The sequence below is a fragment of the Bacillus sp. FJAT-53060 genome (assembly GCF_037104745.1).
In the GTDB taxonomy this organism is placed as follows: domain Bacteria; phylum Bacillota; class Bacilli; order Bacillales; family Bacillaceae; genus Bacillus; species Bacillus stratosphericus_B.
The window spans coordinates 1-48,254 of sequence record NZ_JBAWSW010000021.1 but is presented as its reverse complement, the minus strand read 5'-3'; the positions used below and the strand labels follow the sequence as shown (position 1 = coordinate 48,254).

At 40.5% G+C, this 48,254-nt stretch carries 54 protein-coding genes, 6 pseudogenes and 1 riboswitch; of the genes and pseudogenes, 50 read left to right on the top strand and 10 right to left on the bottom strand.

From position 1 onward, the window contains the following. The 3 genes and pseudogenes from WAX46_RS09635 to WAX46_RS09625 form a co-directional block, all read right to left on the bottom strand. A pseudogene (locus tag WAX46_RS09635) lies at positions 1 to 126 on the bottom strand (IS3 family transposase); the annotation flags it as partial. A 113-nt stretch (positions 127 to 239) separates the two neighbouring features. After that, complete coding sequence (locus WAX46_RS09630) at positions 240 to 1,475, bottom strand: MDR family MFS transporter (RefSeq protein WP_226568253.1); 1,236 nt, start codon at positions 1,473 to 1,475, stop codon at positions 240 to 242. A gap of 466 nt (positions 1,476 to 1,941) precedes the next feature. Beyond that, complete coding sequence (locus WAX46_RS09625; protein ID WP_226568252.1) at positions 1,942 to 2,391, bottom strand: YfmQ family protein; 450 nt, start codon at positions 2,389 to 2,391, stop codon at positions 1,942 to 1,944. Positions 2,392 to 2,672: 281 nt separating this feature from the next. Between WAX46_RS09625 and WAX46_RS09620 the strand changes: the two genes are divergently transcribed. From WAX46_RS09620 to WAX46_RS09605, 4 genes and pseudogenes are all read left to right on the top strand, one after another. Then, a complete protein-coding gene (locus tag WAX46_RS09620) occupies positions 2,673 to 3,005 on the top strand; it encodes a hypothetical protein (RefSeq protein ID WP_336493765.1) in 333 nt (110 codons plus the stop codon). Then, a complete protein-coding gene (locus WAX46_RS09615; protein ID WP_336493764.1) occupies positions 3,002 to 3,982 on the top strand; it encodes a GNAT family N-acetyltransferase in 981 nt (326 codons plus the stop codon). The genes WAX46_RS09620 and WAX46_RS09615 overlap by 4 nt, the downstream gene beginning before the upstream one ends. Before the next feature lie 110 nt (positions 3,983 to 4,092). Continuing rightward, positions 4,093 to 4,399 (top strand): annotated as a pseudogene (locus WAX46_RS09610) (iron-sulfur cluster biosynthesis family protein). Between the two features lie 12 nt (positions 4,400 to 4,411). Further along, a complete protein-coding gene (locus WAX46_RS09605) occupies positions 4,412 to 4,651 on the top strand; it encodes a YqkC family protein (protein ID WP_336493763.1) in 240 nt (79 codons plus the stop codon). A gap of 139 nt (positions 4,652 to 4,790) precedes the next feature. Here the strand turns inward: WAX46_RS09605 and WAX46_RS09600 are convergent. Next, positions 4,791 to 4,904 (bottom strand): annotated as a pseudogene (locus WAX46_RS09600) (IS3 family transposase); the annotation flags it as partial. 275 nt (positions 4,905 to 5,179) lie between these two features. Here WAX46_RS09600 and WAX46_RS09595 point away from each other — a divergent pair. Next, positions 5,180 to 5,372: pseudogene (locus WAX46_RS09595) on the top strand (transposase); the annotation flags it as partial. Positions 5,373 to 5,449: 77 nt separating this feature from the next. Here WAX46_RS09595 and WAX46_RS09590 read toward each other — a convergent pair. Next, a pseudogene (locus tag WAX46_RS09590) lies at positions 5,450 to 5,731 on the bottom strand (IS3 family transposase); the annotation flags it as partial. A 622-nt stretch (positions 5,732 to 6,353) separates the two neighbouring features. Between WAX46_RS09590 and WAX46_RS09585 the strand changes: the two are divergent. Further along, a complete protein-coding gene (locus WAX46_RS09585) occupies positions 6,354 to 7,616 on the top strand; it encodes a Rap family tetratricopeptide repeat protein (protein ID WP_336493761.1) in 1,263 nt (420 codons plus the stop codon). Positions 7,617 to 7,642: 26 nt separating this feature from the next. On the opposite strand, the gene WAX46_RS09580 is transcribed toward WAX46_RS09585, so the two are convergent. Together WAX46_RS09580 and WAX46_RS09575 are read right to left on the bottom strand one after the other, a co-directional pair. Beyond that, positions 7,643 to 8,569, bottom strand: coding sequence for an alpha/beta hydrolase (locus WAX46_RS09580; protein WP_226568260.1), 927 nt, complete (start codon positions 8,567 to 8,569; stop codon positions 7,643 to 7,645). A 224-nt stretch (positions 8,570 to 8,793) separates the two neighbouring features. Beyond that, the gene (locus WAX46_RS09575) at positions 8,794 to 9,720 is read right to left on the bottom strand and encodes an aldo/keto reductase (protein ID WP_336493757.1); all 927 of its coding nucleotides are present in this window, start codon (positions 9,718 to 9,720) and stop codon (positions 8,794 to 8,796) included. Between the two features lie 167 nt (positions 9,721 to 9,887). On the opposite strand from WAX46_RS09575, the gene WAX46_RS09570 reads away from it, so the two are divergent. From WAX46_RS09570 to lysA, 23 genes are all read left to right on the top strand, one after another. Further along, positions 9,888 to 10,445 (top strand): NUDIX hydrolase, encoded by a 558-nt coding sequence (locus WAX46_RS09570; RefSeq protein WP_336493756.1) that lies wholly within the window; start codon positions 9,888 to 9,890, stop codon positions 10,443 to 10,445. Further along, the gene (locus WAX46_RS09565) at positions 10,442 to 11,623 is read left to right on the top strand and encodes a TIGR00375 family protein (RefSeq protein WP_226568244.1); all 1,182 of its coding nucleotides are present in this window, start codon (positions 10,442 to 10,444) and stop codon (positions 11,621 to 11,623) included. The genes WAX46_RS09570 and WAX46_RS09565 overlap by 4 nt, the downstream gene beginning before the upstream one ends. Then, complete coding sequence (locus WAX46_RS09560; protein WP_336493755.1) at positions 11,610 to 12,062, top strand: GNAT family N-acetyltransferase; 453 nt, start codon at positions 11,610 to 11,612, stop codon at positions 12,060 to 12,062. The genes WAX46_RS09565 and WAX46_RS09560 overlap by 14 nt, the downstream gene beginning before the upstream one ends. Before the next feature lie 24 nt (positions 12,063 to 12,086). Beyond that, positions 12,087 to 12,341, top strand: a complete 255-nt coding sequence (locus tag WAX46_RS09555) for a hypothetical protein (protein WP_336493754.1) — start codon at positions 12,087 to 12,089, stop codon at positions 12,339 to 12,341. A gap of 110 nt (positions 12,342 to 12,451) precedes the next feature. Next, a complete protein-coding gene (locus WAX46_RS09550; RefSeq protein ID WP_312887866.1) occupies positions 12,452 to 13,582 on the top strand; it encodes a S8 family peptidase in 1,131 nt (376 codons plus the stop codon). A gap of 115 nt (positions 13,583 to 13,697) precedes the next feature. Then, positions 13,698 to 14,342 carry a stage II sporulation protein M gene (gene spoIIM / locus WAX46_RS09545; protein WP_226568241.1) on the top strand — a complete coding sequence of 215 codons (645 nt, stop codon included), beginning with the start codon at positions 13,698 to 13,700 and terminating at the stop codon, positions 14,340 to 14,342. Between the two features lie 121 nt (positions 14,343 to 14,463). Continuing rightward, positions 14,464 to 14,916 carry a ferric iron uptake transcriptional regulator gene (gene fur / locus WAX46_RS09540; RefSeq protein WP_003215577.1) on the top strand — a complete coding sequence of 151 codons (453 nt, stop codon included), beginning with the start codon at positions 14,464 to 14,466 and terminating at the stop codon, positions 14,914 to 14,916. Positions 14,917 to 15,034: 118 nt separating this feature from the next. Next, positions 15,035 to 15,262 carry a YqzK family protein gene (locus tag WAX46_RS09535; RefSeq protein ID WP_226568258.1) on the top strand — a complete coding sequence of 76 codons (228 nt, stop codon included), beginning with the start codon at positions 15,035 to 15,037 and terminating at the stop codon, positions 15,260 to 15,262. A 6-nt stretch (positions 15,263 to 15,268) separates the two neighbouring features. Next, complete coding sequence (xerD, locus tag WAX46_RS09530) at positions 15,269 to 16,159, top strand: site-specific tyrosine recombinase XerD (protein ID WP_226568240.1); 891 nt, start codon at positions 15,269 to 15,271, stop codon at positions 16,157 to 16,159. 153 nt (positions 16,160 to 16,312) lie between these two features. Beyond that, positions 16,313 to 17,497, top strand: a complete 1,185-nt coding sequence (gene deoB, locus WAX46_RS09525; RefSeq protein WP_336493749.1) for a phosphopentomutase — start codon at positions 16,313 to 16,315, stop codon at positions 17,495 to 17,497. 11 nt (positions 17,498 to 17,508) lie between these two features. Continuing rightward, complete coding sequence (locus WAX46_RS09520; RefSeq protein WP_336493748.1) at positions 17,509 to 18,321, top strand: purine-nucleoside phosphorylase; 813 nt, start codon at positions 17,509 to 17,511, stop codon at positions 18,319 to 18,321. Between the two features lie 272 nt (positions 18,322 to 18,593). Continuing rightward, positions 18,594 to 19,796 (top strand): D-alanyl-D-alanine carboxypeptidase family protein, encoded by a 1,203-nt coding sequence (locus WAX46_RS09515; RefSeq protein ID WP_376776440.1) that lies wholly within the window; start codon positions 18,594 to 18,596, stop codon positions 19,794 to 19,796. Between the two features lie 162 nt (positions 19,797 to 19,958). After that, entirely contained in the window at positions 19,959 to 20,312 is a 354-nt protein-coding gene (spoIIAA, locus tag WAX46_RS09510; RefSeq protein ID WP_226568236.1) for an anti-sigma F factor antagonist, read from the top strand. Next, complete coding sequence (gene spoIIAB, locus WAX46_RS09505; RefSeq protein ID WP_336493745.1) at positions 20,309 to 20,749, top strand: anti-sigma F factor; 441 nt, start codon at positions 20,309 to 20,311, stop codon at positions 20,747 to 20,749. The genes spoIIAA and spoIIAB overlap by 4 nt, the downstream gene beginning before the upstream one ends. 12 nt (positions 20,750 to 20,761) lie before the next feature. Further along, positions 20,762 to 21,529 carry an RNA polymerase sporulation sigma factor SigF gene (gene sigF / locus WAX46_RS09500; RefSeq protein ID WP_226568234.1) on the top strand — a complete coding sequence of 256 codons (768 nt, stop codon included), beginning with the start codon at positions 20,762 to 20,764 and terminating at the stop codon, positions 21,527 to 21,529. A gap of 114 nt (positions 21,530 to 21,643) precedes the next feature. Next, the gene (locus tag WAX46_RS09495) at positions 21,644 to 22,264 is read left to right on the top strand and encodes a stage V sporulation protein AA (protein WP_226568233.1); all 621 of its coding nucleotides are present in this window, start codon (positions 21,644 to 21,646) and stop codon (positions 22,262 to 22,264) included. Continuing rightward, positions 22,254 to 22,670 (top strand): stage V sporulation protein AB, encoded by a 417-nt coding sequence (locus WAX46_RS09490; RefSeq protein WP_226568232.1) that lies wholly within the window; start codon positions 22,254 to 22,256, stop codon positions 22,668 to 22,670. The genes WAX46_RS09495 and WAX46_RS09490 overlap by 11 nt, the downstream gene beginning before the upstream one ends. A 21-nt stretch (positions 22,671 to 22,691) precedes the next feature. Then, positions 22,692 to 23,144 (top strand): stage V sporulation protein AC, encoded by a 453-nt coding sequence (spoVAC, locus tag WAX46_RS09485; protein WP_226568231.1) that lies wholly within the window; start codon positions 22,692 to 22,694, stop codon positions 23,142 to 23,144. 12 nt (positions 23,145 to 23,156) lie between these two features. Further along, the gene (gene spoVAD / locus WAX46_RS09480) at positions 23,157 to 24,173 is read left to right on the top strand and encodes a stage V sporulation protein AD (RefSeq protein ID WP_226568230.1); all 1,017 of its coding nucleotides are present in this window, start codon (positions 23,157 to 23,159) and stop codon (positions 24,171 to 24,173) included. Further along, on the top strand, positions 24,173 to 24,523 hold the full coding sequence (gene spoVAE, locus WAX46_RS09475) for a stage V sporulation protein AE (RefSeq protein WP_226568229.1): 351 nt from the start codon (positions 24,173 to 24,175) through the stop codon (positions 24,521 to 24,523). Before spoVAD ends, spoVAE begins: the two co-directional genes overlap by 1 nt. A gap of 6 nt (positions 24,524 to 24,529) precedes the next feature. Then, a complete protein-coding gene (locus tag WAX46_RS09470; protein WP_226568228.1) occupies positions 24,530 to 25,138 on the top strand; it encodes a stage V sporulation protein AE in 609 nt (202 codons plus the stop codon). Further along, positions 25,092 to 26,564 carry a spore germination protein gene (locus tag WAX46_RS09465; RefSeq protein ID WP_264188718.1) on the top strand — a complete coding sequence of 491 codons (1,473 nt, stop codon included), beginning with the start codon at positions 25,092 to 25,094 and terminating at the stop codon, positions 26,562 to 26,564. Before WAX46_RS09470 ends, WAX46_RS09465 begins: the two co-directional genes overlap by 47 nt. Before the next feature lie 115 nt (positions 26,565 to 26,679). After that, a complete protein-coding gene (gene lysA, locus WAX46_RS09460; RefSeq protein WP_226568257.1) occupies positions 26,680 to 28,005 on the top strand; it encodes a diaminopimelate decarboxylase in 1,326 nt (441 codons plus the stop codon). Between the two features lie 41 nt (positions 28,006 to 28,046). Here lysA and WAX46_RS09455 read toward each other — a convergent pair whose 3' ends face one another. Further along, complete coding sequence (locus WAX46_RS09455) at positions 28,047 to 28,931, bottom strand: DUF1002 domain-containing protein (protein ID WP_226568226.1); 885 nt, start codon at positions 28,929 to 28,931, stop codon at positions 28,047 to 28,049. A 321-nt stretch (positions 28,932 to 29,252) separates the two neighbouring features. On the opposite strand from WAX46_RS09455, the gene WAX46_RS09450 reads away from it, so the two are divergent. From WAX46_RS09450 to WAX46_RS09420, 6 genes and pseudogenes are all read left to right on the top strand, one after another. Beyond that, positions 29,253 to 29,690, top strand: coding sequence for a peptidylprolyl isomerase (locus WAX46_RS09450; RefSeq protein ID WP_226568225.1), 438 nt, complete (start codon positions 29,253 to 29,255; stop codon positions 29,688 to 29,690). A 620-nt stretch (positions 29,691 to 30,310) separates the two neighbouring features. Then, positions 30,311 to 30,655 (top strand): hypothetical protein, encoded by a 345-nt coding sequence (locus WAX46_RS09440; RefSeq protein ID WP_226568224.1) that lies wholly within the window; start codon positions 30,311 to 30,313, stop codon positions 30,653 to 30,655. Positions 30,656 to 30,770: 115 nt separating this feature from the next. Further along, positions 30,771 to 30,912: riboswitch (FMN riboswitch) on the top strand. Positions 30,913 to 31,160: 248 nt separating this feature from the next. Beyond that, on the top strand, positions 31,161 to 31,811 hold the full coding sequence (gene ribE, locus WAX46_RS09435; protein ID WP_336493740.1) for a riboflavin synthase: 651 nt from the start codon (positions 31,161 to 31,163) through the stop codon (positions 31,809 to 31,811). 11 nt (positions 31,812 to 31,822) lie between these two features. Next, positions 31,823 to 32,434, top strand: a pseudogene (ribB, locus tag WAX46_RS09430) (3,4-dihydroxy-2-butanone-4-phosphate synthase); the annotation flags it as partial. 38 nt (positions 32,435 to 32,472) lie between these two features. After that, entirely contained in the window at positions 32,473 to 32,937 is a 465-nt protein-coding gene (ribH, locus tag WAX46_RS09425) for a 6,7-dimethyl-8-ribityllumazine synthase (protein WP_226568255.1), read from the top strand. A 114-nt stretch (positions 32,938 to 33,051) separates the two neighbouring features. Further along, positions 33,052 to 33,405 (top strand): GNAT family N-acetyltransferase, encoded by a 354-nt coding sequence (locus WAX46_RS09420; protein WP_226568222.1) that lies wholly within the window; start codon positions 33,052 to 33,054, stop codon positions 33,403 to 33,405. A gap of 24 nt (positions 33,406 to 33,429) precedes the next feature. Here WAX46_RS09420 and WAX46_RS09415 read toward each other — a convergent pair whose 3' ends face one another. Together WAX46_RS09415 and WAX46_RS09410 are read right to left on the bottom strand one after the other, a co-directional pair. Then, positions 33,430 to 33,954: a DUF309 domain-containing protein gene (locus tag WAX46_RS09415; protein WP_226568221.1), complete on the bottom strand. Its 525-nt coding sequence runs from the start codon at positions 33,952 to 33,954 to the stop codon at positions 33,430 to 33,432. A gap of 88 nt (positions 33,955 to 34,042) precedes the next feature. After that, positions 34,043 to 34,135, bottom strand: a complete 93-nt coding sequence (locus WAX46_RS09410) for a YjcZ family sporulation protein (RefSeq protein ID WP_008359694.1) — start codon at positions 34,133 to 34,135, stop codon at positions 34,043 to 34,045. A gap of 210 nt (positions 34,136 to 34,345) precedes the next feature. Here WAX46_RS09410 and WAX46_RS09405 point away from each other — a divergent pair, with 210 nt between their 5' ends. From WAX46_RS09405 to WAX46_RS09335, 15 genes are all read left to right on the top strand, one after another. Next, complete coding sequence (locus tag WAX46_RS09405) at positions 34,346 to 35,104, top strand: segregation/condensation protein A (RefSeq protein ID WP_226568220.1); 759 nt, start codon at positions 34,346 to 34,348, stop codon at positions 35,102 to 35,104. Then, the gene (scpB, locus tag WAX46_RS09400; RefSeq protein WP_226568219.1) at positions 35,094 to 35,687 is read left to right on the top strand and encodes an SMC-Scp complex subunit ScpB; all 594 of its coding nucleotides are present in this window, start codon (positions 35,094 to 35,096) and stop codon (positions 35,685 to 35,687) included. The genes WAX46_RS09405 and scpB overlap by 11 nt, the downstream gene beginning before the upstream one ends. A 92-nt stretch (positions 35,688 to 35,779) precedes the next feature. Beyond that, a complete protein-coding gene (locus WAX46_RS09395; RefSeq protein WP_336493738.1) occupies positions 35,780 to 36,316 on the top strand; it encodes a DUF3907 family protein in 537 nt (178 codons plus the stop codon). Between the two features lie 52 nt (positions 36,317 to 36,368). Beyond that, entirely contained in the window at positions 36,369 to 37,520 is a 1,152-nt protein-coding gene (locus tag WAX46_RS09390) for a D-alanyl-D-alanine carboxypeptidase family protein (RefSeq protein WP_226568217.1), read from the top strand. After that, the gene (locus WAX46_RS09385) at positions 37,508 to 38,095 is read left to right on the top strand and encodes a nucleoside recognition domain-containing protein (protein ID WP_226568216.1); all 588 of its coding nucleotides are present in this window, start codon (positions 37,508 to 37,510) and stop codon (positions 38,093 to 38,095) included. The genes WAX46_RS09390 and WAX46_RS09385 overlap by 13 nt, the downstream gene beginning before the upstream one ends. A 4-nt stretch (positions 38,096 to 38,099) precedes the next feature. Further along, positions 38,100 to 38,636: a spore maturation protein gene (locus WAX46_RS09380; protein ID WP_226568254.1), complete on the top strand. Its 537-nt coding sequence runs from the start codon at positions 38,100 to 38,102 to the stop codon at positions 38,634 to 38,636. Between the two features lie 132 nt (positions 38,637 to 38,768). Then, positions 38,769 to 39,503 carry a 23S rRNA pseudouridine(2605) synthase RluB gene (gene rluB, locus WAX46_RS09375; RefSeq protein ID WP_226568215.1) on the top strand — a complete coding sequence of 245 codons (735 nt, stop codon included), beginning with the start codon at positions 38,769 to 38,771 and terminating at the stop codon, positions 39,501 to 39,503. A gap of 90 nt (positions 39,504 to 39,593) precedes the next feature. Continuing rightward, positions 39,594 to 40,124 (top strand): thiol-disulfide oxidoreductase ResA, encoded by a 531-nt coding sequence (resA, locus tag WAX46_RS09370; protein ID WP_226568214.1) that lies wholly within the window; start codon positions 39,594 to 39,596, stop codon positions 40,122 to 40,124. A gap of 1 nt (position 40,125) precedes the next feature. After that, the gene (gene resB, locus WAX46_RS09365; RefSeq protein ID WP_226568213.1) at positions 40,126 to 41,805 is read left to right on the top strand and encodes a cytochrome c biogenesis protein ResB; all 1,680 of its coding nucleotides are present in this window, start codon (positions 40,126 to 40,128) and stop codon (positions 41,803 to 41,805) included. Next, complete coding sequence (gene ccsB / locus WAX46_RS09360; RefSeq protein ID WP_226568212.1) at positions 41,789 to 42,967, top strand: c-type cytochrome biogenesis protein CcsB; 1,179 nt, start codon at positions 41,789 to 41,791, stop codon at positions 42,965 to 42,967. Before resB ends, ccsB begins: the two co-directional genes overlap by 17 nt. A gap of 85 nt (positions 42,968 to 43,052) precedes the next feature. Continuing rightward, the gene (locus tag WAX46_RS09355; protein ID WP_226568211.1) at positions 43,053 to 43,775 is read left to right on the top strand and encodes a response regulator transcription factor; all 723 of its coding nucleotides are present in this window, start codon (positions 43,053 to 43,055) and stop codon (positions 43,773 to 43,775) included. Beyond that, on the top strand, positions 43,772 to 45,541 hold the full coding sequence (locus WAX46_RS09350; RefSeq protein ID WP_226568210.1) for an ATP-binding protein: 1,770 nt from the start codon (positions 43,772 to 43,774) through the stop codon (positions 45,539 to 45,541). Before WAX46_RS09355 ends, WAX46_RS09350 begins: the two co-directional genes overlap by 4 nt. Positions 45,542 to 45,730: 189 nt before the next feature. Further along, positions 45,731 to 46,339: an RNA polymerase sigma factor SigX gene (sigX, locus tag WAX46_RS09345; protein ID WP_336493735.1), complete on the top strand. Its 609-nt coding sequence runs from the start codon at positions 45,731 to 45,733 to the stop codon at positions 46,337 to 46,339. Beyond that, entirely contained in the window at positions 46,251 to 47,357 is a 1,107-nt protein-coding gene (locus tag WAX46_RS09340; RefSeq protein ID WP_336493734.1) for a sigma X negative regulator, read from the top strand. Before sigX ends, WAX46_RS09340 begins: the two co-directional genes overlap by 89 nt. Before the next feature lie 101 nt (positions 47,358 to 47,458). After that, a complete protein-coding gene (locus WAX46_RS09335; protein ID WP_336493733.1) occupies positions 47,459 to 48,106 on the top strand; it encodes a peptidoglycan DD-metalloendopeptidase family protein in 648 nt (215 codons plus the stop codon). Positions 48,107 to 48,254: the final 148 nt, after the last annotated feature.

Genomic DNA, 48,254 nt, shown 5'->3' with positions numbered 1-48,254 from the left:
TGTCTGAACCTGCGTCTTATTCTTGATATTCAATTCCTGCATGATCTCTTTCATAGGTACACCTGCCAATCTCATTTCTACAGCCTTCTGTTTGACTTCAACTGGATAACTCACTCTTGTCCCCATAGAAAAAACACCTCCATGTTTTATTTCGGATCACAACCGTCCGTTTTCAAACTTGAAGGTGTTTTTTATTTGTCTCATCTTAGGGGGTCAGTCCCCATATCAGAGCGGTTTTTCTAATGACCTCCACTGACTTTAACAGCCACGATAGCCGCCGTTCGTTTTTTAAAGCGGTAGTATCCGATGAGTAAGAACGGGGCACCTGCAATGGTGACAATCGACAGGACGGAAAAAATGGAAAAGGGATGGGCTGCGCCAAAAAAGTCAATACACAATCCGCCGACAAATGGACCGACGACGCTGCCTAGCTGAGAAAATCCCATCGCGCCAAAGTACGATCCTTTCACTTCAGGGTTTGCAATATTGTCCACAAAGAGATCCATCATCGCAAAGAGCAGGACTTCACCAATCGTAAACACGACAATGATGAAAGCAAGCATGCCAAGACTTTGTGAAAAAGCAATGGCTAACAAACTGCCTGCAAGAAGAACATTTCCGGTCGTCAACGACAAAATGGTCGAGTAGCGCTTGGCGATCATGATAAGCGGGTATTGAACGACAATGACAACGACGGCATTTAATGATAAAAGATATCCAAACAGCTTAGGGCCATCCTCAATAACAGGAGACGCTGATAAATATTGTGGCAGTGTTGAGCTTAGATGTGAATAACCGAACGAACATAAGGTAACGCCGATGAGAATAATGCTAAAGACCGTATCTTTCTGGATAATAGAAAGAGCTTTTTTGACACTAATTTGTTTGTTGCTTTCTGGTGCAGCAACTGGGTGTTTTTGAAATTGCCATGCCAGCGTTAAGCCATATAGAAAGTAAATCAAGGCAGCAACGAGAAACGGAAAGGTTGTTTTTGATGACCCAAGATATAAGCCAAGCAGCGGGCCGAAGATTACGCCAATGTTAATGGCCGTATACCGTAGATTGAAAACAAACAACCGAATGCTTGACGGTGTCACATCCGATAAGAGTGCTTTAGAAGTTGGCTCAAACAGTGCTCGGCACAGTCCGTTTAAAGCATTCATGATAAAGAAGACCCAAATGGCATCTGCAAACGCAAAACCAACAAAGACAAGTGTCCAACCGAAGATCGATAAAAGCATGACCTTTTTTCTTCCAATTCTGTCAGAAATATAGCCACCATAAAAACTCGCAACGATCCCAATAAGAGAGCTAACGGCAATGATTAATCCAGCTGAAGAGGCTGAGGCGCCTTTGACTTGTGTCAAATAGACGGCTAAAAAAGGAATGCTCATGGACGTCGCCATTCGGCCAAATATCGTACCGATGATGATCGTCCAACTAAGCGGATGCAAAGTACGTAAATTATTTTTCATGCTGTCCTCCCCTGAGTTTGTAAGATGTTCCCATCATACATGAAAAATTGTGCAAATTAAATACACAATTTGATGGAGGAGACATCCGCCATATGGTAGAGAAGCTTGAACTGGTCATAAGAATGTTTCTTTTTGCCGATGTGTTGAGGACTTAATGGGCAATGACTTTCCATCTATCTGCTTATAGCCATTTGACGACAATCCATATTAATCGAGATCAATATTGACAATTTGCTATAAGGAAAGGGTTAGAACATCTTCGTTATTCACCATTTTCATGCGCTGCGTTTCATTTCATAATGATTGGCTTTGACCCTATTGGAACGTATGCTCTGTTTCTGTTGTAACCAACAGGAGGCGTAATTGATACTGGGAAAACATCATAAGAAAAGAAGCAATGAAATTTGTAGAACCATACAAAAAAGACGAAGTGTCTTCCACTTCGTCCAATCTGATTAGTGTATTTTCAAGCATGTGCCATGTTGTGGAACGTTTGGAGCGGTTCAGAACGCAAACGATAAGCCGTAAGCTTTTTCTTTGGCTTATGTGTATACTGCCGCACCACGTCCACGTGATCATCATAATGGAACAGATAAAGGGTGACATCGTGCTTACCAAGCTTTGTTTGCAAGGTAAGCGGGGCTGGTCCTTCATTCGGGTGAAGAAAGCGCTCTTCATCACCAGGATAAATATAGTAGCGTTCAATAAAGATCGCATCATTAAAATGTTGAATGACTTCAGATGTTCGCTGATCATCAAGCGAACGACCCTGAAAAGTAATATTTGTTTGATCACTTGTTACTTTTGCATGCACCGCATAACGACTCAGCAGGCGTTCGACCACACCAGAAGGCAGCGAGGTGACAATCAGTTTTAAAAGACTAAACACAACAAGGGAAATAACAACCCAAACCAATATCATCATCTCCAATAAACATTTGTTACATTTCCTATATGATCCATCTTAACATAACCAAAGAAAGAAACTTTCGCACAAAAAGTGAACTTTTTGAAATAAGTGTGAAGGTTTAAAAGGAGGTGGCGGCCAAAAGAAGAACCAACAAATGAAAATGAAAAAAGGCTGGCATACTGTCTTTACAACCATTTGATCAGACAGGTAGACTATCGAAACAATCATATTTTTGAGAAAAAAGCGATTCAAACAAGGAAAGCAAATTGAAAAGGGGCGAGGCCATCATGATACGTCAAGTAAAGCCGTCAGATTTTTACGCCGTCACATCCGTTATTCAAAGCTGGTGGGGAGGCAGAGATTTACGTGCAAAATTGCCAAAGCTCTTTTTTGAACATTTCCAGCATACAAGCTTTGTTGTCGTTGAAAAGGAATGGAGAACATCAATTAAGGCTGTGACAGCTTCTATCAATAAAGTCTTCATTGCTTACCATACAAAACTCGGTTTTCAGATAGAAAAGGGAGATAAAAAAGTAGACGGTATCTCGGTTTTTTCAGATTATGATGGAATTCATGAAGACCGTGTGTTATTTGTGAAGAGGCTGGAGGAGAAAGGATGATCAGTCAGCTAGATCAAAAAAATAAAGAACAAGCAAAACAGATCTTACATATCCAATTGGCTGCATATCAGAGGGAAGCAGAGCAAATTGGCTACCAATATTTACCGCCCTTAAAAGAAACGGTCAAGGACATCATGGAAACAGATGAGATGTTCATAGGGTTTGAAAAAGAAGGGTCTTTGTTAGGGATCGCTTCATATGAAATGTATGAGGACCGAATCGTCCTCAGCCGGTTAGCCGTGCATCCTCAGCATGCCCATCAAGGGATTGGAACAAAGTTGATGCATTCCATTATCGAGCATCATCAACCAATTGAACTCACAACGGCGGAAGCGAATATACCAGCGATCCGGCTCTATGAAAAGCTTGGGTTTAAACAAACGAACCGTTTTCAAGTAGAAAACGAGCTCATGTTAACAAAGATGGAACGTTCGATGCTTCGAAAGGTGGAAGTGGTTGAATACAAAATGAGCTGGCACGAACAATTCCGTCATGAATTAGAGAAACTGAAGAAAGCAGTGGGTGACAACTGGGTAGATGGTCACCACATTGGCAGTACGTCAATCAAAGGAATGGCCGCTAAGCCTATTACTGATATTCTGCTAGAAGTGAAGCATATTAACGACCTAGATGAGTGCAATCACCTGTTTAGTCAGCTTGGATATGAAGCCCTCGGAGAAAACGGACTCAAAGGAAGACGTTTTTTTAGAAAAGGCGGCTTACAGCGATCACATCACGTTCACGCTTATGAAGCTGGACATGAGGATGTAAAAATACATTTAGTGTTCCGGGATTATTTAAGAGCAGCACCAGAGCGTGCCAAGGACTATGCAGATAAAAAGCACCAATTAGCGAAAGTACACCCGGGAGATATGGCAAGTTATATCAACGGAAAAAATGCAATCATTAAAGAAATTGAGCAAGAGGCGTACAATTGGTCAAAGCAGCTTGGAACAAACAATCCGGCAAATGAATGACCATTATGTAGCACAAGATATTCTGAAACAGGAATGGCAAGGGCGCGAACATGCTGAATTGATGGTTGATATGTTACAATGTAACAATCAACGAAAAAAGGATGTTCGTCATGTATATTCAAATTACAGAATCAGCAGCAGCCTTTCAACAAAACGACAAGTAGAGCATGAAGCCCTATGATTCAGATGGATGCGGCTGTGCGGTAAGCGGTGTACCAATAATTTGGCTCACAAGCGAAAGAGCAGGGAGTGGGAAGGGCTCAAGCATAATCAGCCATTTAACCTTTATATACACACAGCACAAAGGTGTTTTTTGACGAGGAAATGACGATTGATTTTAATGAAAAAGCCAATACACTCATGTTGAAAAGTCCTCAACTAATACTCAGCCCGAGAATGGGTATACTTGTAAAGTAAGGTGGAAAAGTAGTGGATCAAAAGCTGAAAGTGATACAAAACATGGCACAAAATAAAACGTGGGTGTCGTTTTTAAATAATAATCATCCTTATAGCCTTCTGCACTGGTCAATCGGTGGAATGGATTCAGTGAAAAAGGACGTTTGGCTTCTTCAGGATGAAGTCACATTTGAAACGGAAGAATTTCCAACGCTCGAATTAGCTGTCAATTGGATCAAAGAGAATATGGATCAAGTAACAGATGTCTTATAAAAAGCTCTTTGCTGTGGTCTTATCCCTGTCAAGTAGACAATTATAAAAAGCCTAACCTGCCAGTGTGTGACGGTATTCTACCGGAGCACACTGGTTTAATTTTTTCTGGAATCGATCGTGATTTTAGAATTGAATGTAAGGCATTATCTAGGCAGTTCCCTCTTCGAGAATGACTGCCCTTCAAACCAACGTTTTCTAGTCGCTTTTGATATGCTGGTGTTGTGTATTGAAAGCCTTGATCAGAATGAAGTACTGCTCCTTTGACAGTTTCCACGCGACGATCTCATTGTTGTACAGATCTTGTATAGCAATAATAGAAACGATGCTGGCAAGCAATATAGGTAATATCAGTTACATATAACTGATTGCAGCTTGTAGACAAAGTCTACAAGATTTTTTGTATAATAAGGGTAATAACACAATTCTGCGGGGGATGAACATGTTATCGAAACGTGAAGAAGAGAGAAGAAATCAATTAGAAGTAGTGGCTTTAGATGAATTAGTGCCTGAAGATCATCTTGTGCAATGAATAAGAACATCTACGCAAAACGTAAAGAAACGATTGAATGCGTTTTTGCGGATGCAAAAGAAAAGCATGGTATGCGTTGGACGAAACTTCGTGGACTGAAAAAAGTTTCAATGCAGGCGATGCTTACTTTCGCTGCCATGAATCTCAAGAAAGCTAGCAAACTGGACATGGAAAGGACCATGTCCAGCGTAAGACAACTGATAAATTTTATCAAAATAAGTGAAAACCCCACTTTTACTTGAAGTAAAGGTGGGGTTTGTCTACGGTCTGATATCAGTTACATATAACTGATTGTATTGATTGGTTTTAAATTTTCGGTTTAATCTGTTTGGTTGGACAACCGAAGCTTGTCTTCCGAAATAACGACGTTTTTTTCGAATGATTGATTGGATGTTCATCTCTTTCATCAACCTGTAGACACGCTTATGGTTGATGTGAAATCCTTCTTTCTTTAAAGCGACTGTCATCCGAGGATAGCCATAGAAGGGATGTGAATGATGAATGGCCATGATGTGCTCTTTTAAGAGTTGTTCATTCTGTTTCCGTTCCATTCTAGTCCTTTTATTCTTAAACCATTTATAATACCCCGATCGTGATACTTTGGCGATACAAACGAGCCATGTCAACGGATAAAGATTCTTTAATTCATGAACAGCTTCAAACCATGCAGTCTTCAAAATCCGTCCTCCCCATGAAGATTTGGATAACGCTTTTTTAAGTATTCTACCTATGCCTTTAAATAATCTCTTTCTTCTTCTACATTTTTAAACGTTAACTTAGGACGTCCACTAAAAGGATTTTCTGACTTTGTCTGTTTTCCTCTTCGGTCTTCAAAAGATTGTCCCTCACGATATTTTCTGACCCTTAGAGGGGATAATATCACTGAAGAGGGCTTTTTTCGTACCATCATCATCTCATCAAACAGCAGAGCTGTCTAATTTGATAAATGATCTTTTTAAATGACAAAAAGCAGTTTTCAACGAATGATTCGACAAAATGAGAAAAATGGGAATGAAAAAATAGTGGCAATAAATGCCGAAAAATAGGCAATTGAAGCGTTTATTGCGGGATACCGAAAACTTTGCGAAAAACGACATTTCATATTTCTTCCATTCGAGGAAATATGATAGAATACAACATGTATCGTATATGGAAGGGAGGTACTAAAGTGAATTGAAGCTCAAGCTGTCATCGCCTCAGGTTGGAATCAAAATAAACGAATGGTATAGGCAAATTTGCGGATTTCACGTCATGAAAGCAGAGAAGCTGAAAGCCGAGATCGAGCAGGAAATCCTTGAGATGGAGCAGGATCAAAACCTGTTGCTATTTTACCAGCTAATGGATTTTCGCCATAAGGTGATGCTCGAATATTTTGAACCGGCAAAGAAAGCTTCGAATGATGAAGAAATTAAGAAGCTTCTAGAAATGATAGAGCATTCGCAAACGAAATTAACCGATATGCTTGAATACTATGTTCATTTTTTCACAGGAATGTTTGAATTTGAACAGAGAAATTATTTAAGCGCTATTGCTTATTACCGTTCCGCAGAAAAAAAGCTCAATCTCATATCTGATGATATAGAAAGAGCAGAATTTTATTTTAAATTAGCAGAAATATACTACCACATGAAACAAACCCACTTTTCGATGCACTATGCCTTGCAAGCGTTAGACACGTACTCTGCCTACAGAACGTACATGCTGAGAATCGTCCACTGTGAATTTGTTATTGGTGCAAACTATGATGATTTGAAATGCTATGAACATGCATTGCCCTACTTTAAAAATGCTCTAAAGCGAGCACGCTCAATTGGAAACCCTCGAGTCATAGGTTCGGCCCTTTTCAACTTAGGTAACTGCTATTACCAAATGAACGACCTTGCGGCAGCAAGTCGTTATCTGAAAGACTCTCTTGAAGTGTTTGAAAAGGAGAATTTAACCCATCTGAATCGCTCTTTAGACCCACTATTTATGCTCACACAAATCCTGTTTAAACAAAAACAAATAGAAGAGTCGTTAACCCTCTATCAACAAGGTATTATGAAAGCCTGTGAATTAGAAGATGAAATTTATATCTGCAAATTTCAGTTTTTAAAAGCATTATACGTTGATGCAGAAATAAAGATCATAGACGATACATTAGACCTGTTGGAGGACAAGCGCTTATACCCGGATATTGAGGAATTGGCACTTGATGCAGCTCATTATTATAATGAGCTTGGATTATTTGAAGTATCTACTCGGTTTTACGAAAGGAAAATTCAAGCTATATCAAAAATTCAAAATGGAGGTCATTTATATGAAAATGAGTTTGATAGTTCTTTTATTGGCAGCAACTGCAGGATTATCGGTCATGAGTCAACAGCAATCGGAAGAGAGTCATATGGAGCTAGCGGGCAGACACCATACAACAGTGGTGACTATCGTATAAGTTAACTAGTAAAGAGGAGATGAACTGCTGTTCATTCTCCTCTTTTCTCTTGATTGAGTTCAAATGTTTGAAGAAATGCTTGGACCTCTTGTTCATAAGCTTCCTTATTTTCACTAAAAGACATCGCATGAGCACCGTGTGGCGCAATAAATAGCCGTTTATCACCCTTTTTTCGTTCATATAACTGCTGGCTTTGTTCGCACGGGATATAATCGTCATGACGGCTATGGATAAAGAGAACAGGTTCTTTCACCTGATCGATCACATCAAGCGGGGAAACTTGCCGGATGCGATATCCGTCCCTCCATTTTAAAACTTGATCACTTAGTGGAAGAATCCAATGACCTGAAAGGCGAAAATCCGTTTTTAACCGAAACACCAGCTGATCCCTAAAAGAAGCAAAAGGACAATCCGCAATGTAAAAATTTGCGTTTGCTTCTGGTTTTGAAGCATATAACAAGGCAGTAACTGCACCCATTGACTCTCCATGTATTCCAATGACGGCACTTTCCCCGATCCTTTTTCTCAGCCACTGAACAACCTGCGCTAAATCTTCTTTTTCATAGTATCCATAACTAGTGGTTTTTCCGCCACTCATCCCATGTCTTCTATGATCATAAAGCATCACATTCCATCCGAGCTTTTGGAATAATTTCATATATTTAACTGAATTGATCAAACTGACTGTGACGCCATGGCAAAGCACGATGGTGCGAGTTGTTTTTGGAAACGGCACAAAGTAGCCATGAACATCATAACCAAATGATGAGGGAATACAAACTCTCTCTTTTTTCAACTGTTTAAATTCCTCGTGATGATAATGACCTTCATCTGATTCTCGTTTGATTAACTCTTCATCTGTTAATTTACGAATGTACATCATTTTATTGGTGAAAAAAATGCCGATTGCAGCAAGTGGAAATATTATAAAGGCAAGTATAGCGGTCCATCTCTTCATCAAGCTCATTCTTCCTTTCTGAAGTTTTTCTATGATGATCATACCACATGTTGGGAGCTTGGCGTCACTCTTGCTCAGCAAATAAAATGGATGGTACACTAGGGCAAAAAAGAAAAACAAAAACGACAAGAGCTCCTTCCTCAGAGCTGCTAGATGAAAGTCATTTAGATGGAGAAAGCATAAAAGCTAAAAATGAGATCACATAAGGAGCTTCCTTTTACGTTCTATTTATTGAAACGGTGCGTCTCATACACAGACTGTCTTGTATAATATGTCAATGCTTTTACTTCTTGATCGCTTAAAGAACGTGCATTTGCCGCTGCCACATTTTCTTTTAACTGTTCCACCGAGCTTGCGCCAAAAACAACGGAACTGACAGCAGAGTGCTTTAGTAAGTATTGAATGGACAGTTCAGTGAGTGATAAGTCATAGGCGACTTTCTTTAACGAAGGAATGACCTGCTGAAGCTCTTCAAATGAGTATTGAAGATACCCGTTCTTTTGAATCGCTGCACTTGCTTGCGAAAGTGGTTTTTCAGTTAATAATCCTTTCGCTAGAGGACCTCTTGCGACGACACTAATGCTTTGTTCTTCAAGAAGAGAAAGCCATTCTTCTGGACGGCGGTCGAGTAAACTATATTGCATCATCACACTGACAATGTTCGACTTTTTGGCATATTCTTTCATGACATTTGGACGGATAGAAGATATGCCGTAATATCGAATAACGCCTTCTTCTACTAATTCCTCAAAAGCCTCAATGGTTTCTTCAATTGGGTCATCAATCGTGCCCCCATGTAATTGATATAAATCAATATAATCTGTTTGAAGCCGTTTGAGGCTCTGTTTCACTGCCTCTTTTATGTATGCCTTTGAAGGGTCCCAGTCCCAGCCAGATTTGCCTTTTTCAAAGCGGTTGCCGCCTTTTGTGGCCAAAATCAAATCTTGCCGCCTGTTTTTAATGGCTTCCCCGACAATTTCTTCATTTGTCCCAAAATCATATAAATCGGCTGTATCCAAATAATTAATTCCAAGGTCTATAGCCTCATCTAATAAAGAGAGCGCTTTTCCTTTTTCCGTTCCAAGGGACATACATCCTAGTGCCGCCTCGCTCACCAAAAGATCCGATGTACCAATTCGTCTTTTTTTCAATTCCATCACACTCCTATCCTTTCACCTTAAGTGAAAAAAATCTGGAATTCAAGTTAGGTGATTTTAAATGGCGCATTGAAGCGAGCTTTCGCTTTTCGACTCTCCTAAATCATCTATGTTAAAATAAATGAAGGAAAAAGTGAAAGTAGAACGAGGAGCTGACAAAATTGAAGGACTTTGAAGAAAAAACATTATCGTCTAAAGAATTATACAACGGAAAAATCATTGACTTGGTTCTTGAAGATGTAGAATTGCCCAATGGAAGACAGGGCAAACGAGAAATCATCAAACATCCAGGTGCAGTAGCAGTCATTGCACGTACGGAAGAAAATAAAATCATTTTGGTCAAGCAATACCGTAAAGCACTAGAGCGGGCCATCGTTGAAATCCCGGCTGGAAAATTAGAACAAGGTGAAGAGCCGGCACATACAGCACTGAGAGAATTAGAAGAAGAAACAGGGTACACGACTCAGCAGCTAAAAAAGCTGACCGCCTTTTATACATCGCCAGGGTTTGCAGATGAAATTGTTCACATATATCTTGCAGATCAGTTGGTTCCGCTTGAAGAAAAAAGAGATCTGGATGAAGATGAATTTGTCGAAGTGATGGAAGTTACGTTAGAAGAAGCATTGCACCTCATTGAAAAACAGCATATTTATGATGCAAAAACAGCCTATGCCATTCAGTACTTACAGCTGCAAGAGGTACTTAAGTCTACAAAATGAGGGAGTTTTTTGCTGACATCCATATTCATATTGGCAGAACGAGAACAGGCAGGGCTGTCAAAATTACAGGTGCAAGGTCGCTCACAATTGACCAAATTTTATTAGAGGCGTCACAAAGTAAAGGGATGGGGATGATCGGTGTGATTGATGCACAATCTCCTGAAGTCCTAGAAGAATTGATAGAAGGTGTAGAGGAAGGCAGATACACTGAATTGAATGATGGAGGTCTATCATTTGGGCAAACGGTTTTACTTTTAGGCAGTGAGATAGAAATCAATGATGACTATTCAAAGGGTCCGATTCATGTGCTTGCGTTTATCCCCACATTACACAAAATGTGCGAGTTCTCTGCATGGCTCTCTCTACACATGAAAAATGTGCATTTGAGTTCACAGCGCCTTTATGTTGATGGGAGAACACTTCAGCGTAAGGTCAAGGAGCTTGGAGGGTTATTTATTCCTGCCCATATATTCACACCGCACAAAAGTTTATACGGCAAAGGGGTAAACACTTCTTTAACAGAAGTATTAGATCCAGAACTCATTGATGCTGTTGAGCTTGGTCTTAGCTGTGATACGTCAATGGCCTCCCAGTTAAGTGAGCTGAACCGCTATCCCTTTTTAACGAATTCAGATGCTCATTCCTTAGGGAAAATTGCGCGAGAATATACAAAAATTCAAATGGAGCATGCCTCCTTTTCAGAATTCAAACTAGCCCTTCAAGAAAAAGATGGCAGAAAAATCATAGGAAATTATGGCCTCACTCCGCGGCTTGGAAAGTATTATCATACGACCTGCGAAAAATGCGGGATAAGACCTGACAACCAAGACCAAGAAAAATGCCACGCATGCAGACATACCCGGATGACAAAAGGGGTGAGTGAACGTTTAAAGGAGCTTGCCGACCAAGAAAGTGACAAACGGAAGAGACCTCCTTATGTTCATCAGCTCCCGCTTCAATTTATTCCGGGGGTTGGAGCCAAAACGTTAGAAAAGCTAAAAGCTGTTTTTCACACAGAAATGAATATACTTCATCAAGCAACAGAACAAGATTTAAAAGCTGTCCTGCCAGAAAAAACAGCCAATTACATCATCAAAGCGAGAAAGGGCGAAGTTGGACTGATCTCTGGCGGAGGCGGAGTCTATGGAAAGGTGGATATCAATCATGAGTCAACTTAATTGGACGTGTCAAACATTTGAACAACTGGCGAAAGAGGATCTTTACCTGATGTTGATGGAAAGAGTCAATGTGTTTGTTGTAGAACAAGCATGTCCTTATCCTGAAATCGATCATCGTGATCAAGAAGCGCTTCATTTAATCGCAAAAGAGAACGGAGCCATTGTGGCTTATTGCCGAATATTCCAAAGGGGGGTCATGTACACGGAGGCATCCATCGGTCGTATCCTTGTAACCCAGGCTGGCCGGAAAAAAGGTTACGGGAAAATTCTGCTCAGCAAGGCTTTGGAAAAGCTCAATGAATTAGGTGAAACAAGTGTCAAAATTCAGGCGCAGGCGTATTTAAAATCGTTTTACGAATCATTTGGCTTCAAAGCTGTCTCAGATTGTTATGATGAAGATGGAATCCCGCATCTTGATATGGTGAAAAAAGAAAGATAGGCGTGTTTCGTCTATCTTGTTTAAATGCTTTCATGTATCATTACGACAACGAAAGGGGTTTTGCCAAATGGGAAAAGCAAAGCAAAGAAAAAGCGAGAACCTATACAAAGGCAGCACAGCCGAAATCCTGAACTGTCGAGAGGACACATGCCGCATTTTAGTACACACGAAAGAAAGACAAAAACAAAACAAGAAGCCTTGATGAAGAAACATAAAGGTAGGAATGCTTATGATTGCGATCAAGAAGATCATAAGCATTTTTATTTTGCTTTTTTATGAAGAATAATCAAATAAATGGAAAATTATAAAAAAATAGGACAAACGGTCGTTTCTTTTTGTCTCAAAATGTAGTTAAATGACAAAAAGCAATAAAAGGGAGAGTGAGTATTGTGAATGTCAAGACATTTGGTGCAGGGTTTTGTATGGTAGCGATGCTGCTGACATCGATCACGTTTGGTGCATCAGATATATCTGCAAAGGAGCAAGCAAAAAAAGAGTATATGATCGGATTTTCTTCTTCAGTTCAAGACAAAGCAAAAAAACACCTTGTTGAAGAAGCTGGTGGGCATGTGAAAGAATCAATAGAACAAATAGATATGATGAAAGTTTCATTGAATGAGGTATCGAAAGAGAAATTGAATCAAGCAAAAGAAGTCACCTTTATTGAGGAAGACCAAAAAGCAAAAACAACCGGTCAAACTGTCCCACATGGCATCGAAACCATTAAAGCGCAAAAGGTACATAAACGAGGGTACGCCGGACAGAATGTCAAAGTAGCTGTTCTTGATAGCGGCATTGATGGCAAGCATGAAGATTTACACGTAACAGGTGGGGTGAGCTTTGTTCCAACGGAGTCTGACCCGCTTGTTGATCCGCATGAACACGGAACACATGTGGCAGGCACGATCGCAGCATTAGATAATAAGGTTGGAGTCGTTGGTGTCGCGCCAAAAGCTTCTATTTATGCTGTTAAGGTAGCAGATGAAAATGGTGATAGCTACTATAGTTGGATTGTGAAAGGCATTGAATGGGCCATCGAAAATGACATGGATGTCATCAATATTAGTATGGGGGGAGCAAGTGAATCAGAGGCACTGAAGGAAGCTGTAGATAGAGCGTATGACAAAGGAATTCTGATTGTGGCTTCTGCCGGAAATGCTGGAAGTTATGGTTCACTCAATACGATTGACTATCCTGCAAAATACAGCTCAGTGCTGGCTGTCGCATCTGTTGATCAAAGAAAGAAAAGAGCCTTTGATTCCTCTGTTGGCGAAGAGGTAGAAGTATCGGCCCCAGGCGTTTCAACGTTAAGTACAATTCCTGGTAACGAATATGGCTACAAGAGCGGAACGTCAATGGCTTCACCACATGTAGGGGGGGCAGCGGCTGTGATTCTATCAAAACATCCGAATCTAACGAACGAAGAAGTGCGTGAAAGACTTTCAAAAACATCGACAAAGCTTGGAGATCCATTTTATTACGGTGCTGGGCTTGTGAACGTACAAAAAGCCGCACGATAAATGAAAAGAGAAAGCAGTTGTGCTGGCTGCTTTCTCTTTTTCTTCGATAAAACTGTCATGTTTCGTAATCTCTCTCATAGAATCTAGTAACCTTTACTATTTGGGAGGAAGACGCATGCGGAAAAAGTCTTGGAAGGAACATCTACTTCAGCACGTAAAAGATCATCTATCGATTTATTTGTTTGTCTCTGTACTCTTTTTAATGGGTGTGATCTTTGGAGCCATCATCGTCAATAGCATGACAATCAGTCAGAAAGAGGATTTATTCTATTATTTAAATCAATTTTTTGGTCAGTTGACGAATGAGAAAGCAGGAGAAACAAAAGAAATGTTTTTGCAAAGCTTTCTGCATCATATGAAATATTTAGGCCTCATATGGATACTAGGAATTTCCATCATTGGCCTGCCGCTCATTTTTCTCATGATTTTCTTAAAAGGAATTGTCGTTGGATTTACTGTCGGTTTTCTAGTGAATCAAATGGGGCTCAGTGGATTCTTTCTTTCTTTTGTATCGGTTCTTCCACAAAATATCTTGCTCATTCCAGCCTATTTAGTGATCGGAACTTGTGCGATTGCGTTTTCCATTCGTTTGATTGGGCAGCTTTTCATGAAAAAAACCATCAGACAAGCGCCAGTTCAGTGGTTTGGATGGTATGCATCTGTGCTGCTTATGATTTTAGCGCTTGCTGCACTTTCCTCATTTTTTGAATCGTACCTATCATTCATGCTGATGAAAAAACTCGCGGGTGTCCTTTTTTGAGAACTTTATAATTGTTATTAAATAATAATAAATTTATTTATCAATTTAAAATGGTTATAGTTGGCTCTCTGCACATCATTTGATATAATGATCAAGTAATGTGGCGTAGGAGGGAAAGTTAATGGAAAATCGGATTGATCGAATTAAGAAACAGCTTCATTCTTCCAGCTATAAGCTCACGCCACAGCGTGAAGCAACAGTAAGAGTACTGCTTGAGAATGAAGAAGACCATTTAAGTGCAGAAGATGTATACCTCCTCGTAAAAGAGAAGTCTCCTGAAATTGGTCTTGCTACTGTTTATCGGACGTTAGAATTGCTAACTGAACTGAAAGTTGTTGATAAAATTAACTTTGGAGACGGCGTTTCGCGATATGATCTTCGCAAAGAAGGAGCCGCTCACTTCCATCATCATCTTGTCTGCATGGAATGCGGGACAGTCGATGAGATAGAAGATGATTTATTAGAAGATGTTGAAGAGATTATTGAAAGAGACTGGAAATTTAAAATTAAGGATCATAGATTGACATTCCATGGAATTTGCCATCGCTGTCATGATGATGAATCCGGCAAATAATCCGGGATTGGAACCTTTTCATTCAAAATGAAAAGGTTTTTTGTATGTTCGCTGTATATTCCTTGTCCCATCTGGCATATGCTGAAGTAATGAGAAGATGAGAAAGGACATGAAGATCATGCAAAAATGGCTCAAAACAACAGGTGAAGTGATAAATGTATTTATCTTGTTCACTGGTTTTACCGTCTTGTTCTATTATGCTATGATATGGATAAATTCAGAATATGAGAGCTATCATCGTTATGATAAACCAGAGGGTGCAGCGATTAAAGTGATGGAAATGAATCAGCCGAATCAAGACAACTGGCAAGACCGATTGATCTATTTTTATCAAAACGGGGAGTAGAAACCATTGAACGATCAATTATCCGACTTTATTCATTTTATGACAGTAGAGAGAGGGCTATCTGAAAATACCATTGTCTCTTATAAAAGAGATTTACAGAACTACTTGTCTTTTTTAATGACACACGAGCAGTTGACGGATATCAAAGATATCACGCGACTACATATCATTCATTATTTAAAGCAGCTAAAAGAGGAAGGGAAATCGAGTAAAACGTCTGTGCGACATCTATCATCGATCCGTTCCTTTCATCAATTTTTACTTCGGGAAAAAGTGATAACAGATGACCCATCGTGGAACATTGAAACGCAAAAAACAGAGCGGAAATTACCGAAGGTTGTATCCCTTGATGAGGTGGAAAAGTTGCTCGATACACCAAAGCGGCACACACCATTTGACTACAGGGACAAAGCCATGCTGGAGCTTTTATATGCAACAGGTATTCGCGTGAGTGAAATGCTGGATCTCACGCTTGCAGATGTTCATCTCACAATGGGCTTTATCCGCTGTTTTGGAAAAGGAAGAAAGGAGCGAATTGTGCCAATTGGCGAGGCCGCTGCAAGTGCAATTGAAGAGTATATAGAAAAAGGCAGAAGCAAGCTGCTAAAAAAAAAGCCAGCGGATGCCTTATTCCTCAATCATCACGGGAAAAAGATGTCGAGACAAGGCTTCTGGAAAAATTTAAAAAAACGAGCCCTCGAAGCAGGCATTCAAAAGGAATTGACGCCGCATACGCTCAGACATTCATTTGCTACACATTTGCTTGAAAACGGTGCTGATCTAAGAGCTGTACAGGAGATGCTCGGTCATGCAGATATTTCAACGACACAAATTTATACACATGTCACGAAAACAAGACTGAAAGAAGTGTATCATAAATTTCATCCAAGGGCATAAGTAAAGCATGACACGGTGAACATGTATCATGCTTTTTTTATGTTTGTACGTTTAAGGTTGTCAATTGACTTGAAAACCGTTTATACTTGAGATGTCTGACCTCTCTGCATTTGAAAGGTCAAAGGATAAGAATATTAAAGGGGGCGATTTTTAATGCCTGATTATCAGTATAAACGCATTTTCATCATTGTGATGGATTCAGTAGGGATTGGGGAAGCTCCAGACGCTGCTGATTTTAATGATGTAGGTGCAGATACACTTGGACATATTGCTGAAAAAATGAACGGGCTTTATATGCCGAATATGGCGAAGCTTGGGCTAAGTCATATTAAAGAAATCAAAGGAATTCCAGCGGACGAAAAACCGCTTGCGTATTATGGAAAAATGCAAGAAGCATCAAACGGTAAAGACACAATGACAGGGCACTGGGAAATGATGGGCCTTTACATAGACACCCCGTTTAAAGTCTTTCCAGACGGATTTCCAGAGGAACTATTAAATGAACTAAAAGAAAAAACAGGGCGTGGAATCATCGGAAATAAACCAGCCTCTGGGACTGAAATCCTTGATGAGCTTGGCGAAGAGCACATGAAAACAGGCGATTTAATCGTTTATACATCAGCCGATTCTGTTTTGCAAATTGCTGCTCACGAAGAGGTAGTACCATTAGAAGAACTTTACCGCATTTGTGAAATGGCCCGAGAACTAACATTAGATGAAAAATATATGGTAGGGCGCATTATCGCTCGCCCGTTTGTCGGGGAGCCTGGTGTATTTATCAGAACGCCAAACCGACATGACTATGCTTTAAAACCATTTGACCGTACAGTCATGAATGAGCTGAAAGATGATGGATTTGATGTTATTGCCATTGGGAAAATCTCTGATATTTTTGACGGCCAAGGAATCACATCTTCTCTCAGAACGAAATCGAACATGGATGGAATGGACAAGCTCATCGAGACACTTAAAACAGACTTTACTGGACTCAGCTTTTTAAACCTTGTTGATTTTGACGCTTTATATGGGCACAGAAGATATCCAGAGGGCTATGGAAAAGCATTAGAGGAATTTGACGCACGTCTTCCTGAAGTGTTTGACCTATTAAAAGAGGATGATCTGCTTGTGATCACAGCAGATCACGGAAATGACCCGGTTCATCACGGAACAGACCATACAAGAGAATACGTTCCGCTCATTGCTTACAGCAAAAAGCATCAGGAAGCGAATGAACTGCCAACAGCGAAAACCTTTGCTGATCTTGGGGCAACGGTAGCAGATAATTTCAAGTCAACGATGCCAAAATACGGAACAAGCTTTTTATCTAAACTCAAATAGGGGGAAATCTCGTGGGAGCACAGTTTTCAGAAGCGGCAGCATACATTAAACAAGCATCGACATACGTACCAACAGTAGGATTGATTTTAGGTTCAGGGCTAGGCATTTTAGCTGATGAGATTGAAAATCCAATTAAATTGAAATATGAAGATATTCCTGGATTCCCTGTTTCAACAGTAGAAGGACATGCAGGACAGCTCGTAATCGGGACGCTGAAAGGCACCGTCGTATGTGCGATGCAAGGGCGTTTTCATTTCTATGAAGGATATGATATGAAACAAGTGACGTTTCCTGTCCGTGTGATGAAAGAAATTGGCATTGAGACATGCATTGTGACAAATGCAGCCGGCGGTGTGAATACGTCCTTTCATCCAGGCGATCTCATGCTAATTACGGATCATATCAATATGATGGGAACCAATCCATTAATTGGACCAAATGACAGTCAAGGGGTTCGTTTCCCAGATATGTCTGCACCGTATGATAAGGGTCTGTTGGCACTTACAAAGAAAACGGCTCAACACTTAGGAATATCTGTACAGCAAGGTGTTTATGCTGGGATGACGGGTCCTTCCTATGAAACACCAGCTGAAGTTCGTTTCCTCAGAACGCTTGGTGCTGATGCGGTCGGTATGTCCACTGTGCCAGAAGTCATTGTGGCGAGTCATGCAGGAATGAAAGTACTTGGTATTTCATGCATCTCCAATGCTGCCTCAGGTATTTTAGATCAGCCGCTTTCTCATGATGAAGTCATTGAAGTGACGGAAAAAGTGAAAGCAAGTTTCCTTGATTTAGTGAAAGATGTTGTGAAACAACTCTCATAGCAACCAAAAGCCTTCTGTTCATCAAACAGAAGGCTTAGATTGTTGACAAAGGGCTAAAATGATCTTTATTTTAGCCCTTTGTCTTCTTTTCAGCGTAATTGAAAACCTTAGAAGTCTAAGAAGGACGAGTACTGAAGCGGAGCGAATTTAGGACTGACACCGAATGCGAGGGTTTGTCTACACGCTGAGCCTTCGGAAGGTTTTTTTATGGCAATCAAACGATCTCTGAATAAAAGAGCCTTAATGAGGAAAAAATAGAAAGGATTACGATAATGGAGGTCTGCCACTTGAAACGTCATATATGTGCATTGCTTATTTTAATGATAATTATCTCAATGGTTTCACCATCAGCGATAGCAAAAGAAAAGATAGAAAAACCAGGAGAAAAACAAACATCAGAACTAGCGCACGAAGCCAAATCAGCCATCTTAATTGAACGTGACACGGGGAAGGTGCTTTACAACAAAAACAGCGATGAAAAGCTTGCGCCTGCAAGTATGACCAAAATCATGACCATGCTTCTCATCATGGAAGCCATTGACCAAGGAAAGCTGAAAATGACAGACAAAGTGAGAACGAGCGACTATGCCGCATCCATGGGAGGCTCACAAATTTTCCTTGAACCTGGAGAAGAAATGACCGTGAAAGAAATGCTAAAAGGCATTGCGATTGCTTCAGGAAATGATGCTTCAGTTGCCATGGCAGAGCACATTGCAGGATCTGAAGAACAATTTGTTGAGCAAATGAACAAAAAAGCAAAAGAGCTTGGGCTTACCTCAACAGTCTTTCAAAATCCAACAGGACTTCCTGAAAAAGATCATTACAGCACAGCTCATGATATGGCAAAAATGACAAAAGAGCTGTTGAAATATGAACAAATCACTAAGTTCACGGGTGTATACGAAGACTATCTCCGGCAAAACACGGATAAAAAATTCTGGCTTGTAAACACGAACCGCCTGATTAAATTTTATCCAGGTGTCGATGGAGTGAAAACAGGTTTTACAGCCGAGGCAAAATATTGTTTAACCGCATCAGCCAAAAAAGGTAACATGCGCGTAATTGCTGTTGTATTCGGCGCAAGTACACCAAAAGACAGAAACGCCCAAGTGGTTAAAATGTTAGATTATGCATTTAGTCAATATATAACCCATCCGATGTACAAACGAGGACAAGACGTGGCAGAGGTCAAAGTGAGCAAAGGTAAAAAGAAAAAAATTCAGCTTGTCACATCTGAACAGATCTCTCTTTTAACGAAAAAAGGCGAAAATGTGGATCAGATCAAAAAAGAAATCAAATTATCACATGATGTCACTGCCCCATTTTCAAAAGGAACGGAGCTTGGTACCATTGTTTTAAAAATTGACGGTAAAGTATTGCATGAAAGCCCTGTTGAAGCAAAAGAAGGCATGGAAAAAGCAGGTGTTTGGACCTTCTTGAAACGAGCAATGAGCGAATTTGTAAAATGGGAATAAATTACTAAAGACTGCTGCAATTGGCAGTCTTTTTGTTATGAGCGGGAAGAAAAGAACATCTAATTGTGACGAATGGTCACTAGTTTTGTCATGGAGAAGGATTTATTTGATATAAAAGAGAAACATTCTTTATCCGAAATTAGAGCAAGGAGGAAGAAAAAGATGAGCCTTGGTATTGAATTTCAAGTAAAAGAGAGCGTACTTTGCATTCGGTTGACAGGAGAGCTCGATCATCACTCCGCAGAAACATTGAGACAAAAGGTGACGAATTGTTTGGAAACAGAGGACATTCGCCACATCGTGCTGAATTTGGCTGATTTATCGTTTATGGACAGCTCTGGACTCGGTGTGATACTAGGGAGATATAAGCAAATCAAACAGCTTGGCGGTGAAATGGTCGTCTGTGCGATCTCGTCAGCGGTGGACCGTTTATTTGATATGTCTGGCTTGTTCAAAATTATCCGTATGGAGCCTTCAGAGCAATCCGCACTACAAACATTGGGGGTGGCATCATGACAAATGAAATGAACTTGACCTTCTCTGCTTTGAGTCAAAATGAATCCTTCGCTAGAGTCACAGTCGCAGCATTCATCGCTCAACTTGATCCGACATTAGATGAATTAACAGAAATCAAAACCGTTGTATCAGAGGCGGTGACAAACTCTATTATTCACGGCTATGATGGGAATCCAGACGGAAAGGTGCATATTAGTGTCACACTTGATGACCATGTCGTTTACCTCACCATTCGTGACGAGGGCATGGGAATTACAAATCTTGAGGAAGCAAGGCAGCCCCTTTTCACAACAAAACCAGACTTAGAACGCTCTGGAATGGGCTTTACAATTATGGAGAATTTTATGGATGATCTCATAGTAGACTCATCTCCAGAAATGGGCACGACGGTCCGTTTAACAAAGCACCTATCAAAAAGCAAAGCGCTTTGTAATTAAGGAGCTGCTCATATGGATGTGGAGGTAAAAAAACAAGCAAAAAAAGCACAGCTGTCAAATGATGAAGTCAAACAGCTCATCAAAAAAAGCCAAGACGGAGAACAGCAAGCAAGAGACCTCCTCGTAGAAAAAAACATGCGTCTTGTTTGGTCCGTTGTTCAGCGCTTTTTAAATAGAGGATATGAACCAGATGATCTTTTTCAAATTGGCTGTATTGGACTGCTAAAATCTGTTGATAAATTTGATTTGTCTTATGATGTCAAATTTTCGACCTATGCAGTACCAATGATTATTGGTGAGATTCAGCGCTTTATTCGTGATGATGGAACGGTCAAAGTCAGCCGATCATTAAAAGAACTTGGAAATAAAATCCGCCGTGCAAGAGACGAATTATCTAAGTCTCATGGCAGGATGCCGACGGTACAGGAAATTGCCCATTATCTAGACATCACACCAGAGGATGTCGTCCTCGCCCAAGAAGCGGTTCGCTCGCCGTCTTCTATTCATGAAACCGTGTATGAGAATGACGGAGATCCCATCACGTTACTTGATCAAATTGCAGATCATTCAGAAGAAAGATGGTTCGATAAAATTGCACTGAAAGAAGCGATCAAGGAATTAGAAGAGCGAGAGAAACTGATTGTGTACTTAAGGTATTATAAAGACCAGACACAATCTGAGGTAGCAGAAAGGTTAGGTATTTCACAAGTACAAGTCTCACGGCTTGAAAAGAAAATTTTAAAACAAATCCAATTGCAAATGGATCAAAAAGACAGCTAGCCAATTCGGCTGGCTTTTTGTGTGTGGTAATTACCGGTAAATCAAGTTTCTTCAGTATGATAGCCATTTTTCACCACATACTATTTTTAACCCATCGTATAGGAAGTGACTTGGATGGATGGACAAATCTTTATTCGGCTGCGCCATCGAATCAAGACCGGTAATGATCAGCTCATTTATTTAAAGGATATCGCTCAAATCAATGGTGATGAGTTTGCTGTACAAAAGCTGAGAAAAATGCCGATGTATCATGTTAGCCAAAAGGATCGTCACATCGTGGTTTTAGATATCATGCATGTGATCAAAACGATCAAAAATACGTGGCCAGACATCGATATTCAAACCGTCGGAGGCTCTGAGGCCATTGTAGAAATTGACACAGGCAAACGTCAGCTTTCTCCCATTTTATTTGTGTTTGTATGGCTCCTATTATTTGTTGGAGCGGCCCTCGCCATCATGAATTTCCACGAGGATGTCAGTATGCGGATTGTTCATATTCGCCTATATGAAATGATCACTGGAAAAACGGTTGAGCATCCTTATTTATTACAAATTCCATATAGCTTTGGACTAGGTTTTGGCATGATTTTATTTTTTAATCATGTATTTAAAAAGCGTTTAAATGAAGAACCAAGTCCGCTAGAAGTGGAAATGTTTAAATACCAGCTCGATCTCGATCATTATGTTGCGCTCAGGGAAAATAAAGAAACATTGAAAGATATCCATGATCGGTAAGTGGCTATTTGTTGTGTTCGTTGGGCTTGGCGGCGGTTTAACGGTAGGGGCTGGATTTGTGGCATTTCTAACAGTCCTTGGGATTATACCTCGATTAATGCAATTAACCAAAACGCAGCGCTTCATACAAGGGTACGAGGCGGCTGTCATCTGTGGTGCGGTTGTTGGCGGCTGGGGGACCTTAAGTCTAAGTCATTTGCATTTATCCAAATGGCTGACTCTTCCGATCGGACTTTTATCCGGCATCTTCGTTGGAATGCTTGCAGCCGCTTTGACTGAAGTTTTAAATGTACTTCCTATCTTAACAAAAAGAATTGGAATGGACGGAAAAATTGTTTTACTGCTCATGGCCATCGTTTTAGGAAAGGTGTTTGGTTCACTATTTCATTGGCTTATTTATATTTAACAAATTTGGAGGGAACAACACGTGTCAAGTTTAAAAGAGAACTATCCATCTAAGGTAAAAACATATCAACCCAAACCTCCTTATGTACTCAACTGCATCAAGGCTTTTCTTGTTGGGGGTTTGATTTGTACTATAGGCGAGGGATTGCAAAACTTCTATATTCACTTTTTTGATTTTAATGAAAATACAGCTGGGAATCCGACGGTGGCGACCCTCATCTTATTTTCTTCCATTTTAACTGGTATTGGTATTTACGATAGAATCGGTCAGTTTGCTGGAGCGGGTTCAGCTGTTCCGGTCACAGGTTTTGCTAACAGTATGACAAGTGCTGCTCTTGAGCATAAAAGTGAAGGGCTTGTTTTAGGTGTTGCCACGAACATGTTTAAGCTCGCTGGGAACGTCATTGTTTTTGGTGTCGTTTCTGCATATATCGTAGGAATCATTCGATACTTCTTGGAAAAGATGTTTTCGTAGGAGGAATGAAACGTGAAATTAACAGGTAAACAATCTTGGGTATTTGAGCACAAGCTTTATGTCAATGCAGAAGGAACAGCTGCAGGTCCGAAAGAAAAAGAAGGCCCGATTGGTCATTTAATTGATAAGACATATGATGAAATGCACTGTTATCAAAAGAACTGGGAAATGGCTGAAAGACAGCTCATGGATGATGCGATATCATCTGCTCTTTCAAAAGCAAATTTGCAAAAAAGCGATATTGATCTATTGTTAGCAGGAGATTTACTGAATCAAAACGTCACAGCAAACTATGTGGCAAGAGAATTGAAGATCCCGTTTCTTTGCTTATTTGGGGCTTGCTCCACATCAATGGAGTCGGTTGCGATTGCCTCAGCATTAGTAGATGGTGGTTTTGCAAAAAGAGCCATCGCTGCTACCAGTAGTCATAATGCGACAGCAGAGCGTCAATTTCGTAATCCGACAGAATACGGTGGACAAAAACCAGATACAGCGACAAGTACAGTGACTGGGAGCGGGGCCGTGATAATCAGCGAAGAGCCCTCTCAAATTCAAATTACAAGCGCAACCGTTGGACGAGTCATGGATCTTGGGATCACAGACCCATTTGACATGGGATCGGCAATGGCACCGGCAGCAGCAGACACCATTAAGCAGCACTTAGGAGACTTAGGCAGAACGGTTGATGAGTACGATCTTATTTTAACAGGTGATCTATCAGGCATTGGCTCACCGATTTTAAAGGATCTTCTCAAAGAAGATGGCATTCAGCTTGGCCGAAAGCACGATGATTGCGGCTTAATCATCTATACACCTGATCAAAATGTGTTCGCTGGAGGCAGCGGATGTGCTTGTTCAGCTGTTGTGACGTTCAGTCACATCTTTCAAGAAATGAAAGCTGGGAATTTGCAAAGAGTATTGGTTGTGGCAACTGGGGCGCTTCTTAGCCCGATGATGGTCCAGCAAAAAGAGACCATTCCAACCATTGCACATGGTGTCGTATTTGAACGTGCAGGAGGAGAAAGCTAATGGATTATCTTATCGCTTTTGTTGCAGGCGGACTTATTTGCGTCATCGGACAGCTTTTATTGGACGTACTCAAACTCACGCCTGCACATGTCATGACCACCTTTGTTGTGGCGGGAACTATATTAGACGGGTTTGGTATTTATGATAAATTTATTGATTTTGCAGGTGCGGGTGCTACCGTTCCTATCGTTAGCTTTGGTCATAGCCTGCTTCATGGGGCGATGCACCAGGCAGATGTACACGGATTCATCGGAATCGGGATCGGTATTTTTGAATTAACCTCTGCTGGAATATCAGCTGCGATTTTATTCTCATTTCTTGTCGCACTTATATTTAAACCGAAAGGATAACTTCATATGGGGAAAAGACGTAAAGTCATTTTAGTGACAGACGGAGATATATATGCTGCCAAGACCATTGAACTTGCCGCAAAAAAAGTCGGTGGAAGATGTATTTCTAGCTCAAAAGGGAATCCGAGCAAACGAACAGGACCTGAACTTGTACAGATGATTTTAAAGACGCCGTCTGATCCGGTGTTTGTCATGTTTGATGATTCTGGTCTAACAGGTGAAGGAACAGGGGAGACGGCTATGAAGTATGTAGCACGCCACCCCGAAATCGAAGTGATTGGAGCCATTGCAGTTGCATCAAAGACGCATCAAGCCGAATGGACAAAGGTACATGTCTCTATTGACCGGGAAGGTGAACTGACAGAATACGGTGTGGACAAACATGGACTTCCAGAAATGGAGCCTCATAAAATGAGCGGGGATACGGTATATTGTCTCGACTCACTCCATCTTCCGTTTGTTGTTGGGATTGGAGATATTGGCAAGATGGGACGGAAAGATGATCTAAGCAAAGGATCTCCAATCACAATGAAAGCAGTTGAATTAATATTAGAGAGGAGTGGCTTCCATGAAGAAAGACAAAGTAAACGTGTACCGAGATCCGAAGAAAAATGAAAATTACTTCAAGGAAAATGTCGGCATGGGTCTCAGCTTTGACCTTGGCGTTCGAAAAATTTATATACATGATCAGGAAATACAACTTTACTATGTAAACGGTTTGTATGATACACAGCATGTCATCTATTTATTAAAAGAACTGATTGAAATCAATGACAACGAACCAGAATCAGATCACATCGCACGTGTAGTAGAGAACCGTCTTGTCAATCAAGAAGTCTCAAAAGTCGACACGCTTGATGAAGCTGTGGATCAAGTGCTGTCAGGGCTTGTTGCAGTCATCGTAGAAGGGGAAAACTACGCATTTATCATTGACGTCAGGAGCTATCCTGGCAGAATGCCAGAGGAGCCGGATACAGAAAAGATTGTCAGAGGGGCGAGAGACGGATTTGTTGAAAACATAAATGTAAATACAGCACTCATTCGAAGAAGAGTGCGAGATGAAAAACTGCGATACAAAATGCTCAAAGTAGGCGAACGTTCAAAAGCAGATGTATGTGTTTGTTACATTGAAGATATTGCAGACCCAGATCTTGTGAATATTATTGAAAAAGAAGTATCAGGGATCAAAGTAGATGGACTGACGATGTCTGATAAAACGATTGAAGAATTTATTATTAAGCAAGGGTATAACCCTTTTCCACTTGTGCGGTATACCGAGCGACCAGATGTAGCAGCTAACCATATTCTAGAAGGACATGTTATCATCATTACAGATACATCCCCTAGTGTCATCATTACACCGACCACTATTTTTCACCATGTTCAGCATGCAGAAGAATATCGCCAAGCACCAGCAGTGGGCACTTTTTTAAGGTGGGTGCGTTTTTTAGGAATATTATGTTCTACCTTCCTTTTGCCGATTTGGTTTCTTTTTATCCTAGAACCAAATCTGTTACCTGACAATTTAAAATATATTGGGTTGAATAAACCTTCTCGTATTCCTGTCATTCTCCAAGTATTCCTTGCTGATTTTGGGGTGGAATTTTTAAGGATGGCAGCGATTCATACACCAACAGCACTATCGACCGCCATGGGGTTAATTGCAGCCGTTTTAATTGGACAAATTGCCATTGATGTTGGTTTATTTACACCAGAGGTCATTTTATACGTCTCACTAGCAGCAATCGGCACATTTACCACTCCTAGCTATGAGTTAAGTGTCGCCAATAAAATCATACGACTGATCATATTAGCACTAGTGGCGATCTTTAAACTGAATGGACTCATCATTGGTTTTACGTTGTTAATTATTTATTTAACATCCATTCGTTCATTGCAGACGCCATATATGTGGCCGTTCATTCCTTTTAATGGAAAAGCTTTGTGGCAAGTGCTGATTCGGACTTCTGTTCCTGGCTCCAAAGTAAGGCCAAGCATCGTTCACCCTCAAAACAGATCAAAAATTCCGCCAAATTCTTAACGTTCATTGAAAGTGGCTGAAGATTGTGATATTGTATTTTTAACTTTGAGAAACGGCAAAAGGCAGCTCACGCAGCTGTCTTTTTTCAGCCGAGGCAGAGAAAGAGGGAATGACATTGTATTTACACGGCACTTGCAGACAAAATGAACTCGGTCATTTAGAAATTGGTGGTGTTGATGCCGTTTCTTTAGCTGAAACGTATGGGACACCACTTTATGTATATGATGTGGCTTTAATACGGGAGCGCGCAAAAAGCTTCCAGAAAGCGTTTATTGAAGAAGAATTAACGGCACAGGTGGCATATGCGAGTAAAGCATTTTCTTCCATTGCAATGTTTCAGCTTGCCAAAGAAGAAGGATTATCACTTGATGTCGTATCAGGCGGCGAGCTGCACACAGCTATTTGCGCCGGATTTCCAGTAGATAAAATTCATTTTCATGGCAACAACAAAAGTAGAGAAGAATTAAAGATGGCCTTAGAGCATGGGATCGGCTGTATTGTGGTTGATAATTTCTATGAAATGAAGCTCATTGAGCAGCTTGGTCAAGAGCTGTCAAAAAAGGTGAAAGTGCTGCTCCGTATTACGCCAGGTGTCGAGGCGCATACTCATGATTACATTACGACAGGCCAAGAGGATTCAAAATTTGGCTTTGATCTTCATAATGGACAAGCAGACGAAGCGGTGAAACAGATGCTTGGATCAGAAGTAATCCAGCTTCTAGGTGTCCATTGCCATATAGGCTCGCAAATCTTTGATACGACTGGTTTTGTCCTTGCAGCAGATAAAATTTTTATGAAGCTGGATGAATGGAGAGAATCATTTGGCTTTATTTCCACGGTGTTAAACTTAGGCGGTGGCTTTGGAATCCGTTATACAGCAGAGGACGAACCACTACCTGCGACAAAATACGTTGAGAAAATTATTCAAGCTGTCAAAGAGAACGTAGTCCGCTACGAGTTTGAGATGCCGGAAATTTGGATTGAGCCAGGCCGCTCTCTTGTTGGCGATGCAGGGACAACTCTGTATACGATCGGCTCTTCAAAACATGTACCTGGAATTCGTGATTATGTAGCTATTGACGGGGGAATGAGTGACAACATTCGTCCAGCTTTATATCAAGCGAAATACGAAGCTGCAAGTGCTAATAAAATGAGTCAAAAACATGATCAAACTGTTTCAATTGCAGGGAAATGCTGTGAAAGCGGAGATATGCTCATTTGGGATATTGACTTGCCAGAGTTATCACAGGGAGACTTACTAGCTGTCTTTTGTACAGGCGCTTACGGCTATAGTATGTCAAACAACTATAACCGTCTCCCGCGCCCGGCTGTCGTGTTTGTAGAAGATGGGGAAGCTCAGCTTGTGGTTGAGCGTGAAACATATGAGGACATTGTCAAGCTTGATTTACCTTATCAATCAAAAGTGAAATCATCTACTTAAGAAAGCTGCCAGATCATCAGGCAGCTTTCTTTTTATGAGAATTATTTTCCACCAGTAAATACAGATACAATTGCGTTCCAAATCGAGACAAAGAAGTCCCAAATCTTTTGTAAAAGGTTTTTCCCTTCATCAGATTCTATGAATTTCGTAATCTTGTCTTTTGCTTTATCGATTTGGGATCCAACTTCTTTCCAATCGATATTGATGTTCTTCATTTTATCGAATAGAGAGACAAGCTGATCTTTTTGTTCTTGCGTCAGACTTAAGTTCAAATCAGACGCAGCCTGATCCACTTTTTCTTCCACTTCTTTTGTTGTTTTAGGGACACCGTTTTTCGCAATGTCATCTTTGATTTTTGCAATGAGGGCAGATGCATTGTCTTTCCCAATGGAGTCACCTAATTTAGATGTTGTCACAAGCTCTTCGTTTGCGACCTGCTTCACATCTTCTGGAATGGCTTTGTCGCTTGAGACTTCATAGGCTTTTAATAAACCAGTCAGCGCTGCTGTACCAGATACCTCAAACGGGGCAGTTACGACAACCTTCGCGTCTTTGACACCTGCTGTCATTAAAGCATTTAAATACATCTCATCTGTAATGGTCTTAATGTTATGTGTATCCACAGTCAGACCAGTACCTGATTTTTGAATTGTGATGGATGAAGATGATAATGCTCTAGTCCCGATTTGAGAACGAGGGATATACTTTCCTAAATATTCGTGCTCTTCTTTATTGGTTACTTCAATTTTTGTCGCATTTTCAGGTGGATTCAACTCGTCAAGCACCTTCTGGCGATCAGCCGGTGTTAAGTCTTGCCCGAGTGTGACGATGACATCGCCGACAGCTGCATCCGCTAAGCTGACTTTTGGCGCACCTATCAGTAAAAGGAGCGCTGCCATCATACCAAGCATCGTTTTTTTAAACATGTTGACCTCCTTCAATTCGAAAGCGTTCCTCTTTCAAGAGAAACTCATCTTTTGAGTACTCGCTTTTGAGCGTACTCCATCATATAGACGTAGCAAATCAGTCTGACGTTTCAATTTTCTTTGAAGATGTTTTGATCTTCCATAAAATGAAGCCGTTTTGAGCAGTCTGCCATCATTTCCTTTAGGAGAAAAGTAGCAGGTTCTTTCATTTTATCAATATTGAAAGAAGAGATAAATAACAACCAAGAAGCAAGGGATGTTTAACATCATAGAAAATGTGCTATAATGAGCGTTGTTTAACCTGAAAGGAGAATATGAAAAATGGCGAAAAAAGGATACATACAACTAACAAATGGAAAGAAAATTGAGTTTAAACTTTATCCAGAGGCTGCTCCAGGAACTGTAGCAAACTTTGAAAAGCTAGCAAATGAAGGTTTTTACGATGGACTAAAATTCCATCGCGTAATTCCAGGCTTCGTAAGCCAAGGGGGCGACCCAAACGGTAATGGAACTGGAGGTCCTGGTTACACAATTAAATGTGAAACAGAAGGCAATCCTCATCAACATGAAAGAGGTTCATTATCAATGGCGCATGCTGGTAAAGACACAGGCGGCAGCCAATTCTTTATCGTACATGACCCGCAGCCACATCTAAACGGTGTGCACACTGTTTTTGGAAAGGTAACATCAGGTATCGAGGCTGTTCTTGATATGGAGCAAGGCCAAGGCATGGAAAAAGTCGAAGTTGTCGACGCATAATAATGAAAAGAAACACCGCATTTGCGGTGTTTCTTTATGGAGAGAATACAGCAGATGCCATTTATGATATATAAGAACATACTAAAATTGGTTTGGTGATCGTACAAGCAAAAATGAAAAGAAAGCTGGTGGATGATATGAAATCATTGACAACAGAAGAAAAAAGAAAATGATCGATGAAATACAACGTTTTTTTAAATGAGAGAGAAGAAGTTATTGGAGAAGTGGCAACTGTTCAAGTATTGCCTTTTATCACACATCACATTGGAAGTATTATTATAATCAGGGGGTGCGCGATAGTCGAGACATAGCTGTCCAACGTGCACAGGCCTTAGAAGAAGACTTGTTTGCACTTGAAAAAAGAGTATAGGAGAAAAGTCGCTATTTTCTTTAGTGTCTATGTCGTTTACTGTCGTTATAAGGAGAAATTTAACGAACACCCTCTTAATAAAGAACGAATATTCGTATCATATGTAATGATTAAAAGGTGGAAACCAAAGGTCCGTCTGAATCGTTATATAAGTAACCATTATTGAAAATCAGCTTTTTTGGTTTTATTTCAGCAATAGAAGGAATAAAACATACAAATAGGAGAAGTGCAGATGATGGAGGTTCTAAATATGGGGAAAATTAAATTAAAAATTGGGATTTTATTTGTTTTACTGCTTTGTTTAGGTGCAGGTTATTTATACATGAATGGCATGAAAATTGAAGACGTGCCAACAGCCATTGGCGAAAGCTTAACGAATAATGATAAAGATTATACTATCTATGAGTATACCATTACAAAAATTGATGGAGATGAATATTACGGTCAAGCGAAAAACGGAACGAAGATCATTTTTAATGGAAAGAAATTTGAAGATGATGTCTCCGATTTGAAGAAAGGCGATCGTATCAAAGCATATTTTAGTAATGAAAAAAGAATAGATGGTCTTATAAAAGTAGTGAAAATTGTTAATTGACATGTCTCCTATCATATAAGGAGGCTTTTTTTATGGAACAGGTAAATAAATCTTGATTGTTGCATTTGTCAACAAGGATCGCTATAATAGCCCCTAAGGACAGTTAAATATCGATTGTATCCTTCGGGGCAGGGTGAAAATCCCGACCGACGGTAATAAAGCATATGCTTTACAGCCCGTGACCCGTTAATTTATTAACGGTTGATTCAGTGAGAAGCTGAAGCCGACAGTGAAAGTCTGGATGGGAGAAGGATAAAGAAAGCTATGAACGAAAAATATTGGTTGATCATAGTTTTATTTCTAATGCAAAAAAACCAAAGCCCCGGAATTTTTCCGGGGCTTTCTGTATGTAAATTAGTGAAAGGCATACAGTGTTTATTAGGTGATCCCTCATCTACCTTGTATGGACCATAAAAAGCGACGAAGGTGCTCAATCGATCACATGTCCCTAACATCGCTTTTGAATAAAGTGAGAAATACAAAAGAAAGAGAAAAGGAGGATCACATGTTTACCGGGATTATAGAAGAAGTTGGCACAGTCCAGTCATTAAGCAAAAGAGCAGCAGATGCCATGGAAATCGTCATAAAATGCAGCCGTGTGCTAGAAGATGTTCATCTTGGGGACAGTATTGCGATCAATGGTGTATGTCTTACAGTCACAAGCTTTACAAAAGAACAGTTCACGGCAGATGTGATGCCTGAGACGGTCAAAGCCACATCGCTAAATCGCCTGACATCAGGAAGTTCAGTCAATTTAGAGCGGGCCATGTCCTCTAATGGGCGATTCGGAGGCCATTTTGTATCAGGCCACGTTGATGGAACGGCTTTGATTACCCGAATAGAAAAAAAGAGTAATGCAATTTATTATGATTTAGAGATGGACAAGTCCCTCACAGATATGCTCACCAAAAAGGGATCAATTGCCATAGATGGCGTCAGCTTGACCATTTTCGATTTGCATGATCGTCAAGTCACAGTCTCTATTATTCCTCATACACTTGAAGGCACTATTTTCCCAACTAAATCTATGGGTGATATAGTGAATATAGAGTGTGACATGATCGGCAAATATATTTATCGCTTTTTAACAAAAGAGCATGACCAAAAACATCCATCCCGATTGACCCCATCATTTTTAAAAGAGCACGGATTCTAGGAGGCGATTTTATGTTTCATTCTGTTGATGAGGCAGTGAATGCCCTCAAACAAGGAGAAATCATTATTGTAGTTGATGATGAAGACAGAGAAAATGAAGGAGACTTTGTGGCACTTGCTGAGCATGCAACGCCGGAAGTCATTAACTTCATGGCTTTACATGGAAGGGGTCTCATCTGCACACCAGTCCATGCGTCGATTGCCAAACATCTGGACTTGCATCCAATGATAGAGCGAAATACGGATGCATATCATACTGCATTTACAGTGAGCATCGACCATACGTCAACGACGACTGGTATTAGTGCCTTCGAGCGCTCAACCACCATTTTGGCCATGTTAAATAAAGAGGCAAAACCCGAAGACTTTGCACGTCCAGGTCATGTATTTCCGCTCATTGCAAAAGAGGGCGGAGTATTAGAAAGGCCAGGTCATACAGAGGCGGCCGTTGACCTTGCCAAGATTGCGGGTTCAGAGCATGCGGGTGTCATATGTGAAATTATGAATGTGGATGGAACAATGGCGCGCGTACCTGAACTGAAGGAGATTCAAAAAGAACATGATTTAAAGATGCTTACAATTGAAGCATTGCAAACACATCTAAATAATCAAACAACGACGATAGGAACAAAATAAAAATGACAAAAAAGGATGATGAACATATGAATACAATACAAGGCCATGTAGTTGCAGAAGGATTAAAATTTGCAATAGTAGTAGCCAGATTTAATGATTTTATTACAAGTAAGCTGCTAGATGGCGCAGAAGATACACTGCTTAGACACGGAGCAAACGGTGACGATATCGATGTCGTGTGGGTACCAGGTGCTTTTGAAATTCCTTATATGGCAAAAAAACTAGCAGAAACAAAAAAATATGATGCAGTCATTACACTCGGAACAGTAATCCGAGGCGCAACAACGCATTATGATTATGTGTGTAATGAAGCGGCCAAAGGAATTGCTCAAAGTGCCATCTCAACAGGGGTACCGATGATCTTTGGTGTACTGACAACAGAATCCATTGAACAAGCAATTGAAAGAGCCGGCACAAAAGCTGGAAATAAAGGCAGTGAATCGGCTGCAGCAGCCATTGAAATGGCCAATTTAAATCGAACATTTCGTTAATTTCATGAAAAAGAGTTTAAAAACGGTATGAAAATGTTTATAATGTGTGATGAGCAAATGATTCACAAGACATTTGCTGGGAAATAGGAACATATTTAATATTGAGGGGTATATATGTTAATTCGTTATAAGAGGTCTTTTGAAAAAATTGCTATGGGACTCCTTTCCTTTATGCCAGGTGAGAAAGACGTCAAACAGCTTCAGCAGACGATGAAGTCATATGAAACGGATGAAAAACGGCAGCTGTTTCTTTGGAAGGATGGCGAGGATATCGTAGGTGCCATTGGTGTGCTGAAAATAGACGACCAAGTGAAAATCGAGCATATAAGTGTCAATCCATCCCATCGTGATCAAGGAATCGGCAAGGAAATGGTTTTAGCAGTGGAAGAGATATTTAGAACCAAAACACTCATTCCAAATGAATTGACGCAAGGCTTCTTTCATAAGTGTCACAGCAAAACAAATTAAATATCACACATGTAAAAGCAGAGGTTATATTCCTCTGCTTTTTTTACGTTTGATTTGTTTCTCCCGTTCACGCAATACATCTGTCCGGTCACGCAATCTATGTTTTTCGATTAGAAACGTGTGGGATAAGTTACTTTCCTGCCCAAAGGTCAACCCTTCTTTTTGGGCCATCTCTTTGCAGAGAGAAAGGAGCACTTGATCTTTGATTGGAAGCATCACACTCTCGTATGGCATGTCTTCATCCATTTTCTTTTTTAGTGTTCTAAGAAGTAAAAGAAATGCTTCGTCATCAAAACCTAGGTTCGATAATACGGAGCGATTTGATTCTAACAGGTGAAGGCTGTTTGAAATGAGCCGTTTCGCTCCTTTTCTATTTCCCCGTCTTTGATGATACAAAGCGACAGCAAGCTGAATCAGACCAACCCAGTATTCTTTGCGTTGCTCAGGGGGATATTCCTTCCAATATTCTTCAAGAATTTCATGACACTCAAAATAATCTCTTGTCGTATGAAATTCGTGTAAAAAAGTCAGGTACGCTTCAGGGTACACACCGGTCATCTCCTTTTCCACTAACAGTCTAACACACGGAAAAGAAAAGAAGAAAGAGCGTCCCTTGGTGAAAGGACGCTCTGTTTCTTTAATAAACCCAAGCCGCGCCAACGATGATCAGCAAGATGAACAGCACAACAATAAGCGCAAATCCTCCGCCGAAGTAATAACCATCTCCCATAATGTTACGGCCTCCTTTTTCATCAGTTCTGTTTACAATGGTATTCTATGTATAAGTGCCCTTATTGGTATGGGCGAATCCACTGTTTTTCTTGTTTTGCCTATTGCATCATGGTCGAAATTATATTGGACGAGAGCTTTATCGTGTCTTATACTAAAGGTTAGCCGGTGAAATGGTACTTTAGAAGACAGTAGAAATGGTGAGAAAAGAATGCTGGAATATCAGGTGAAAATAGATTCGTTTGAGGGTCCTTTGGACTTGCTTTTACATTTAATCAACCGTTTGGAAATTGATATTTATGATATTCCCGTCGCTAAAATTACGGAGCAGTATTTATTATATGTCCACACGATGAGGGAACTTGAACTCGATGTTGCAAGTGAATATTTGGTGATGGCTGCAACCCTCCTGAGTATTAAAAGCAGAATGCTTCTTCCAAAACAGGAGGAAGAGCTATTTGATGAAGACCTGCTGGAAGAGGAAGAAGATCCTCGTGAAGAGCTGATTGGAAAATTAATTGAATACCGCAAGTATAAAAATGCAGCGCAAGAACTAAAAGAACGTGAAGAAGATCGACAAAATGCCTTTACAAAACCACCAAGCGATTTAAGTGAGTTTGCAAAAGAAGCGGAAGCGAAGGACACAAACTTACATGTAACGGTGTACGATATGTTAGGTGCGTTCCAAAAGGTATTAAACCGGAAAAAAATAACGAAACCAGTACCATCCAAGATTACAAGACAAGAAATCCCGATTGAAGACAAAATGAATGAGATCATGAACCATTTGAGAAAAACAAAAAATCGGACCAATTTTAAAACTCTATTTCAACATGATCAAAAGGAACACCTTGTCGTGACGTTTCTTGCTGTTCTCGAATTGATGAAAATCCATCAAATCATGCTAGAGCAGGAAGGGAACTTTGAAGACATTTATATTATAGGGAGTGAAACGATTCATGACGCTTAATATCGTGAATTGGAAAGCCATCTTAGAAGCGCTACTTTATGCAGCAGGTGACGAAGGCTTAACAAGAAAACAGCTCATGTCTGTTCTTGAAGTTGATGAGGCGGCATTTATCGACATTATGTCTGTTGTAAAGGAAGAATATCAAAAACAAGAACGAGGCATTGAGCTCATTGAGTATGCAGATTCATATATGTTGCTCACGAAAAAGGAATACAGCATTTATTTAAAAAAATTAGTAGAAACTCCATCCAAAGGTTTGTCACAGGCTGCACTGGAGGTGCTTGCGATTGTTTCTTATAAACAGCCGATCACGCGTGGTGAGGTAGAGGAGATCAGGGGAGTCAAATCAGAACGGGTGCTTCATAGTTTAGTTGCCAAAGCGCTGCTGTGTGAAGTTGGACGTGCAGATGGTCCAGGACGAGCGATTCTTTATGGCACGACATCTACCTTTTTAGAGCAATTTGGCTTAAAATCTCTAGATGAATTGCCGCCGCTTCCAGAGAATGTTGAAGCGGATGGTGAGCAAGAAGAGGCTGATCTCTTTTTTGAAAACTTCAATCAAACATTTGAAGAGATGAAATAGTTCAAAATAAGGAATAATGTATGATAAAATATAAAAATATTTCAGGTCAAAAATGGTGACAAAGACATGTTGGGAAGGTAAAAACGAAACAAATGGCACATATGAATGTGAAGGCTCAAGTTGATCAAGCAGGCGTCTTTTTATCAAAGGTTGCAACTGAAGTGAATGACTTTCTGAACGAAGCTACCTTATCGAGCTTGACACGATTAAACCAAGAAGTGGATACCTATTATTGTGACATATTGACTACATTACGGAAGCTTGCAGTGTATAGCGAGGATGCAGCGTCTGTTTGCAATAAAATCGGGCAGCAGCAGACTTTTCCACAGCAAGCCGCACAGCAGACGCTTCACCGTAATTATCATCAATGTATTGAAGAATTTTTTACACCAAAAAAGGATACATGGTATGAAGATAGCCGTTCGGCCTATACAGGAAAAAGCAGCATTGTTTTCCACCATGAAGTATCGGCTGATGTAAAGCAATTATTTTCTTCTTTAGAAAAAGACTTTTTAACGATGAGAGAAGAGGTAGAATATACGACATCTCATCAGCAAGTGAAAAATGGTATAAGCAAGAGTGAAAGCGCCTCATGTAGAGACGCTTTTTTTATGGACGAGGCATCATAACTTTTTCAGCCGCGCATACACTTGTACAAAACGGACAAGGACGTGAATGAACATGCCCTATTTAAAAATTGGAACAGTAGTCCTTCTTCTATTTACACTCTTACTGCCGTTATCCTCAAATGCTCAAGCAGACATATCATTATCGGTAAGTGCAAGAAGCGCCATTTTAGTAGATGGACAATCAGGCAGAGTCCTATTTGGAAAGGATGAGCACGAAAAAAGAAGAATCGCCAGTATCACAAAAATTATGACGGCTGTATTAGCCATTGAATCAGGAAAAATGAAAGAAACCGTCAAAGTATCAAAACGTGCGATTAAAGCTGAAGGCTCATCGATTTATTTGAAGGAAGGGCAGAAGGTAAGCTTAGAAGACTTGACATACGGGCTTATGCTGCGTTCTGGAAATGATGCAGCTGTCGCCATTGCAGAACATGTCGGCGGCAGCTTAGAAGGCTTTATTTTTATGATGAACCAAAAGGCGACTGAACTAGGAATGGAGAATACAAATTTTCAAAATCCGCATGGGCTTGATAATCATCAAAACCATTATTCATCAGCCTATGACATGGCGATTTTAACAAAGTACGCCATGGAGCATAAACAATATCAAAAAATTGCCGGCACGACTTTCTATAAAGCTAAGACAATGGAAGGCTATTGGAAAAATAAAAATAAGCTGCTCACCGGTTTATATCAATATTCCACTGGGGGGAAAACAGGATATACAAAGCTTGCAAAACGCACACTCGTCTCTACAGCTGCAAAGGGGAATGCTGCATTAATTGCTGTGACCATTAATGCGCCGGATGACTGGAAGGATCATATCTCTATGTTTGAGTATGCATTTGGTCACTATAAAACGTATATGCTTGCTAAAAAAGGCAGGCTTACTTCGTTAAAAGGGACCTTTTATGAAAAAAAAGCGTTTATTAAGCGTGATGTGGCCTATTTCCTAAATGAAGATGAGAAAAAGCTAGTGAAAATTGAAACTGAAATGCTCACACCTGAAAAGAAATGGGAAAGAAACGCTGAGGCTATCCCAGATGTTGTGGGGAAAATGACGTTCTTATTAGATGGTCAGGTGATCGAGCAGGTGCCCATTTTTTATGAGAATAAACGCAATCGAATGCCCCAAAAAAGCTTTCAAGAAATGTTTAAGTCTGTCTTTCAGGCATCTGTAGGCGGGTCTTTATGGTCAATCTAATTTGGGTGTTTCTGTCTGTTATCGGTCTTGTCTATGCGATGCTAAACGGGACGATGCAGGAAGTGAATGAAGCTGTTTTTAAGGGCTCAAAAGAAGCGGTCACCATTTCAATCGGGTTGATCAGTGTACTTGTTTTTTGGCTGGGACTGATGAAGATTGCAGAAGAAGCGGGGCTATTAAACTTCTTTAGTAAAATGTGCCGCCCCTTTATTTCAAAGCTATTCCCGGATATTCCCCCTAATCATCCGGCGATGGGGTATATCCTGTCCAATCTCATGGCAAATTTCTTTGGACTCGGAAATGCCGCCACACCGCTTGGGATTAAGGCGATGGAGCAGATGAAAGCATTAAATGGAGGGAAGAATGAGGCGAGCCGTTCCATGATTACATTTTTAGCTGTCAACACATCCTCTATCACACTTGTGCCAACGACCGTCATTGCTATTAGAATGACATATGGCGCAGATCAGCCAACAGATATTGTAGGACCAACCATATTGGCGACACTGATTTCAGGAATTGGTGCGATTATCATTGATCGCTATTTCCACTATCGTAGAAGCAGGCGGGGGTGATCTTGTGGCGTTTATTAACTGGCTGTCACTTGCTTTGATTCCACTGATCATCGCAGGAATTTTGATTGTGGGAACCATTAGAAAGATACCGACTTATGAAACATTTGTGGAAGGCGGGAAAGAGGGCATTCAAATAGCCTTTTCAATCATTCCGTATTTAGTCGGTATGCTTGTGGCCATTACGATATTCCGTGCGTCAGGTGCGCTTGATTTTGTAATGGGGCTGTTAAAACCCGTGTTTACAGCGTTTGGCTTCCCTACAGAGGTGGTACCGCTTGCGTTTATTCGCCCGATATCAGGAACGGCAGCACTCGGGATGACATCAGACTTAATTGCGACATATGGTCCAGATTCTTTTATTGGTAAGCTTGCAGCTGTCATGCAAGGGTCAACAGACACCACTCTTTACATTTTAACGGTCTATTTTGGAGCAGTCGGTATAAAAAAAATGGGAGATGCGCTGAAAGTAGGTCTGTTAGCAGATCTTATTGGTGTCATTGCATCTGTTATTATCGTCAGTTTGTTATTTAGCGGCGCCTAATCAGGCGCTTTTTTGTATTTGAGATGGAAACAGCTTTTTAGCTGAAATTAGACAGACAAATCGCTTATTTTTCCACGAATGCTTGTTTGTTTCTAGTCAAGCAAGTAAGATAGTACATGAGGTGAAAGACAAATGGAACGTTTACAGAAAGTAATTGCACATGCAGGCGTGGCGTCTAGACGAAAGGCTGAAGAACTAATTAAAGAAGGACGAGTTACCGTTAATGGTCAAACAGTAAAAGAGCTCGGAATGAAGGTGGGTTCTTCAGATAAAATTGAAGTCAATGGGTTGAAATTAGAAAGAGAAGAACCGGTTTACTTTATGCTTTATAAACCGCGCGGCGTCATTTCAGCTGCCGAGGATGATAAAGGACGTAGAGTTGTGACAGATTTCTTTGATGATGTCCCTCAGCGTCTCTATCCAATCGGTCGTTTAGATTATGATACGAGCGGCTTAATTTTGATAACAAATGATGGCGAATTTGCCCACAAGCTCATGCACCCGAAATATGAAATTCATAAAACGTATGCAGCGAAGCTAAAAGGCATTCCTTCAAAGGAATTGCTCAGAAAGCTAGAAAAAGGAATCATGTTAGATCATAAAAAAACAGCACCTGCTCGTGCTAAAATGCTATCAATTGATAAACGAAAGCAAACATGTATTGTCCAATTAACGATTCATGAAGGCAGAAACAGACAGGTAAGGCGTATGTTTGAAACGATCGGTCATGATGTGTTAAAGCTAAAGAGAGAGCATTATGCCTTTCTTCATATTGAAGGCATGAGGCCAGGAGAGCGCAGAGAATTGACTCCGCATGAAGTGAAGCGCCTAAGAGCGATTGCTGATCACGGGAAAAGTGCTTTCTAATTTTCACATAAACTTCAAAAAATGAAGAAGCATCAAAAGAGGGAGAATGCTATAATTTACCTGAATGTCTATGGGGAAGGGGTACTTCAGATGAAGAAAAGACGATTTTTCATACGGACGGGCATTCTCCTCCTGATGCTTGCTGCAATATGTTATACCATGTATAACTCAGTATTTGCCAAACAGGATCGAGTCAAAGAAGGGTCTACTGCACCTAACTTTGTCCTTCAATCTGTGGATGGGGAGCGGATTGAATTAAAGGACTTAAAAGGCAAAGGCGTCTTTCTTAATTTTTGGGGTACATGGTGCGGTCCATGTAAACAAGAATTTCCCTATATGGCGAATCAGTATCAAGTGTTCAAGGATCGCGGTGTGGAAATTGTTGCAGTGAATGTTGGAGAATCAGATATTGCCGTTAAGAATTTTATGGATGCCTATGACGTGAATTTTCCTGTTGCTATGGACAAAGATCGTCAAGTAACAGAGGCATATGATATTACGCCGCTGCCAACCACATTTTTAATTAATCCTGAAGGAAAGGTAATCAAAGTCATAAAGGGAACCATGACAGAACGTAATGTCTATGAATATATGAATTTGATTAAACCAAAGGGGTCATAGAATGAAAGAGGTAAAGTGCGAGTGTGGACATATTAATCCAATAGGTACTGTTCTATGTGAATCTTGCGGAAATCCCATCGCCGCAAAAGAGAAATACTCTTCAAAGCTACTAGATATGAGATATGACGGCAGTGCGAGACGCTCGCAAACGTATAACAAAACGATTGTTGATAAAGTATGGAACTTTTTTTCTTCCGTTAAAGTAGGTGTATGGTTGATTGTCATCACACTTTTCGCTTCCTCGCTGGGAACCATTTTTCCGCAGGAGCGATTTATTCCGCCGGGAGCATCTGCTTCCACCTATTATGAAGAGCAATATGGCTCGTTTGGCAAGCTATATTACATACTTGGGTTCCATGATCTTTATAGTTCTTGGTGGTTCTTAGCTCTTGTAGCATCTATCGGAATTTCCCTTGTGATTTGCAGTCTCGACCGAGTGATTCCGCTTTATCGGGCACTCAAAAATCAAGGTATTTCCAAAAAAGAAGGCTTCATGAGAAGGCAACGTCTTTTCAGCGAAACAGATAAAACATTAGATCAGCATACATATGAAGGCATCGTTAGAGCGATGAAACAAAAGCGTTACCGAGTGCGAGAAGAAGATGGACATATTTTAGCTGAAAAAGGCCGCTTTTCACGTTGGGGACCTTACGTCAATCACATCGGATTAATTATATTTCTCATTGGATCGATGCTCCGGTTTGTCCCAGGAATGTATGTGGATGAAACGCTGTGGGTTAGAGAAGGTGAAACAGCACCGATCCCCGGCACGGGTGGACAATACTTCTTGAGAAATAATGCGTTTACAATTGATCGCTATGAATCTGGAAATGAAAAAGAAGTGTTTGAAAATGCCATTGAAAAAGCCGGCAACGGTCAAGTTGTTAAAAGTTATAAAACCGATGCTATTTTATACAAACGTGAAGGGGAAGTTGTTCTCGGTGAAAAGCCAAAACTTAAGCAGGTAACAGAACACGATATTAAAGTGAATGAACCGCTCAAGTTTGACAATTTTTCATTATACCAAGTGGATTTTAAACAAAATGAACTCGATCAAATGGTCTTTCAACTGATTCGAAAAGATACAGAAAAATCTTTCGGTACAGTGAAGATTAATCTGCTGGAGCCTAAGTCAGAATATGATCTTGGTAGCGGTTACAAAGTCAAGGTTGTGAGCTATTTGCCTGATTTTTATTTTGACGAAGATGGAACGCCGAGTACGAAAACAAGGAATCCGAATAATCCTGCTTTCGTGTTTGAAATGTTTTCTCCTGAAAAACCAAAAGGTGAAAAAAGCTTTGTCGCCATTCAAGAGACAGTAGAGGGTTCTGATAACAATATTTATAAGATGAAGTTTGATCGAGTTGAAACGAAAAACGTAACAGGTTTAACCGTTAGAAAAGACTTAACACTTGGTGTCCTAATCGTTGGTGGGGTTATCTTTATGATCGGTGTTGTGCAGGGGATGTATTGGCAGCATAGAAGAATCTGGCTGTCATTGAAGAATGGAAAAGTATTTGTGGCAGGACACACAAACAAAAACTGGTTCGGCTTAAAGTCTGATCTAAGCGTGTTACTGAGTGGCAGTGGCATCAAACAGCCAGTTGATCAAAAAGAACTGCCTGATACAACAAGTATCAGCAAAAGCAAGGGGGAAGGGTTAGATGGCGGCAGTCAGTGAAAATCTGTTATTTGCAGCTTTTCTATTTTATTTAGCGGCAGTTCCTTTTTTTGGTGGTGCCATTAAAGGAAAAAAGAAAGAGGATGGACCGCGCAAAAATAAGGCGGCACTCATCGGCATTACACTCACCATCATTGGTTTTTTGAGCCAATTTGGCTATTTTATTTCAAGGTGGATTGCGTCTGGTCATGCACCAGTCAGTAATTTATTTGAGTTCACAACGGCCTTCGGTATGATGCTGGTGCTTGCATTTATCATTTTATATTTTTTGTATCAAGTGTCTGTGCTTGGTTTATTTACTCTTCCAATTGCCTTATTGATTATAGCTTATGCAAGCATGTTTCCATCAGATATTTCACCGCTGATTCCTTCACTTCAAAGCAAGTGGCTATATATTCACGTAACGACAGCAGCACTTGGTCAAGCCATTTTAGCGATCAGTTTTGTGGCAGGCGTCATCTTCCTTTTAAAACATGTCGATCAAACAAAGCCAGGCAAGAAGACGTTTGGTTTAGAGCTTGTCATGTTTATGGTTGTGGTCACACTTTCATTTATCGCTGTCACTTCAGTCTTTAGAATGACAGGGTATGAAGCGAAGTTTAATTGGGTAGATAAAAATAAAGAAGAAAGTGTCATGGTCTACGAGCTGCCAGCCTTGGTCGGGCCTCATAAAGGAGAGCTCGTGACCAAAAATCGATTGGAGCCTGTCGTTGATTTACCACCTGTTTTTTCAGGCAGAAAAGTTAATACAGTGTTATGGTCATTTGGTGTCGGGCTGATCATTTACGGACTGCTTAGATTGATCATTCGTAAACGACTTAGTGCCCTGCTTCAACCGCTCGTGAGACAGGTGAATCTCGATTTAGTAGATGAAATTGGGTACCGGGCTGTTTCAATTGGTTTCCCTGTATTTGCGTTAGGTGGACTTATTTTTGCTATGATCTGGGCGCAAATTGCATGGACAAGATTTTGGGGCTGGGACCCGAAGGAAGTATGGGCATTGATTACGTTTTTATTTTATGCAGCCTATCTCCATCTTCGGTTATCGCGAGGCTGGCATGGCGAAAAGTCCGCTTGGCTTGCCGTGATCGGGTTTGCCATTATTATGTTTAATCTTATCTTTGTCAATCTTGTGATTGCGGGGCTTCATTCTTACGCGTAATCACAAGAAAAAAGCCAACGTTTATGATTAAATTCGTTTTTTTGTTAAAATGAGTGTAACACGGAGAAAGCAGGAGGATTGTTTAATGGAACACACAACACAAACGAAAATATTGGTCGTAGATGATGAGGCAAGAATTCGGCGCCTTTTAAAAATGTATTTAGAACGTGAAAATTATGAAATCGATGAAGCAGAAAATGGGGATGAGGCGATTCAAAAAGCGCTTCAAACAGACTATGACCTGATTTTGCTCGATTTAATGATGCCTGGCACAGATGGGATTGAAGTGTGTAATCAAATTCGAGATAAAAAAGCCACACCCATCATTATGCTGACGGCTAAAGGTGAGGAAGCCAACCGTGTTCAAGGATTTGAGGCAGGAACGGATGACTATATCGTCAAACCTTTTAGCCCGCGTGAAGTTGTTTTACGTGTGAAGGCATTGCTAAGAAGGTCGTCTCAAACATCGTATCTGAATACTGGATCTACTACAAAGGATGTTCTTGTGTATTCTCATCTATCCATTGATCATGATGCGCATAGAGTGACAGCTGATGGCAAAGAAGTCAGCCTCACGCCGAAGGAATATGAACTTTTATACTTTTTGGCGAAAACCCCGGATAAAGTTTATGATCGGGAGAAGCTCCTAAAAGAAGTGTGGCAATATGAATTCTTTGGTGATCTGAGAACGGTGGATACCCACGTGAAAAGACTTCGAGAAAAACTGAATAAAGTGTCACCAGAAGCTGCGAAAAACATCGTGACTGTATGGGGTGTTGGGTATAAATTTGAGGTCGGCGCTGAATGAAGCTGTGGAAAAGTGTCGTAGGAAAGCTATGGTTAACCATTCTCTTCCTCGTCCTGATTGTTTTATCTATTTTAACAGTGCTTCTTTTAGAATTCATTGATAATTATCATGTTGAAGAAGCAAAGTCTGATTTAACACAAATGGCAAACAAAGTAGCGGTCTTTTTAGAAAGCCATGAGGATCAATCGCTTGCAAGGTCCATTACATCTGAGCTTGCTGACAAATTGACGAGTATTGCGATTATTCAAGAGGATGGACTAGAATGGTATTCGTCTGAAAAAGGCGGAAATCTTCCTGCGATAACAAAGGAACAAATTGTAGCGGATAAAGAGTTGAATCAAGCACTGAAAGAGCGAAAAAAAATCAGTAAACGTGCAGGAAATCAGAAGGATGAACGAATTGTAGTAGGTGTTCCTTATGGGGCGAACGAAAAAAAAGGCATGGTTTTTCTTTCTCAGTCACTCCTCGCTGTAGAACAGACAACCAAACATACGACGCGTTATATCTTTTTAGCAGCAGGAATAGCGATTGTTCTTACCACAATATTCGCTTTCTTCTTATCTACACGTGTCACCTATCCTCTGAGAAAGATGAGAGAGGGAGCACAAGATTTGGCAAAAGGGAAATTTGATACAAAGATCCCTATTTTAACGCAAGATGAAATTGGAGAACTGGCCATCGCCTTTAATCAAATGGGGAAGCAGCTTAAATTCCATATTACAGCCTTAAATCAAGAAAAGGAGCATTTGTCCAATATTCTTAGCAGTATGGCGGATGGCGTCATCACCATCAATATTGATGGAACGATCCTCATGACAAATCCTCCTGCTGAAAGGTTCTTGCAGGCTTGGTATTATGAGCAAAATATGAAGATCAAAGACGGAGATGAACTTCCGCCAGAAGCACGAAATCTCTTTCATACAGCCGTCAGCACGGAAAAAGAGCAAATGATCGAAGTAACATTGCAGGGACGTACATGGGTTCTTCTCATGTCTCCTCTCTATAATCAGCAGGATGTTAGGGGAGCGGTTGCGGTGCTTCGAGATATGACAGAGGAACGAAGACTTGATAAGCTAAGAAAAGACTTCATTGCTAATGTCAGTCATGAACTTCGTACACCAATTGCTATGCTACAAGGATATAGTGAGGCCATTGTAGATGACATTGCCGGATCAGAAGAGGAAAAGAAAGAAATTGCGCAAATTATCTATGACGAATCACTGCGAATGGGGCGTCTTGTCAATGACCTTCTGGATCTAGCGCGGATGGAAGCTGGTCATATTACGCTTAATCTTGAATCAACTGATACAGAAGAGCTAATTGAGAAAATCTACCGCAAGTTTCTTGGGATTGCGAAAGAAAAACAAATCAATCTCACGTATGAGATTCAAGTGAAAGAACCACACTTTGTATACGATCCAGATAAGATTGAGCAGGTTTTTACCAATCTCATTGATAATGCCATTCGGCATACACCAAAGGGGGGAGAGGTTCACTTTTCGGTTCAATCGGTGGAGAACGGGTTGAAGATGGATGTAAAAGATTCGGGAAGTGGAATTCCCGAAGAGGACCTGCCATTTATTTTCGAACGGTTCTATAAAGCTGATAAAGCAAGAACAAGAGGACGTTCTGGTACTGGACTCGGTCTTGCGATTGTAAAGAACATCATAGAGGCACATCAAGGCTCGATTCATGCTCACAGTAAAGCCGGTACAGGTACACATTTCACCTTCTATATTCCGAGAAAAAAGCAGGAACTCGTCTAATCTTGTTAAATGAGAAACACTTCTTTTCGAAAGAAAATGAAGTGTTTTTTCTATTTGCATATTTTTAAGGAGAAGTTAAACAAAAACCCATATCAAAATTGTTGAACTTGTAATATATTTGTCATAAAGTTGTAATGTAACGTTTTGTAAGAGTCACTCGACAAAAATAAGTGAACGGAGGGGTTTCCTATGCATGAAACCTTTCAAAAAATATATGATTCGTACCATCAAGATTTGTTCCAGTTTTTATTTTATATGGTAAAAGATAAAAATCAGGCAGAGGATCTCGTTCAGGAGGTTTACATTCGGGTACTTCACTCATATGAAACTTTTGAAGGAAGAAGCAGTGAGAAAACATGGCTGTTTTCAATTGCAAGGCATGTGGCAATAGACTGGTTTCGCAAACAGCAAACCATTAGACAACGGGTGCTAGGCACGTTTGATTGGGATAAGCAGGATGTGAAAGATCCAGACTTGCTCCCAGATGAATTGGCTGTAAAGGATGAAAATGTAAAAGAAATCTATGCCGTACTTGATCATTGCACCATTGATCAAAGGGCTGTCATCATTTTAAGGTTTATCCAGGGCTACTCAATCATCGCGACGGCAAAGACGCTAAAGTTCTCGGAAAGCAAAGTCAAAACAACTCAGCACCGAGGCCTGAAAGTGCTCCGAAAACATATGGAGCTTTTGAAGGAGGAGCTATTGAATGAAAACGAACAGGTCCGATTGGAGCGAAGAACGAATCAAGGTGTTACTAAGTCAGCTTCCAAAGGTGGAGGACAACCGTTCATCTAAGCAGATTTACCAGAAGATGCTGATGGCAAGCGGGAAAAAGAAGAGAAGTGTCATATGGATTGGTCCAGCGGTGGCAACCGTTGTGGTTTTATTTATGGCGTTTTTGATTTCTCCTCATTTATTTAAGCCATCTGCTCACGATATGAAGAAAGTGAAAATGGAATCAAATGCTGACAAAGGGCAGGTGAATGCGACACTAGAGGCAGTAAAAAACACAAATGAGCCCTTACATGTTGTTTCAGCAGCTGACCAACATAAGTATATGACGATTGCATACATAGATGAATCCACTTCTCAAGTTGTCCCGATTAGTATTGGAAAAGAAAATCAAAACGACAATGTGCAGGCAATGGTGAGCACATATGAAAAGGTGCAACTGCCGGAAATGATCAAGCCTCTTCAATCTTATATGGATATGGTGGATATTAGTGAAAAAGGGGATACGTTGGTCTTTCAGCTAAAAAATGATTTGTCTCTTGATACATTAAAAGAAGCCAACCGATTTAAAGACATGGTAAAAGAAACGCTAAAATGGAGTCAATATAAGCAAGTACAGGTCAAGTCAGTCAAAGGCTCTCATCTCCAATTGAGTGAACATGGAAGCATTGGCACCATTTCAATTGATAAACAAACAAAGCACGCTTATTACCTATTAGAGAATCAGAGCGGGACATTTTTGGTGCCTTCAAAAAGTCATTATCCATCTTATAAAGCTGCGATTGAGGCCATGAAGCAGGGAAGTGATTCAGGACTTGATCCATTAATTAAAGAAGAAGTTATTAAAGAAGTGACATCGACAGGAAAACATGTGACCATCACGTTTGGAGCATCAGGGCAATTAACAGACTCAATTGATCATATTCTACTCATTGAAGGTCTTCTGCTCACAGCGAAAGATTTTGGTTTTACAGATGTCACGATTCAACATGCAGGGACAGATCAAGTAGGACCATATGAATTAAAGGAACCAATAGAGGTGCCGGCTCTGCCAAATCCAGTTGTCATTAAAGAACGTTAAAGGGCGCAAAATATTGCGTTCTTTTTAGATGTATAGAAAAGGTCATCCTTGCTGTATACTAAGCTGTCATGAAAAGAACCTCAAAGAAAGGGAAGTCACTGATGAAAAGGTATTGCTTCATATGTGCCAGCTATTTCTTTCTCTTGATCTTATCGCCATTTGCACATGCACAGAACACAACCGAATGGGTGGAACCAGTTAAAGGAGAAGTCACCGATTTGTTTGGGACAAGAGGTGGTTCGCATAAGGGATTAGACATTGCTGCGCCAGAAGGAGAATCCATTATGGCTACGGGCGACGGTGTGGTCACTCGTTCCTATGTATCTGCGACATATGGAGAAGTCGTGTTTATTCAGCACCCAAATGGGTATGAAACCGTCTATGCCCATTTACACAAGCGGTTTGTTAAAAGCGGAGACCATGTACAAGCAGGACAGCTGATTGGCATCATTGGCAACACAGGGGCCTCTAGGGGCACTCATTTGCATTTTGAGGTGCACCGAGGCAATTGGTCAGTAAACAAAGAAGATGCGGTAGATCCGCTCAAAATCATCGCACTGGATCGTTTTCAAGAGCGAGCCCTTCATGTAAATGGACATGAAAAAAGTACATACGTCATTAAACAAGGGGATACCCTCTGGTCGATTGCTAAAGCACATCAGATGACCGTTGATCAATTGAAGAAAATCAATGAGCTACAAAGTCACTTAATTCGAACGGGAGACCGTTTAATGATTTCAACAAAATAAACCTCATGCTTTTGCATGAGGTTTCAGACCGTAGACAAACCCCACCTTTACTTCAAGTAAAAGTGGGGTTTTCACTTATTTTGATAAAATTTATCAGTTGTCTTACGCTGGACATGGTCCTTTCCATGTCCAGTTTGCTAGCTTTTTG

What these genes read in the sequence shown, in the direction of transcription:
- WAX46_RS09630 (WP_226568253.1), bottom strand. Translation starts at nt 1,475, where the DNA reads ATGAAAAATAATTTACGTACTTTGCATCCGCTTAGTTGGACGATCATC.
- WAX46_RS09620 (WP_336493765.1), top strand. Translation starts at nt 2,673, where the DNA reads ATGATACGTCAAGTAAAGCCGTCAGATTTTTACGCCGTCACATCCGTT.
- WAX46_RS09615 (WP_336493764.1), top strand. Translation starts at nt 3,002, where the DNA reads ATGATCAGTCAGCTAGATCAAAAAAATAAAGAACAAGCAAAACAGATC.
- WAX46_RS09580 (WP_226568260.1), bottom strand. Translation starts at nt 8,569, where the DNA reads ATGAAGAGATGGACCGCTATACTTGCCTTTATAATATTTCCACTTGCT.
- WAX46_RS09565 (WP_226568244.1), top strand. Translation starts at nt 10,442, where the DNA reads ATGAGGGAGTTTTTTGCTGACATCCATATTCATATTGGCAGAACGAGA.
- WAX46_RS09560 (WP_336493755.1), top strand. Translation starts at nt 11,610, where the DNA reads ATGAGTCAACTTAATTGGACGTGTCAAACATTTGAACAACTGGCGAAA.
- WAX46_RS09555 (WP_336493754.1), top strand. Translation starts at nt 12,087, where the DNA reads ATGCTTTCATGTATCATTACGACAACGAAAGGGGTTTTGCCAAATGGG.
- spoIIM (WP_226568241.1), top strand. Translation starts at nt 13,698, where the DNA reads ATGCGGAAAAAGTCTTGGAAGGAACATCTACTTCAGCACGTAAAAGAT.
- fur (WP_003215577.1), top strand. Translation starts at nt 14,464, where the DNA reads ATGGAAAATCGGATTGATCGAATTAAGAAACAGCTTCATTCTTCCAGC.
- WAX46_RS09535 (WP_226568258.1), top strand. Translation starts at nt 15,035, where the DNA reads ATGCAAAAATGGCTCAAAACAACAGGTGAAGTGATAAATGTATTTATC.
- deoB (WP_336493749.1), top strand. Translation starts at nt 16,313, where the DNA reads ATGCCTGATTATCAGTATAAACGCATTTTCATCATTGTGATGGATTCA.
- WAX46_RS09515 (WP_376776440.1), top strand. Translation starts at nt 18,594, where the DNA reads ATGGAGGTCTGCCACTTGAAACGTCATATATGTGCATTGCTTATTTTA.
- spoIIAA (WP_226568236.1), top strand. Translation starts at nt 19,959, where the DNA reads ATGAGCCTTGGTATTGAATTTCAAGTAAAAGAGAGCGTACTTTGCATT.
- spoIIAB (WP_336493745.1), top strand. Translation starts at nt 20,309, where the DNA reads ATGACAAATGAAATGAACTTGACCTTCTCTGCTTTGAGTCAAAATGAA.
- sigF (WP_226568234.1), top strand. Translation starts at nt 20,762, where the DNA reads ATGGATGTGGAGGTAAAAAAACAAGCAAAAAAAGCACAGCTGTCAAAT.
- WAX46_RS09495 (WP_226568233.1), top strand. Translation starts at nt 21,644, where the DNA reads ATGGATGGACAAATCTTTATTCGGCTGCGCCATCGAATCAAGACCGGT.
- WAX46_RS09490 (WP_226568232.1), top strand. Translation starts at nt 22,254, where the DNA reads ATGATCGGTAAGTGGCTATTTGTTGTGTTCGTTGGGCTTGGCGGCGGT.
- spoVAE (WP_226568229.1), top strand. Translation starts at nt 24,173, where the DNA reads ATGGATTATCTTATCGCTTTTGTTGCAGGCGGACTTATTTGCGTCATC.
- WAX46_RS09470 (WP_226568228.1), top strand. Translation starts at nt 24,530, where the DNA reads ATGGGGAAAAGACGTAAAGTCATTTTAGTGACAGACGGAGATATATAT.
- WAX46_RS09465 (WP_264188718.1), top strand. Translation starts at nt 25,092, where the DNA reads ATGAAGAAAGACAAAGTAAACGTGTACCGAGATCCGAAGAAAAATGAA.
- WAX46_RS09455 (WP_226568226.1), bottom strand. Translation starts at nt 28,931, where the DNA reads ATGTTTAAAAAAACGATGCTTGGTATGATGGCAGCGCTCCTTTTACTG.
- WAX46_RS09450 (WP_226568225.1), top strand. Translation starts at nt 29,253, where the DNA reads ATGGCGAAAAAAGGATACATACAACTAACAAATGGAAAGAAAATTGAG.
- WAX46_RS09440 (WP_226568224.1), top strand. Translation starts at nt 30,311, where the DNA reads ATGGGGAAAATTAAATTAAAAATTGGGATTTTATTTGTTTTACTGCTT.
- ribE (WP_336493740.1), top strand. Translation starts at nt 31,161, where the DNA reads ATGTTTACCGGGATTATAGAAGAAGTTGGCACAGTCCAGTCATTAAGC.
- ribH (WP_226568255.1), top strand. Translation starts at nt 32,473, where the DNA reads ATGAATACAATACAAGGCCATGTAGTTGCAGAAGGATTAAAATTTGCA.
- WAX46_RS09420 (WP_226568222.1), top strand. Translation starts at nt 33,052, where the DNA reads ATGTTAATTCGTTATAAGAGGTCTTTTGAAAAAATTGCTATGGGACTC.
- WAX46_RS09410 (WP_008359694.1), bottom strand. Translation starts at nt 34,135, where the DNA reads ATGGGAGATGGTTATTACTTCGGCGGAGGATTTGCGCTTATTGTTGTG.
- WAX46_RS09405 (WP_226568220.1), top strand. Translation starts at nt 34,346, where the DNA reads ATGCTGGAATATCAGGTGAAAATAGATTCGTTTGAGGGTCCTTTGGAC.
- scpB (WP_226568219.1), top strand. Translation starts at nt 35,094, where the DNA reads ATGACGCTTAATATCGTGAATTGGAAAGCCATCTTAGAAGCGCTACTT.
- WAX46_RS09395 (WP_336493738.1), top strand. Translation starts at nt 35,780, where the DNA reads ATGGCACATATGAATGTGAAGGCTCAAGTTGATCAAGCAGGCGTCTTT.
- WAX46_RS09390 (WP_226568217.1), top strand. Translation starts at nt 36,369, where the DNA reads ATGCCCTATTTAAAAATTGGAACAGTAGTCCTTCTTCTATTTACACTC.
- WAX46_RS09385 (WP_226568216.1), top strand. Translation starts at nt 37,508, where the DNA reads ATGGTCAATCTAATTTGGGTGTTTCTGTCTGTTATCGGTCTTGTCTAT.
- rluB (WP_226568215.1), top strand. Translation starts at nt 38,769, where the DNA reads ATGGAACGTTTACAGAAAGTAATTGCACATGCAGGCGTGGCGTCTAGA.
- resA (WP_226568214.1), top strand. Translation starts at nt 39,594, where the DNA reads ATGAAGAAAAGACGATTTTTCATACGGACGGGCATTCTCCTCCTGATG.
- resB (WP_226568213.1), top strand. Translation starts at nt 40,126, where the DNA reads ATGAAAGAGGTAAAGTGCGAGTGTGGACATATTAATCCAATAGGTACT.
- ccsB (WP_226568212.1), top strand. Translation starts at nt 41,789, where the DNA reads ATGGCGGCAGTCAGTGAAAATCTGTTATTTGCAGCTTTTCTATTTTAT.
- WAX46_RS09355 (WP_226568211.1), top strand. Translation starts at nt 43,053, where the DNA reads ATGGAACACACAACACAAACGAAAATATTGGTCGTAGATGATGAGGCA.
- WAX46_RS09350 (WP_226568210.1), top strand. Translation starts at nt 43,772, where the DNA reads ATGAAGCTGTGGAAAAGTGTCGTAGGAAAGCTATGGTTAACCATTCTC.
- sigX (WP_336493735.1), top strand. Translation starts at nt 45,731, where the DNA reads ATGCATGAAACCTTTCAAAAAATATATGATTCGTACCATCAAGATTTG.
- WAX46_RS09340 (WP_336493734.1), top strand. Translation starts at nt 46,251, where the DNA reads ATGAAAACGAACAGGTCCGATTGGAGCGAAGAACGAATCAAGGTGTTA.
- WAX46_RS09335 (WP_336493733.1), top strand. Translation starts at nt 47,459, where the DNA reads ATGAAAAGGTATTGCTTCATATGTGCCAGCTATTTCTTTCTCTTGATC.